This is a genomic window from Streptococcus hyovaginalis DSM 12219 (assembly GCF_000420785.1).
Classification (GTDB): domain Bacteria; phylum Bacillota; class Bacilli; order Lactobacillales; family Streptococcaceae; genus Streptococcus; species Streptococcus hyovaginalis.
On record NZ_ATVP01000004.1, the window covers coordinates 57,672 to 115,342 of the forward strand.

59 protein-coding genes and 1 pseudogene (2 of these 60 cut by a window edge) are annotated in these 57,671 nt (G+C 40.6%); 11 read left to right on the forward strand and 49 right to left on the reverse strand.

Features of this window, described 5'->3' with window-relative positions; all coding sequences use genetic code 11:
• Together obgE and G574_RS11265 are read right to left on the reverse strand one after the other, a co-directional pair.
• On the reverse strand, positions 1–454 hold the start of the coding sequence (gene obgE, locus G574_RS0103575) for a GTPase ObgE (RefSeq protein ID WP_029690990.1). It extends 860 nt beyond the left edge of the window; only the first 454 of its 1,314 coding nucleotides appear in the window; its start codon is at positions 452–454; the stop codon falls past the left edge of the window.
• A gap of 156 nt (positions 455–610) precedes the next feature.
• Entirely contained in the window at positions 611–742 is a 132-nt protein-coding gene (locus tag G574_RS11265; RefSeq protein ID WP_079268446.1) for a DUF4044 domain-containing protein, read from the reverse strand.
• 154 nt (positions 743–896) lie between these two features.
• Here G574_RS11265 and G574_RS0103585 point away from each other — a divergent pair, with 154 nt between their 5' ends.
• Complete coding sequence (locus G574_RS0103585; RefSeq protein WP_029690991.1) at positions 897–2,138, forward strand: aminopeptidase; 1,242 nt, start codon at positions 897–899, stop codon at positions 2,136–2,138.
• A 76-nt stretch (positions 2,139–2,214) separates the two neighbouring features.
• Here G574_RS0103585 and G574_RS0103590 read toward each other — a convergent pair whose 3' ends face one another.
• The 5 genes from G574_RS0103590 to cdaA all read right to left on the reverse strand — a co-directional run bounded on the left by G574_RS0103590 (position 2,215) and on the right by cdaA (position 6,387).
• Complete coding sequence (locus G574_RS0103590) at positions 2,215–2,943, reverse strand: pseudouridine synthase (protein ID WP_029690992.1); 729 nt, start codon at positions 2,941–2,943, stop codon at positions 2,215–2,217.
• A complete protein-coding gene (locus tag G574_RS11495) occupies positions 2,940–3,113 on the reverse strand; it encodes a hypothetical protein (protein ID WP_211209674.1) in 174 nt (57 codons plus the stop codon). Before G574_RS11495 ends, G574_RS0103590 begins: the two co-directional genes overlap by 4 nt.
• A 73-nt stretch (positions 3,114–3,186) precedes the next feature.
• Complete coding sequence (glmM, locus tag G574_RS0103600) at positions 3,187–4,536, reverse strand: phosphoglucosamine mutase (protein ID WP_029690993.1); 1,350 nt, start codon at positions 4,534–4,536, stop codon at positions 3,187–3,189.
• 41 nt (positions 4,537–4,577) lie between these two features.
• The gene (locus G574_RS0103605) at positions 4,578–5,537 is read right to left on the reverse strand and encodes a CdaR family protein (protein ID WP_029690994.1); all 960 of its coding nucleotides are present in this window, start codon (positions 5,535–5,537) and stop codon (positions 4,578–4,580) included.
• Positions 5,530–6,387 carry a diadenylate cyclase CdaA gene (cdaA, locus tag G574_RS0103610; protein WP_029690995.1) on the reverse strand — a complete coding sequence of 286 codons (858 nt, stop codon included), beginning with the start codon at positions 6,385–6,387 and terminating at the stop codon, positions 5,530–5,532. Before cdaA ends, G574_RS0103605 begins: the two co-directional genes overlap by 8 nt.
• 99 nt (positions 6,388–6,486) lie before the next feature.
• Between cdaA and murT the strand changes: the two genes are divergently transcribed.
• The gene (gene murT, locus G574_RS0103615; RefSeq protein ID WP_029690996.1) at positions 6,487–7,830 is read left to right on the forward strand and encodes a lipid II isoglutaminyl synthase subunit MurT; all 1,344 of its coding nucleotides are present in this window, start codon (positions 6,487–6,489) and stop codon (positions 7,828–7,830) included.
• Complete coding sequence (gatD, locus tag G574_RS0103620; RefSeq protein WP_029690997.1) at positions 7,830–8,618, forward strand: lipid II isoglutaminyl synthase subunit GatD; 789 nt, start codon at positions 7,830–7,832, stop codon at positions 8,616–8,618. The genes murT and gatD overlap by 1 nt, the downstream gene beginning before the upstream one ends.
• Positions 8,619–9,075: 457 nt before the next feature.
• On the opposite strand, the gene G574_RS0103625 is transcribed toward gatD, so the two are convergent.
• The 11 genes from G574_RS0103625 to trpX all read right to left on the reverse strand — a co-directional run bounded on the left by G574_RS0103625 (position 9,076) and on the right by trpX (position 20,313).
• Positions 9,076–10,458 carry an MATE family efflux transporter gene (locus G574_RS0103625; RefSeq protein ID WP_029690998.1) on the reverse strand — a complete coding sequence of 461 codons (1,383 nt, stop codon included), beginning with the start codon at positions 10,456–10,458 and terminating at the stop codon, positions 9,076–9,078.
• Entirely contained in the window at positions 10,455–10,877 is a 423-nt protein-coding gene (locus G574_RS0103630; protein WP_029690999.1) for a MarR family winged helix-turn-helix transcriptional regulator, read from the reverse strand. The genes G574_RS0103625 and G574_RS0103630 overlap by 4 nt, the downstream gene beginning before the upstream one ends.
• Positions 10,878–11,078: 201 nt before the next feature.
• Positions 11,079–13,007: an ABC-F family ATP-binding cassette domain-containing protein gene (locus G574_RS0103640; RefSeq protein WP_029691000.1), complete on the reverse strand. Its 1,929-nt coding sequence runs from the start codon at positions 13,005–13,007 to the stop codon at positions 11,079–11,081.
• Positions 13,008–13,061: 54 nt separating this feature from the next.
• A complete protein-coding gene (locus tag G574_RS0103645) occupies positions 13,062–13,433 on the reverse strand; it encodes a hypothetical protein (protein WP_029691001.1) in 372 nt (123 codons plus the stop codon).
• Positions 13,434–13,440: 7 nt separating this feature from the next.
• The gene (locus G574_RS0103650; protein ID WP_029691002.1) at positions 13,441–14,169 is read right to left on the reverse strand and encodes a matrixin family metalloprotease; all 729 of its coding nucleotides are present in this window, start codon (positions 14,167–14,169) and stop codon (positions 13,441–13,443) included.
• A gap of 122 nt (positions 14,170–14,291) precedes the next feature.
• Positions 14,292–15,074 (reverse strand): alpha/beta hydrolase, encoded by a 783-nt coding sequence (locus tag G574_RS0103655; protein ID WP_029691003.1) that lies wholly within the window; start codon positions 15,072–15,074, stop codon positions 14,292–14,294.
• A 117-nt stretch (positions 15,075–15,191) separates the two neighbouring features.
• Positions 15,192–16,853, reverse strand: coding sequence for a ribonuclease J (locus G574_RS0103660; RefSeq protein ID WP_029691004.1), 1,662 nt, complete (start codon positions 16,851–16,853; stop codon positions 15,192–15,194).
• 392 nt (positions 16,854–17,245) lie between these two features.
• The gene (locus tag G574_RS12000; RefSeq protein WP_029691005.1) at positions 17,246–17,530 is read right to left on the reverse strand and encodes a hypothetical protein; all 285 of its coding nucleotides are present in this window, start codon (positions 17,528–17,530) and stop codon (positions 17,246–17,248) included.
• A 129-nt stretch (positions 17,531–17,659) separates the two neighbouring features.
• Positions 17,660–18,418: an ABC transporter ATP-binding protein gene (locus tag G574_RS0103670; protein ID WP_029691006.1), complete on the reverse strand. Its 759-nt coding sequence runs from the start codon at positions 18,416–18,418 to the stop codon at positions 17,660–17,662.
• A complete protein-coding gene (locus G574_RS0103675) occupies positions 18,415–19,284 on the reverse strand; it encodes an ABC transporter permease (RefSeq protein ID WP_029691007.1) in 870 nt (289 codons plus the stop codon). Before G574_RS0103675 ends, G574_RS0103670 begins: the two co-directional genes overlap by 4 nt.
• Positions 19,285–19,311: 27 nt before the next feature.
• The gene (gene trpX, locus G574_RS0103680; protein ID WP_029691008.1) at positions 19,312–20,313 is read right to left on the reverse strand and encodes a tryptophan ABC transporter substrate-binding protein; all 1,002 of its coding nucleotides are present in this window, start codon (positions 20,311–20,313) and stop codon (positions 19,312–19,314) included.
• A gap of 384 nt (positions 20,314–20,697) precedes the next feature.
• On the opposite strand from trpX, the gene G574_RS0103685 reads away from it, so the two are divergent.
• Entirely contained in the window at positions 20,698–22,359 is a 1,662-nt protein-coding gene (locus G574_RS0103685) for an Rqc2 family fibronectin-binding protein (protein ID WP_029691009.1), read from the forward strand.
• 176 nt (positions 22,360–22,535) lie between these two features.
• On the opposite strand, the gene budA is transcribed toward G574_RS0103685, so the two are convergent.
• From budA to G574_RS11085, 4 genes are all read right to left on the reverse strand, one after another.
• Positions 22,536–23,255 (reverse strand): acetolactate decarboxylase, encoded by a 720-nt coding sequence (gene budA / locus G574_RS0103690; protein WP_029691010.1) that lies wholly within the window; start codon positions 23,253–23,255, stop codon positions 22,536–22,538.
• 10 nt (positions 23,256–23,265) lie between these two features.
• Positions 23,266–24,945: an acetolactate synthase AlsS gene (alsS, locus tag G574_RS0103695; RefSeq protein ID WP_029691011.1), complete on the reverse strand. Its 1,680-nt coding sequence runs from the start codon at positions 24,943–24,945 to the stop codon at positions 23,266–23,268.
• Positions 24,946–25,225: 280 nt separating this feature from the next.
• Positions 25,226–25,660 (reverse strand): CPBP family intramembrane glutamic endopeptidase, encoded by a 435-nt coding sequence (locus G574_RS11080; protein ID WP_051130524.1) that lies wholly within the window; start codon positions 25,658–25,660, stop codon positions 25,226–25,228.
• 77 nt (positions 25,661–25,737) lie between these two features.
• The gene (locus G574_RS11085) at positions 25,738–26,421 is read right to left on the reverse strand and encodes a CPBP family intramembrane glutamic endopeptidase (protein ID WP_029691013.1); all 684 of its coding nucleotides are present in this window, start codon (positions 26,419–26,421) and stop codon (positions 25,738–25,740) included.
• Between the two features lie 472 nt (positions 26,422–26,893).
• On the opposite strand from G574_RS11085, the gene G574_RS11885 reads away from it, so the two are divergent.
• Both G574_RS11885 and G574_RS0103715 read left to right on the forward strand, forming a co-directional pair.
• Positions 26,894–27,019, forward strand: coding sequence for a hypothetical protein (locus tag G574_RS11885; RefSeq protein WP_281167076.1), 126 nt, complete (start codon positions 26,894–26,896; stop codon positions 27,017–27,019).
• 156 nt (positions 27,020–27,175) lie between these two features.
• Positions 27,176–27,706, forward strand: coding sequence for a CPBP family intramembrane glutamic endopeptidase (locus tag G574_RS0103715; RefSeq protein WP_169343457.1), 531 nt, complete (start codon positions 27,176–27,178; stop codon positions 27,704–27,706).
• A 566-nt stretch (positions 27,707–28,272) separates the two neighbouring features.
• Here G574_RS0103715 and G574_RS0103720 read toward each other — a convergent pair.
• The 3 genes from G574_RS0103720 to G574_RS0103730 are packed head-to-tail and all read right to left on the reverse strand — an operon-like array spanning position 28,273 to position 31,172.
• Positions 28,273–29,508, reverse strand: coding sequence for a tetratricopeptide repeat protein (locus tag G574_RS0103720; protein WP_029691015.1), 1,236 nt, complete (start codon positions 29,506–29,508; stop codon positions 28,273–28,275).
• Positions 29,498–30,676: an AI-2E family transporter gene (locus G574_RS0103725; protein WP_029691016.1), complete on the reverse strand. Its 1,179-nt coding sequence runs from the start codon at positions 30,674–30,676 to the stop codon at positions 29,498–29,500. The genes G574_RS0103720 and G574_RS0103725 overlap by 11 nt, the downstream gene beginning before the upstream one ends.
• 13 nt (positions 30,677–30,689) lie before the next feature.
• Entirely contained in the window at positions 30,690–31,172 is a 483-nt protein-coding gene (locus G574_RS0103730) for an NUDIX hydrolase (RefSeq protein WP_029691017.1), read from the reverse strand.
• A gap of 137 nt (positions 31,173–31,309) precedes the next feature.
• Here G574_RS0103730 and G574_RS0103735 point away from each other — a divergent pair, with 137 nt between their 5' ends.
• Complete coding sequence (locus G574_RS0103735) at positions 31,310–31,501, forward strand: hypothetical protein (RefSeq protein ID WP_029691018.1); 192 nt, start codon at positions 31,310–31,312, stop codon at positions 31,499–31,501.
• 159 nt (positions 31,502–31,660) lie between these two features.
• Here G574_RS0103735 and rfbB read toward each other — a convergent pair whose 3' ends face one another.
• From rfbB to miaA, 19 genes are all read right to left on the reverse strand, one after another.
• Positions 31,661–32,701 (reverse strand): dTDP-glucose 4,6-dehydratase, encoded by a 1,041-nt coding sequence (gene rfbB / locus G574_RS0103740; RefSeq protein WP_029691019.1) that lies wholly within the window; start codon positions 32,699–32,701, stop codon positions 31,661–31,663.
• A 174-nt stretch (positions 32,702–32,875) separates the two neighbouring features.
• Entirely contained in the window at positions 32,876–33,469 is a 594-nt protein-coding gene (locus tag G574_RS0103745; protein ID WP_029691020.1) for a dTDP-4-dehydrorhamnose 3,5-epimerase family protein, read from the reverse strand.
• A complete protein-coding gene (gene rfbA, locus G574_RS0103750; RefSeq protein WP_029691021.1) occupies positions 33,469–34,338 on the reverse strand; it encodes a glucose-1-phosphate thymidylyltransferase RfbA in 870 nt (289 codons plus the stop codon). Before rfbA ends, G574_RS0103745 begins: the two co-directional genes overlap by 1 nt.
• Before the next feature lie 62 nt (positions 34,339–34,400).
• A complete protein-coding gene (locus G574_RS0103755) occupies positions 34,401–35,510 on the reverse strand; it encodes an NAD(P)/FAD-dependent oxidoreductase (RefSeq protein WP_029691022.1) in 1,110 nt (369 codons plus the stop codon).
• A gap of 12 nt (positions 35,511–35,522) precedes the next feature.
• A complete protein-coding gene (locus G574_RS0103760) occupies positions 35,523–36,347 on the reverse strand; it encodes a ZIP family metal transporter (protein ID WP_029691023.1) in 825 nt (274 codons plus the stop codon).
• A gap of 9 nt (positions 36,348–36,356) precedes the next feature.
• The gene (locus tag G574_RS0103765; protein WP_029691024.1) at positions 36,357–37,145 is read right to left on the reverse strand and encodes a Nif3-like dinuclear metal center hexameric protein; all 789 of its coding nucleotides are present in this window, start codon (positions 37,143–37,145) and stop codon (positions 36,357–36,359) included.
• A complete protein-coding gene (locus G574_RS0103770; RefSeq protein ID WP_029691025.1) occupies positions 37,135–37,821 on the reverse strand; it encodes a tRNA (adenine(22)-N(1))-methyltransferase in 687 nt (228 codons plus the stop codon). Before G574_RS0103770 ends, G574_RS0103765 begins: the two co-directional genes overlap by 11 nt.
• Before the next feature lie 792 nt (positions 37,822–38,613).
• Entirely contained in the window at positions 38,614–38,901 is a 288-nt protein-coding gene (locus G574_RS0103775; protein ID WP_029691026.1) for a GNAT family N-acetyltransferase, read from the reverse strand.
• A 472-nt stretch (positions 38,902–39,373) separates the two neighbouring features.
• Positions 39,374–40,051: a DnaD domain-containing protein gene (locus G574_RS0103780; RefSeq protein WP_029691027.1), complete on the reverse strand. Its 678-nt coding sequence runs from the start codon at positions 40,049–40,051 to the stop codon at positions 39,374–39,376.
• Positions 40,038–40,991 carry a homoserine O-acetyltransferase MetA gene (gene metA, locus G574_RS0103785; RefSeq protein WP_029691028.1) on the reverse strand — a complete coding sequence of 318 codons (954 nt, stop codon included), beginning with the start codon at positions 40,989–40,991 and terminating at the stop codon, positions 40,038–40,040. Before metA ends, G574_RS0103780 begins: the two co-directional genes overlap by 14 nt.
• Before the next feature lie 105 nt (positions 40,992–41,096).
• Complete coding sequence (locus G574_RS0103790) at positions 41,097–41,615, reverse strand: adenine phosphoribosyltransferase (RefSeq protein WP_029691029.1); 519 nt, start codon at positions 41,613–41,615, stop codon at positions 41,097–41,099.
• Between the two features lie 161 nt (positions 41,616–41,776).
• Positions 41,777–42,139 carry a TIGR02328 family protein gene (locus G574_RS0103795; protein WP_017769228.1) on the reverse strand — a complete coding sequence of 121 codons (363 nt, stop codon included), beginning with the start codon at positions 42,137–42,139 and terminating at the stop codon, positions 41,777–41,779.
• On the reverse strand, positions 42,136–42,480 hold the full coding sequence (locus tag G574_RS0103800) for a hypothetical protein (RefSeq protein ID WP_029691030.1): 345 nt from the start codon (positions 42,478–42,480) through the stop codon (positions 42,136–42,138). Before G574_RS0103800 ends, G574_RS0103795 begins: the two co-directional genes overlap by 4 nt.
• Positions 42,481–42,483: 3 nt before the next feature.
• Positions 42,484–44,685, reverse strand: a complete 2,202-nt coding sequence (recJ, locus tag G574_RS0103805; protein ID WP_029691031.1) for a single-stranded-DNA-specific exonuclease RecJ — start codon at positions 44,683–44,685, stop codon at positions 42,484–42,486.
• A 144-nt stretch (positions 44,686–44,829) separates the two neighbouring features.
• On the reverse strand, positions 44,830–45,594 hold the full coding sequence (locus G574_RS0103810; RefSeq protein WP_029691032.1) for an SDR family NAD(P)-dependent oxidoreductase: 765 nt from the start codon (positions 45,592–45,594) through the stop codon (positions 44,830–44,832).
• On the reverse strand, positions 45,594–46,523 hold the full coding sequence (gene rnz, locus G574_RS0103815) for a ribonuclease Z (RefSeq protein ID WP_029691033.1): 930 nt from the start codon (positions 46,521–46,523) through the stop codon (positions 45,594–45,596). Before rnz ends, G574_RS0103810 begins: the two co-directional genes overlap by 1 nt.
• 10 nt (positions 46,524–46,533) lie before the next feature.
• Positions 46,534–47,175 carry a cystathionine beta-lyase gene (locus G574_RS0103820; RefSeq protein ID WP_029691034.1) on the reverse strand — a complete coding sequence of 214 codons (642 nt, stop codon included), beginning with the start codon at positions 47,173–47,175 and terminating at the stop codon, positions 46,534–46,536.
• The gene (hflX, locus tag G574_RS0103825) at positions 47,168–48,406 is read right to left on the reverse strand and encodes a GTPase HflX (RefSeq protein WP_029691035.1); all 1,239 of its coding nucleotides are present in this window, start codon (positions 48,404–48,406) and stop codon (positions 47,168–47,170) included. The genes G574_RS0103820 and hflX overlap by 8 nt, the downstream gene beginning before the upstream one ends.
• Before the next feature lie 116 nt (positions 48,407–48,522).
• Entirely contained in the window at positions 48,523–49,407 is an 885-nt protein-coding gene (gene miaA, locus G574_RS0103830) for a tRNA (adenosine(37)-N6)-dimethylallyltransferase MiaA (RefSeq protein WP_029691036.1), read from the reverse strand.
• A 96-nt stretch (positions 49,408–49,503) separates the two neighbouring features.
• Here miaA and G574_RS11270 point away from each other — a divergent pair, with 96 nt between their 5' ends.
• The gene (locus tag G574_RS11270; RefSeq protein ID WP_017769236.1) at positions 49,504–49,680 is read left to right on the forward strand and encodes a DUF3042 family protein; all 177 of its coding nucleotides are present in this window, start codon (positions 49,504–49,506) and stop codon (positions 49,678–49,680) included.
• A gap of 52 nt (positions 49,681–49,732) precedes the next feature.
• Here G574_RS11270 and G574_RS0103840 read toward each other — a convergent pair whose 3' ends face one another.
• Together G574_RS0103840 and trhO are read right to left on the reverse strand one after the other, a co-directional pair.
• The gene (locus G574_RS0103840; RefSeq protein WP_029691037.1) at positions 49,733–50,341 is read right to left on the reverse strand and encodes a glutathione S-transferase family protein; all 609 of its coding nucleotides are present in this window, start codon (positions 50,339–50,341) and stop codon (positions 49,733–49,735) included.
• A 252-nt stretch (positions 50,342–50,593) separates the two neighbouring features.
• Positions 50,594–51,580, reverse strand: coding sequence for an oxygen-dependent tRNA uridine(34) hydroxylase TrhO (gene trhO / locus G574_RS0103845; RefSeq protein ID WP_029691038.1), 987 nt, complete (start codon positions 51,578–51,580; stop codon positions 50,594–50,596).
• A 152-nt stretch (positions 51,581–51,732) separates the two neighbouring features.
• On the opposite strand from trhO, the gene G574_RS0103850 reads away from it, so the two are divergent.
• Positions 51,733–52,038 (forward strand): hypothetical protein, encoded by a 306-nt coding sequence (locus tag G574_RS0103850; protein WP_029691039.1) that lies wholly within the window; start codon positions 51,733–51,735, stop codon positions 52,036–52,038.
• A 453-nt stretch (positions 52,039–52,491) separates the two neighbouring features.
• On the opposite strand, the pseudogene G574_RS10755 reads toward G574_RS0103850, so the two are convergent.
• A pseudogene (locus tag G574_RS10755) lies at positions 52,492–53,498 on the reverse strand (glycosyltransferase).
• Positions 53,499–53,540: 42 nt separating this feature from the next.
• Positions 53,541–54,809 carry a carbohydrate-binding domain-containing protein gene (locus tag G574_RS0103860; RefSeq protein ID WP_051130525.1) on the reverse strand — a complete coding sequence of 423 codons (1,269 nt, stop codon included), beginning with the start codon at positions 54,807–54,809 and terminating at the stop codon, positions 53,541–53,543.
• A gap of 170 nt (positions 54,810–54,979) precedes the next feature.
• On the opposite strand from G574_RS0103860, the gene G574_RS0103865 reads away from it, so the two are divergent.
• Positions 54,980–55,720 (forward strand): polyphosphate polymerase domain-containing protein, encoded by a 741-nt coding sequence (locus tag G574_RS0103865; RefSeq protein WP_029691041.1) that lies wholly within the window; start codon positions 54,980–54,982, stop codon positions 55,718–55,720.
• A 1-nt stretch (position 55,721) separates the two neighbouring features.
• On the forward strand, positions 55,722–56,408 hold the full coding sequence (locus G574_RS0103870; RefSeq protein WP_029691042.1) for a DUF4956 domain-containing protein: 687 nt from the start codon (positions 55,722–55,724) through the stop codon (positions 56,406–56,408).
• A gap of 810 nt (positions 56,409–57,218) precedes the next feature.
• Here G574_RS0103870 and G574_RS0103880 read toward each other — a convergent pair.
• Positions 57,219–57,671, reverse strand: the 3' end of a protein-coding gene (locus G574_RS0103880; RefSeq protein ID WP_029691044.1) for a phosphodiester glycosidase family protein. The gene runs 474 nt beyond the window's last position; 453 of the gene's 927 nt are visible here — the last part of the coding sequence; its start codon lies off the right edge, out of view — the gene reads right to left on this strand; the stop codon is at positions 57,219–57,221.

Here is a 57,671-nt window from a genome sequence, read left to right on the forward strand (position 1 = left end):
GACGTTCTTCACCAGGTTCACCATTTTCAGCAATTTCTGGTGCAGGATTTCTTGGTGTCGCAAAGCGAATATTACCACGACCACCTCGACCGCCTCGGGCAACGACGAATTCCTGACCATTCTCAATCAAGTCAGTTAGCACTTTTCCAGTCTCTGCATCACGAACTGTTGTCCCTTGGGGAACCTTTACATAAAAGTCTTGTGCACCTTTACCGTGCATCCCTTTAGTCATTCCTTTTTCGCCATCTTTAGCCTTGAACTTACGGTTGTAACGAAAATCCATCAAGGTACGAAGTCCTTCATCTACAACAAAAATAACGTTACCACCACGGCCGCCATCACCGCCCCATGGACCACCGTCTGGGACATACTTCTCGCGGCGGAAAGCAACCATCCCATCACCACCACGACCGGCCTTGACTGAAATCTTGGCCGTATCTAAAAACATACTCATAATCCTTCTTTTTAGGGGAAGGTCAAGGTAATCGTCAATTCTAATCCCCTTTAACCTTATCATTAGACTTAAGCGTCACTTTTCTTAAAGACTAATGCCCCCTCCTTTCTTTAATGTCATTCTTACTAAACGCAAAAAACGCCTAGATGGCGCTTTCTACCAGCCTAAAGATCCTAAAGCCGATACAAGAATACCTGCGACTGTTATAACGAGCATCAATACAACAATCAAAATCGTTAATTTCTGAAAGGCTGTTTTTTTACGTGGACCATTATCTCCAAATGCCAAAAGAAATACCTCTTCCATTGATTTTACTCCATCAATCATAACACGAATCTAGAGATATAGCAACTTTTACACAAATTGGATTATCTTAGGAAAGCCACTTCGCTATCACTGCCTTTTATGATAAAATAGAAACATCAATGAAAAGGAGATGACTATGGTTTTACCTAATTTTCAAGCTAATCTAGCAAAATACGCTGAGTTACTGATCGCTAAAGGTGTCAATGTCCAAAAAGGGCACACTCTCAATATTTCAATTGGTGTTGATCAAGTTGACTTTGCTCGACTCTTGACAAAATACGCTTATCAATATGGCGCCGTTGAAGTTGTCGTTGATTATGTTGACGATCAAATCACACGCGAACGTCTTTTACATGCCGATGAAGAGCGTGCGACTTCTGTAGCTGACTACATTGTCGCTAAATCTAACTACTTCCTTGAGAAAAAGGCTAGCCGTTTGGTTGTCCGTTCCTCTGATCCTAATGTTTTTGCCTCTGTTGACCAAGAACGCCTATCAAAGGCAAATCAAGCACAAGCCCTTGCTTTAGCCGCTCAACGTTTGGCAACGCAATCCAACAAAGTCAGTTGGAATTTGGCCGCTGCTGCTGGTAAAGAATGGGCTGCTGTGGTTTTTCCTGATTTAGAAACTGAAGAAGAACAAGTTGATGCGCTTTGGGATAGTATCTTCAAACTCAATCGTGTCTACCAAGAAGACCCTATTAAAGCTTGGGATGACCATCAAGCAAACTTGGTTGCTAAAGCGGAGATCTTAAACAAATACCAATTTGATGCTTTGCACTACACAGCTCCTGGTACTGACTTGACACTGGGAATGCCAAAAAATCATCTTTGGGAAGCAGCTGGTAGTGTCAATGCCCAAGGTGAAGAATTTATCGCCAACATGCCGACTGAAGAAGTTTTCACAGCACCTGATTATCGTCGTGCAGATGGGTATGTCTCATCAACTAAACCTCTAAGTTACGCTGGTGTTATCATCGAAGATATGACCTTTACATTTGAAAATGGGCGTATCGTCGATGTTACTGCTAAAAAAGGAGAAGACACCATCAAACGTTTGGTTGAGGAAAGCGATGGGGCCCGCTCACTTGGTGAAGTTGCACTTGTTCCTCATAAGACTCCAATTTCCTTGTCTGGTTTAACGTTCTTCAATACGCTCTTTGATGAAAATGCATCGAACCACTTGGCTATTGGCCAAGCTTATGCCTTTAGTATCGAAGGAGGTACCGAAATGTCTAACGAGGAGCTCGATGCGGCTGGTTTGAATCGCTCAACAGCTCATGTTGACTTTATGATAGGATCAGATCAAATGGACATTGACGGTATTACTGCTGATGGAGAAGTTGTTCCGATCTTCCGCGGTGGCGAATGGTCCATCTAGCACCCACAATCTAACATCGAAAAGAGTTACTAGTTTTATAAACGCTAGTAACTCTTTTTTGGTCTGTTGAAGATGCTTAAACAGTCACTCCAACATCTGCCAAAAGAGCTTGTTCCTTGTCCGTCAATAATCGCCAGTGTCCTACCGGCAATTCAGGATCTAGGTCAAGTGGTCCCATGCTAAGTCTTTTGAGATAAGTCACTTCTTTCCCACAAGCTTTCACCATTCTTTTGATCTGATGAAATTTCCCCTCTTTAATTTTTATCGTCACAAGACTTGTCTGCTTCTCTTGGTCAACGGCTTTAATCTCCAATTGAGCAGGCAGACAGTGATGATCTGATAAGACGATACCTTGTTCAAAAGCAAGTTGATCGTCAACTGTCATCACCCCTAATACATGCGCCTCGTAACACTTAACAACATGTCTTTTGGGAGATAGTAAGGCGTGAGCTAGCTTGCCATTATTGGTCAACAGAAGTAATCCTTCGGTATCTTTATCCAGTCGACCAACTGGAAAAACAGCCTTTTGTTTTGCTTTATCATCTAAGAGATCCAAGACCGTACGGTGCTCAGGATCCTCTGTCGCTGATATCACTCCTGCTGGCTTGTGTAACATATAATAAAGGAAGGTTTCATGCTGAAGGGTTTCCCCCTGATAAGTGACTACATCCTGATCTGGATTGATCTGCGATTTGGCTAATGTTTGAACACTGCCATTCACAGAAATCTTTTTTTGTTTGAGGAACTTTTTGACATCTGTTCGAGAGCCCAGACCACAATCAACTAAAAATTTATCAAGCCTCATTTGTTTCTCCATACCTTTTGAGAGCCCATTGCCCAAGCTAATCCTTCAAAAGCCTCGGGTAGAACCTCTTTAATAAGCGTACGTAAAGCATTTAAATAATCACGTTTTTGTTGACTCTCTTCTTTGGCAATGTAGGCAACTACTGCACTAGGATTATGACGTTCAACCATAATGATGACTCCTTATCACTATACTATTAAAAAAGCCGCCCATTGACGACTTTTATGCATTTTGCAAGAATCACTAGATTCCAATTTCAGAGCGCACAACATCAGCAATCGTATCGACATAATAATCAACTTCTGCGTCCGTTGGTGCTTCAGCCATAACTCGTAAGAGAGGTTCTGTACCACTTGGACGAACAAGAATACGACCATTTCCTGCCATTTCTGCTTCCATTTTTTCAATAATAGCTGCAATAGCTGAAACTTCCATACTCTTATCTTTCATACTGTTGTCAACTCTAATATTTACCAATTTCTGAGGGAAAATGGTCACCTCTGACGCTAGTTCAGATAGGGATTTACCAGTTACTTGCATGACCTTCGTTAGCTGGATAGCTGTCAATTGACCATCTCCAGTAGTATTATAATCCATAATAATCACATGCCCAGACTGTTCACCGCCAAGGTTGTAGCCTGATTGACGCATCTCTTCGACAACGTAGCGATCTCCTACAGCCGTAACAGCCTTGTCGATACCTTCTCGATCCAAAGCTTTATGAAAACCAAGGTTTGACATGACCGTCGTCACAATGGTATTTTGCGCTAACTGTTTATTTTTAGACATATGTTTTCCGATGATATACATGATTTTATCGCCATCTACGATCTCACCATTTTCATCAACGGCAATCAAACGGTCGCTATCACCATCAAATGCCAAACCGATAGCTGAGCCGGTTTCTTTAACCAATTCTTGCAAAGCTTCTGGATGTGTTGATCCCACACCTTCGTTGATGTTTAAGCCATCTGGTTTGTCACCAATAACAGAAATATCAGCTTCAAGATCTAGGAACACATGTCTGGCTGAGCGATATGCTGCACCATTAGCACCATCAATGGCAACCTTCATGCCATCAAGTTTAACGCCTGTCGATACCAAAAAGGCTTCGTATTTGCGCAATCCTTCAGGATAATCTACGACCGTTCCCAAACCTTGAGCAGATGGTCGTGGTAAAGTGTCTTCTTCAGCATCAAGCAAGGCTTCAATCTCAGCTTCTAGGTCATCACTTAATTTGAACCCATCATTTGCAAAAAATTTGATGCCGTTATCTTGAGCTGGGTTATGACTCGCTGAAATCATGACACCAGCGCTAGCATTTTCAGTACGAACCAAATAAGAAACCCCTGGAGTCGCTAGAACGCCTAATTGATAGACTTCGATCCCTACGGATAGCAAACCTGCTACCAAGGCTGCTTCCAACATTTCACCTGAAATACGGGTATCGCGAGCTACGAATACTTTTGGTTGCCCCTCTTCATGTTGGCTAAGAACGTAGCCTCCGAATCTTCCTAATTTAAATGCAAGTTCTGGTGTTAATTCAAGATTGGCTTCGCCACGTACACCGTCTGTTCCAAAATATTTTCCCATAATTGTTAGCGCTGTGCGCTCCTCCATTAGATTTTAATTTTTTATTTCTTAGTTGTTGTTAGCTTAACTGTGACTGTTTGAGGCATGATTGTCACATTAGAAGCTGATAGGCTAACTGTCTTAGACATATTCTTCGAGACACCTGTAATATCTACCGTACCTCTAACACTGTCCGTTTTAGCTAACTCTTCTTTAGTTCCTGTAATGGTCACAGTATTACGACTGAGCTCATAGTCGATATTAGAAAGCTCATCTGACAGGATGCCGGTTATAGATAGGTTGATCGGTACTTCTTTTGTGAGTCGTTTAAGCGTGACATTGACTCGTGTTTTGGCAGGATCTACGACTGATGCTAAAATCGTACCATCAGATGAGACCGCCTGCAAGGTTACTGCCCCACTAAAATCTTCACCCAAGACCTGATCTTGTGGCAGAACGGCTTCAACGTGATCGATTTGTCCAATAGTCGATTCGTTAGTTGTCACGGATACCTGGTTATTGGCAATCTCGATCTGATCAACTTCGTAGCCATCCGCAATCTGATTTTCTGGAATCGTCATTTTAACATCAAACGATTTGGTCATTTTCTTACCAATGGTGACCGAGACAGTTTTAGGTGTAACTGTCGCATTCATCTCACTAGGTAGTCCCACAACCTTTAACTCCGCCTCTGTTGTTCCTTCTTTGACATTTGTCAAATCAGCTACAACCTTAAACCGCCTTGTGTTCTCGTTGATTTCAGAATCTAGCTTAATACGATTGGTTGAGGTTAAATAAACTTCAGCTTCGTAAGAGTAACCACTAATAAAGTACTTGTCCGTATCATACTGAATATCAATCGGAACATTTTCAATAGTGTGACTGTAGGTTTCTGTCACCGTTCTCAATTGGGTTCCTGAAGCATTGTAGGTCGTTGACTTTGACACAAAGAATAAAATCAGAGCAAAAAAGATGGAAATGATGACATAAAAGATTGGTCGGTTAAACAATTTTTTAAGCATTTTTCTCCTTTCCAAAAAAGCGCTCTTTCCAGGTCAAAGATTTCTCTTGTTCTTGCAATAAAATATCATTCAATAGACGCTCAAACTCCTCATTACTGAGGTCATGTTGGAAACGCCCGTTATGCGTTATGGAAATTCCTCCGGTCTCCTCTGAGACGATAATGGTCAAAGCGTCCGAATTCTCAGATAAGCCAATGGCAGCCCGGTGCCTAGTACCAAACTCTTTAGATATGGCTGTAGACTCTGAAAGTGGCAGGTAGCAGCAGGCTGCTGCTAATTTTTTCCCCTTAATAATTACAGCACCATCATGTAGTGGGGTGTTGGGGATGAAAGTATTAATCAAGAGCTCCCCTGATACATCCGCGTCTAAAGGAATTCCTGTGCTGATGTACTCTTGTAAAGTCTGAGTCCCTTGAATCGAGATCAAGGCACCAATCTTACGAGGGCTCATGTAGGCAACCGACTTGACCAGAGCATTGATCAATTTTTTCTCGTCTGTTTCTGTATTTCCTTGTGCTGCTAGCAACTGTGTTGTTCGTCCAAATTTTTCCAAAGCGAGACGAATCTCTGGTGCAAAAATAACAACAGCTGCAATGACACCATAGGTAATCACCTGATTCATCAAATACGTAATGGTTGATAAGCCAATCAGCTCTGCCAAAAGCTTCAAAACGATAAATAAAATAATCCCTTGAACCAAGGACATAATCTTTGTTCCAGCCAAAGCCTTGATGAAGCGATAAATTAAATAAGCGACTAGACTGATATCAAGAATATTGACAAAAATAGTCCAGGGGCTATCAAAAAGCGACTGCCAAAATCTGGCATCAAACTGTGAAAAAAAACTCATACTGATCACTCTCCTTATCAAACTATGCCTTATAAAGACACTTATTTCATTATAGCATTTTCTCTAGCTAGTTTGTAGTATTTTTGGTAAAATATGTCCATGACTATGAAAACACAACTGGGACTTTTAGCCGGTAAATCAACCCATTTCATTTTGTCCAAATTAGGGCGTGGATCGACCTTACCTGGCAAAGTTGCCCTTAAATTTGATCAAAATATTTTAGATGATTTGGCTAAGGATTACGAGATTGTTGTCATCACAGGTACAAATGGCAAAACGCTCACTACTGCTCTAACTGTAGGTATCTTAAAGGAAGCGTTTGGGGACATTGTGACTAATCCTAGCGGTGCTAATATGATTACGGGGATCACATCAACCTTCTTAACCGCTAAACGTGGAAAATCAGGGAAAAAAATTGCTGTTTTAGAGATTGATGAAGCCAGTCTCCCTAAAATTACCGAGTACATCACGCCAAGCCTTTTTGTCTTTACCAATATTTTCCGAGATCAGATGGATCGTTATGGGGAAATTTACACCACTTATGACATGATTTTAACAGGGGCAGCTAAGGCTCCTCAAGCCACAATTTTAGCCAACGGAGATAGTCCTCTATTTCACTCACGTCAGGTGGTCAATCCAATGCAATTCTATGGGTTTGATCTCGACAAGCATGAACCACAATTAGCCCATTATAATACTGAAGGAATTATTTGTCCTAAGTGTGAACATATTCTTTATTATAAGTATAATACGTATGCCAATCTTGGCGATTATGTCTGCCTTAACTGCGATTTCAAGCGTCCTCAACTTGACTACCAGCTGACTGAATTATCGGCTATCACTAACACTAGCTCTGAGTTTGTTATTGATGGTCAAACCTATAAAATCAATGTCGGTGGTCTCTACAATATTTATAATGCTTTGGCTGCCGTCGCTGTTGCAAGTTACTTTGATGTTGCTCCTGAGCAAATTAAGGCCGGCTTCGATAAGAGTCGCGCTGTCTTTGGTCGTCAGGAAACCTTCAAAATTGGCAATAAGACCTGCACACTAGTCTTAATTAAAAATCCAGTCGGTGCCAGTCAAGCGCTTGATATGATCAAGCTGGCTGACTATCCTTTTTCGTTATCTGTCCTTCTTAATGCTAACTACGCTGATGGTATTGATACTTCCTGGATTTGGGATGCCAATTTTGAAGCCATTAACGAAATGGCCATTACGGAGATCAATGCGGGAGGCGTTCGCCATTCTGAAATTGCGCGGCGCTTAAGGGTGACTGGCTATCCTGAAGAAAATATTCATCAGGCCAAAAAACTTGAAGATATTATGCAAATGATTGAGAAGCAAGATACCGATCACGCATACATATTAGCAACTTATACTGCTATGCTGGAATTCCGAGAGCTATTAGCTAATCGTAAGGTGGTTGGAAAGGAGCTTCACTAATGGTCTATACTTCTCTACAATCTCCCCTCACTAAAGACTATCTTTATGAGCTGAACATCGCCCATCTATATGGCAACTTGCTCAACACCTATGGCGACAACGGTAATATCCTAATGTTAAAGTATGTTGGTGAAAAACTAGGAGCCAAGGTGACAGTTGATATCGTCTCATTGGGCGATCCTTTTGATAACGATTACTATGACATGGTCTTCTTTGGTGGCGGTCAAGATTACGAACAATCTATCGTAGCCAAAGACTTGCAAGGAAAACGTCAAGCAATTGGTAACTTTATTCAGGATGATAAAGTGGTCCTAGCTATCTGCGGCGGCTTCCAATTGTTGGGGCAATATTACGTGCAAAGCAATGGTGTCAAAATTGACGGTATCGGTGTCATGGGACACTACACCCTCAATCAAGAAAACAACCGTTTTATCGGTGATATTAAGATTCATAATTCAGAATTTAATGAAACCTATTATGGTTTTGAAAATCATCAAGGACGCACTTTCTTGTCAGATGACGAAAAACCTTTAGGACAAGTCGTTTATGGTAATGGTAATAATAAAGAAGATGGTACTGAAGGTGTTCATTATAAAAACGTCTACGGTTCTTACTTCCATGGCCCTATCCTCTCGCGGAATGCCAACTTGGCCTATCGTTTAGTAACAACTGCTCTAACCAATAAATACGGTAAGGATATTATCCTACCAAGTTATGAGGACATCCTAAGTCAAGAAACACCTGAAGAGTATGGTGATGTGAAATCTAAGGCCGAATTTGATTCCTAACAAAACAGCGGAACCTCACCGAGAGGCTCCGCTGTTTTGTATTTCAATACTTTTTGTTCTTATCATTTCGTCAAGTATGTATAAATCTATCCACCTGTAAGATGGGAATTGTGATTTTGCGCCATAGCTTTTTACGGTGATACTTAGGCAAAAACGAGACAGGCATTGCCATCATCTGACTCTTTCCGTCAAATAATGTCTACTATCTATTGTTCCTCACTGTCTAAAAATGACACTGCGAAAATACAGCTATATAAAAAACCAGGAAGAATACAGTAAGTTAGGATCTGTTTCCTGATTTTTATTGTCATTTTTTATAAAGTATCTTAATACTAATACCTCTTGAAAGTACTATTTGAGGCATCCATCCTCTTACCACTTGTTTTCTCTTGACGCTCTATGTAGGGACAAAGATCTAATAAGAGTTGTATCTTCCAATGATAACAATGGGGCTGACCTAAACACTTAAATTTTCTTTAGGGGTTTGTTTCAGTTCATTAACTAAAAAGAGCATTGCCACCACAAAGGTAACAATATCCGAAACGGGTCCACCTAACATCACCCCTTTGACACCAAAGAGATGGGCAAAGAGAATCATCAAAGGAATTAACAATATCAGCTGGCGTAACATAGACAAGAGGGTTCCTTTCCAAGCTTTACCAATAGAGGTAAAGTAAGTTGAAACGGATATCATCATGCCATTTGTTAGGGAGAAGAAGAGAAAAGTCCGCATGTAATATTTCCCAAATTGCAAATAAAGATCACTTTCACCTGATCCAAATAAAAAAATCAACTGACCTGGGAAAAGCTCAAAGATGAGCCAAGCCACAAGGGAAATGATACTAACACTCTTAAAAAGAACGCGCAAGGTTTCACGAACTCTAGGAAAGTTCTTAGCACCGTAATTAAAGCCGAATATAGGTTGACTTCCCTGTACCAAACCAAGAACAAAGGACATGTAAATAGTATTGGTTTTGATCACAATTCCAGCAATGGCAATAGGAATATCGGGACCATAAATAGACTGACCACCGTAATATTTTAAGAGATTATTTGCCAGGATTTGGATGATAATATTAGACACTTGTGTGACAAAAGGCGTCAAGCCTAAAATTACGATAGATTGAATGGTTTTGACATCTAATCTAAAATCTTCTTTATGTAACTGAACACTTTTGAATCTTGGAAAATAAGCTAGCAGTATCATGGCAGAAATGACTTGACTGATGACCGTTGCCCAAGCGGCTCCTGCAATCCCCCAGTTAAAGACAAACATAAAAATGGGATCGAGGATCGTATTGATAGCAGCTCCTGCAATAATAGCAATCATCGAATACCTAGGACTGGCATCAGCTCTAACAATAGGATTGAAACCTACCGAAAACATGAGAAAAGGAATCCCTAATGCGGTAATACCGGCAAAGGTCTTGGCCAAAGGGAGAACTCTATCGGTTGCCCCAAATAGTAACATAAGAGGCTCCAAAAAGAGGCTTACCACGAGAAAAATAAAAATCCCAACACCAAACAACAAGACCATCGCATTACCAATGGTCAATGTGGCCTTGCCTATTTCTTTTCGGCCGACTTCCAAATTAAAACGCGACGACGCTCCTAAGCCTATCATCAAACCTAAAGCCAAACAGATCGTTGTTAGAGGAAAGGCAATATTGGTTGCTGCATTGCCCAAGAAACCAATCGCCTGACCAATAAAAATCTGGTCAATCACATTATATAAAGCACTAATGACATTGGCTACAATAGCTGGTATAGCCAGTTGCCTCATGAGTTTACCAACCGGCTGATACTCCAAAGGATTTTTATAATCAGAGTCTGTTGTCATAAGCTGACCTCCTCTTGCAATAATTTTTCTAAAAGATGAGACAAAGTTTTCTCTTCTTCACTTGTCAAGACTGTTCGCCCATGGTTAAAGAAGGACTCCCAATTGCCATCGACGACAGCTTGTCCCTTATCCGTCACAAACAGTTGATAGGATCTGCGATCGGTCTGACACTTAGAACGCCTAATTAGGGATTTTTGCTCTAGTTTATCCACCAAATGCCCAATGACATTCTTGTCTTTCAGGTTTTTAAGCGAAAGTTCTGACTGTGTGATCCCCGGATACTGTGCAATAATCGCCAAGGTCACAAAGTTTCCCCTTGTTAACCCCATAACAGCAAATTCCAACTGTGACCGCTTATCAATCAAAGCATGTTTTGCCAAGAGTAATTTAAAGGCTAACGTTTCTTCGATTCTGTGCATTTTCTACTCCTTTAAAGACACTTTATGTAATATACATAATATATTATATACTTTATATACTATTTTTCAATGATAACCACTTCAAGGAAATTGCTATTATCAAAATTATCTGTTGAAGTGACTGAGCAAGATCAAGAAGGAAAATCAACAGACAAAAAAGACTGGAGAAGAACACCTTTGGCATCCTTACTCCAATCTTTTCTAATTACTTTCAAAGTGGGCAAGTGTTTCTGATAAGCTCTCCCATTCTTCCATAAGGTCTTCTTGAGTTTTGAGAAGTCTATCGAGGTCTGATTGTAACCTTGTCAACTCAGTCACATCATTGGTTGCTGACATCTGAGAGGTAACAGTTGATTCTTGCTGCTCAATCTCTTCCAAAGCATTCTCAATAACTTCTATCCGACGTGCTAACTTACGGTACTCTTTCTGGTTCTCTTTTTGCGCCTGATAATCCATCGCACCCTTAGAGATCGTTTCTTCAGAAAAGACTTCCGGAGTGGCATTAGCTTCTTGAGCCAGCCATTCTAACTCGGCCTTTTTCTCCAGATAATAATCATAATCTCCCAAATAAAGCGTCGATCCATTTTCTGAAATTTCCAAGACTTTTGTTGCAATCCGATTAATGAAATAGCGATCATGGCTGACAAATAGCAAACTACCATCAAAATTAATCAAGGCATCTTCTAAGACTTCCTTGCTGTCAATATCCAGGTGGTTGGTTGGTTCATCTAAAACCAAAAAATTATTATTTTGCATAGAAAGCTTAGCCAGTAACAGACGCGCCCGTTCACCACCTGAAAGCATTCCGACGGACTTTTTCACATCATCACCTGAAAAGAGAAAGGCTCCTAACCGATTGCGAATCTCTAATTCAGGAGTTGTCGCAAAATCATTCCAAAGTTCATCTAAGACGGTATTCGAATTGGTCAAATGTGACTGTGTCTGGTCATAATAACCTGTTTCAACATTAGCCCCATATTTTGATTGCCCTTTTAGGAAAGGAATCTGTCCCACAATGGACTTGATAAGGGTCGTTTTTCCAATCCCATTTGGCCCTACTATGGCAATGGCATCGAGTTTATTCAATTCGAGATTGATGGGTTCAGACAGGACATGACCATCGTAACCGATAGCTGCATCTTCAACCGTTAAAACCACATTGCCAGACACCTTCTCTGAGTGAAAGGTCATGTGGGCTGATTTTTGACTAGCTGAGGGTTTCTCCAACCGTTCCATTTTTTCCAGTTGCTTCCACCTCGCTTGCGCTCTCTTAGTTGTCGATGCACGGACAATATTGCGCTGGACAAAATCCTCTAACTTAGCAATCTCTTTTTGCTGTTTCTCAAAATTCTTGGCTTCTGTCGCCAACTTTTCTGCCTTCAAATCCATGAAAGCCGAATAGTTACCCACATAACGATCTAAGGAATGAGGATTCAAATCTAGCGTAACGGTCGCCACCTTATCTAAAAAATAACGGTCGTGGCTAACAATGATTAGGGCACCTTGATAATTAACCAAATAATTTTCAAGCCAGGCAATGGTATCGATATCCAAGTGGTTGGTCGGTTCGTCCAAAACCAGTAACTCTGGCTTCTGTAATAGCATGCGTGCTAGAGCTAGACGAGTGTTTTGACCTCCTGAGAGCTCCGAGATCTTCATATCCCACATGCTACTATCAAATTTAAAGCCATTTAAGATGGCTTTGATATCACTCTCGTATTGAAAACCACCTGCTAATCGAAATCGTTCCGAAAGCCTGTCATAGTCCGTCATTAGTTTCTCAAGAGCTGGACCATCCAAGTGGCCCATCTGCTCCTCCATCTGATGCAATTGAACTTCATCTTTTCTGAGGTCATCAAAGACTGCTAACATTTCGTCGTATATGGTGGCTTCAGATTCAAAACGGCTATCTTGAGCCAGATAAGATAGCTGAAGATCGCGTTTCATATTAATCTCACCTGAAGTTGGTGCCTCTTCGCCAACTAAAATTTTCAATAGAGTCGATTTACCAGCACCATTTCGCCCAACCAAAGCAATCCGGTCTCTCTCATCAACTTGTAAACTAATATTATCAAATAAAACATCCCCAGAAAAGGAACGCTCAATTTTGTTTGCTTGTAAAATAATCATGGCTCTATTATAACAAAAAGAACTTTGATACTCAAAGGTACCAAAGTCATTCACTTATGACAAAAGCCACTGTAATAGTTCCCAATGTTTAAACAGTAAATAAAGGCCTAGGGCTAAAATAATCATACCTAAAATCCGACGTACCACCCCTTTTAAAAAGGTGACAAGCAAGGTCAACATAAAGGAAATGGCAAGCCAAAGCCAAGGCAATTGCCCTACCAAGCCTCTGATAGGGGCTAGAGAATGATTTCCCATGGAGAGAATCCAGCTGGGTAATTGCTCTAGAACAGGCAGACTATGCAAGCCCAGGCGCGACAAAATCAATCTTGTGGTGACCATTAGCCAAGCAAAAATGCCAGTATTAAAGAGATATAAAAAAGCTTCAAAGGGGTGTCGCTTCATCCATCGTTTCAAATAACGAGACATAACTTACCTATCTTTCTTGATAAAGCTCATGGACAGCTGCAATGTCAATGGCTTGGATACCATAGTGAGAGCCCGCTGACTGCATGACCGAATCGTGTTCATCATCGTGTCCCAAGCCAATAGCATGCCCCAATTCATGAATGGCAGTATTGACAATACGCTCTTGATCATAACCATAGCTCGGATTCAAAAGATAATAAGCATTCAAATAAACATCTACAGACACTAAATGATTAGTCAAGGCATTGACTTGTGTATTGGTCAGCCCCGCAGCCTGCGTTTCAGAATCGGAGTAATCTTTCGCGACAATGTTTGCCTGATCCGGATCCTCCACTAGACGAAACTGAAAAGCGCCTGTCTGATTCCAAGCATCAATCGCTTGCAAGTAAGCAGATCGAAAGGTCTCATTCTGAGTTTCAATATAAATCGTCGCTTTATTGGTAGACCACTTTGCCCCCTTTAAGTGCTCATGAAAATCCGTTTCTAATTGGGTTAAATTGTCCCCAATGGCTTGCGGATTTTGCAAAATATTTGGATCAAAATACGATGATACATTATCAAAGACATTTGATAACTGATTGGCTAGGGGTGAACTGCTATGATTGGCATAATAAACCAAACCAAAGAGTATGACAGCTAAGAATATAACCGTTTTGAGCAAACTAAACAGAATATTCCAGATAAGTGATAACACAAAGCGAGGGATCGCTAACAGTAATTTGAAAAGATGCTTCATTGATGGTTGCTTTCTGTGGTGTATTTCCTAAAACATATGACCTAGTATAGCAAGCAGTCTTTAGCTTTTCAATCAAAAAATGTTCTGTTACCTTTTCTTAATCTTGTTACCAAATAGACCTATTAAGAAAGTCTTTCCTCCTTGACATAATCAATTGGTAACATCTCTAAAAAAACTTCAACTTGCTTTTCCCAATAATACCACTCATGCTTGCCGTGGTCATTTCGGTAAATAATGTCTAATCCAGCCTTTTTAAAGTCTGCGACTGCTTCTTCATTGGCTTGGAACAAAAAGTCCTCATAACCACACCATGCATAATAGGTCGTTTTACCGTCATCATTTTGAGCAGCAACTTGGAGATTGTTTTCACTTGCTTCAAAAGCAGTTAAATCGCCAAACAAACCAGCCCAGTAGGCATCACTTGCGGCCACATCTTCTTTGTTGGCAAAATCAAAGGCCAATGCGCCAGAAAAAGAGCCGGCATAGGCATATTGATTGGTCAACATAGCCAGTTTAAAGGCCCCATAACCACCCATTGATAGGCCTGCGATAAAGGTTTTTTCACGTTTTTGGGTCATATTTGGGAAAAAGCGACGCATCACTTGAGGCAGCTCTTTAGCAATGGCATCAAAATAGCGACTATCATAGGTCGTATTGGTATAAAAACCATTATCGCCATTAGGCATAATAATGATTAGGTTGGTCTTTCGAACCAAGCGTTGGAGGTTTGTTCTAGATGTCCAAGAATTATGGTTTCCCCCCATACCATGTAAAAGATAAAGAACTGGAATATCCGTATCATCACGGTGTTTTTCTGCTACTTGATCTGCATCAGGATATAAAACATCTACTTGACGATATAGCCCTAAAACCTCTGAACTATATTCAATTTGAAAAAAAGCCATCTGTATTCCTCCTATAGAAAGAAGTTGAGATGGTCTCAACTTCGTGGGATTATGCAATCTTAAATATGGTATACCAGCCTTCTAGCTTATACAACCAGACCTTGGTATCCCTATCGTTTAGCGTACTTCCATAATGACTGGCAAGATCGCTGGGCGGCGTTTGGTTTGGTCAAATAAGAACTTACCAATCTCATCACGCACTTGTCCTTTCAGTTCATTCCAATCAAAACCATCTTCTGCTAAATAGTTCTCGACAGTCGTGTTAACCAAATCAGCTGATTCTCTCAAAATATCACGACTCTTCTTGACATAAACAAAACCGCGAGTGTTGATTTTAGCCCGTGATACAATCTTACGTTCCTTTTTATTAACCGTCATGGCAACGATAAAGACACCATCTTCTGAGAGAACTTTGCGGTCACGAAGGACGATATTGCCCACTTCACCAATGGCATTCCCATCAATCATGACATCGCCAGCAGAAACAGCCCCCTCATGCAGGAAGCCTTGTTCCGACAGGTGCATGATATCCCCACGTTTCATGATGTAAATATTTTCCGGCAACATGCCTGTTTCGAGCGCCATGTCCGCATGCGCTGCAAGGTTACGGTACTCACCTTGAATTGGGAAAAGGTATTTGGGCTTCATGAGATTCAAAAGCAATTGAAGATCACGACCATTAGCATGACCTGAAACGCGAAGATTCTGCGTAATCAATTTGACCGATCCGCCAGCCTTGTAAATCATATTTTCAACACGCGCAACCACAGCTTCCTTGGCAATACTTGGTGTAGTGACGATGTAAACCAGGTCACCGTCTTTGATTTGCACATAACGGTGACGCCCGACTGCCATTTTCTGCAAACTATTAATTGGCTCACCCATGCGACCAGTCTCTAAAATCACTAATTCATGATCGTCAAACTTAGCCATTTCTTTAGGCTTAACCATGATGCTCTCGTCGCTAATACTCAATTTTTTAAGGCGAATAGCCGTACGCACAATATTTTCAACATCAAAACCTGTTAAAACAACACGGCGTCCATGATTAGCTGCAGCATCAAAGACCTGCTGAATACGAGCTAAGTTACTAGAAACAGCCGCTACGATAACACGTCCTTCCGCATCACCGATCACTTGATCAACCTCAATGCCAACCTCAGATTCACTGGCTACCTGATCTGTGCTAGTGGCATTGGCCGAATCAGCTAGTAAGGCTAGCACACCTTCGCGACCAATCTCTGTCAGGCGGGCAAAATCGGTGTGGTACTCATCACGCGCCGCTTGGTCAAACTTAAAGTCTCCTGTGTAGACAATATTACCTTCTTTAGTTCCCACCACAATTCCCAAACTTTCTGGAATGGAATGGGTCGTTTTGAAAAAGGAAACAACCGCATTTTCAAACTCAATTTCTGTCTCACTGTCAACCACATGGAAATTAGAAAACTTCTTAACTGACGAATTGTTTTTAACCATTAATTTAGCCAATTCGATGGTTAACTCTGAACCAAACACAGGCGCCTTAACCGAGGATAACAGATAAGGTAGGGCACCGATAGCATCAGCATGACCATGAGTCAAGAAGATACCTTGTAGGCGGTCTTTATTATCAATCAAGTAGTCAAGATTAGGGATAACCACATCTACCCCTAATTGTTCATTTTCAGGGTATTTTAAGCCCGCATCTAAGACAAAAATAGCATCATCCACTTCAGCAATGTAGAGGTTTTTCCCGTTCTCACGGACACCACCCAAAGCCATAATTTTAATATCGCTCATGTTTTCTCCTTAACGATTTTTTCTTTATTACTCTTTGGAAGACTGACTTCCTTAATAGATCAGGTGAGCGCACCAAAAAACTATCAGAGCATCTTAATCTAACGGTCCTTGGACAAACCAAGTCGAATTACAGACAGCAACAAAAAAGTTGCATACTCGTTATTAGTATAACATAGCAAACGATAAAAATAAATGAAAAGGAAAATAGCTGTAAAATAGGTTTTTATTGATATATTTTTACGTCATTTTCCATCATTTTCTAAACTTTTGGGACAAAATTTGGGGCGAGATTAAACACTTCCCTCAACACACTTTCCAAGTCTAACTGTCATCGAAATAAAGGATAGTAAAATTCGCGATAAAAAAACAAGCTATAAAGTGATATAGCTTGTTTACTTTTTACTACCCATATTGCTAATATAGTCAGTTGTTTCTTTAGTACTACTAAACACATATTTAAAAACTACAGTCGCTAATCCTATAATATTTGCCACAAAACTAACAGACAAACCTATTAGAACTGAAGCGCTGGGAGTATAGTCTTTTTTTACAATTAAATACCAAAACACGAACGAAATAAAACATATCGAATATATTACAAATCCAAAAGCTCCATATGTAGCTATTTTCCTGAATTTTTTCTTTTGTTCATATTCGCTTTCTATAATTTCTCGCATATGAGAAATATGACCATTAAAGGACTTAGAATCATCGAAAGTATTATCAAAACCTTCATATTCCCTTATTTGTTGTTTTACGTCACAATGATTGATTTTTCAATTTTCACAATGTTTTTCTGGTCGTTTTCACTCAAAGACTTGATAGTAATCTGCAATGGTCAAACCAGCTTTTTCACTGGATGATCGATCTTGAATGATTTTCCCGTCCTTCATAACGATGAGACGATTCCCATATTTCAAGGCATCTTCCATGCGATGGGTGATCATGAGCGCTGTCAACTTGTCCTTTTGAACAAAGTCTTCAGTTAGGTTCATTAAGGACACGCTTGTTTTGGGATCCAAAGCTGCTGTATGTTCGTCTAGCAACAACAAATCCGGTCGTTTAATGGTCGCCATCAAGAGACTGAGCGCCTGACGTTGCCCACCAGATAGAAAACCCGTTGGGGTCTCCAAATGCTTTTCAATACCGTTCCCAACTTTCTCAATGAGGACTTGAAATTCTTCATTAAAGTGATGAATACGTCTAGGAACAAGGCCACGCTTTTCACCACGGTACTTGGCCACTAAGAGATTTTCAGCGACCGTCATGCGTGGTGCTGTTCCCATCTTAGGATCTTGGAAAACACGCGCTAAATACTTGGCCCGTTTCTCTGCGGTCAGATGGGTAACATCCTCACCTAAAATGAAAATCTTACCACTTGTCAGCATCAAGGTACCCGCAATAACATTGAATAGAGTTGATTTCCCTGCACCATTTCCTCCCAAAATAGTGATGAAATCATGCTCGTAAATCACTAAGTTAACAGCATCTAAAATCGTCTTGTAATCATTTGAGCCATTGTGCACGCGAACCGTCGCATCTTGTAATTCCACTATTTTTTTCATCTTGTCACCTTAGCCCCTTTAAAAATCTTATTTTTGAGAACAGGAACCATCAAACAAATCGATAACACAAGAGCACTGAAAAGTTTGAGGTAATTGGTATTAAAGCCAAGCGCAATAACTGCTGTAATCAGGAATTGATAGAAAATTGCCCCTATCACAATGGCCACTAGACGCTCTAAAAAAGACAAGTTATCGCCATAGACCACTTCGCCAATGATGATACTAGCAAGCCCAATAACGATGATACCAATCCCTTTAGAGACATCAGCATAGCCATCTTGTTGACTGATCAAAGCGCCAGATAAAGCTATGATGCCATTAGAAATAACCAAGCCCATGACTTCCATCCTATCTGTATTGATACCAAAACTCTTAGCCATATCTCTATTATCGCCTGTCGCAATATAGGCTTGCCCCAAACGTGTGTTTAAAGAGACAATGAGAAAAGCAATCACTAAAACAATGGCTATCAAGCCCAAGAGCAAGAGATTATAGCTAGTTGCAAACGGAAAGAGATCCTGGATACTTTTAATTTCTAGTAGACCCAAGTTAGCACGTCCCATGATCATGAGCATGATAGAATTAATAGATGTCATGACCAAAATTCCTGCCAGAATGGTTGGAATTTTGCCTTTTGTGTAAAGCAAGCCCGTCACCAATCCCGCCAAGCAGCCTGCCAAAATGGCACAAAACGTTGCTAAAAGTGGATGCCAGCCCATATTAAGCAAAGTTACTGCAACAGCTCCTCCCAAGGGAAAAGAACCTTCTGTCGTCAAATCAGGGAAATCTAAAATACGAAAGGTTAAATAAATCCCTAATCCCAAAATACCGTATAATAAGCCTTGTGACATTGAAGAAATAATCATTGTTTTGTCCTTTTTCTATCCGCCTGATTAATCTGCCTTAACAGATACCTCGGCTTTATCCATCACTTCCTCAGGAATCGTGATGCCAAGTTCCTTAGCGACTTTCATATTCAAGGTTGGCGTTCCTGTATCAACAACCGTTACTGGAAGATCTTTAACCGCTTTTCCATCAAGAACCTGAGCCACCATTTTCCCTGTTTCAACTCCTAAATCAAATTGATTTTGGCCGATGGCTGCAAAACCACCGTTTTTAACCATGGAGTCATCGACAACGTAAACAGGCAATTTAGCTTTTTGAGCGGCTGCCGCCACAGTTTGCATCGCACTTGCAATGGTATTATCCTGTGGGATAAAGATGGCATCGACTTTACCAGTCATTACTGCCATGGTTGATGTGATTTCATTGGTAGATGGAACTGCAAAGCGCTCGATAGATAGACCTTTTTCTTTGGCTAAGCTTTCAAATTTATCCGCTTGACTCTGTGAATTGTCCTCACTGCTTGCATACAAGATTCCGATTTTCTTAGCATCCGGTGTTAGTTGTGTGATGAGCTCTACTTCTTGAGCAACAGGAACTTGGTTAGATACCCCAGTGACATTGCCAGATGGTTTTTTCAAGTCTGACACCAATTTAGCACCAACAGGATCTGAGATACCTCCCATGATAACCGGAATATCACTTGTTGCATTAGCCAAGCCTTGAGCTGCTGGAGTCGCAATTCCAACCAAAACATCATTACCATTGGCAACGAGTTGCTTACTCATCGTTTGGATTTTGGATTGATCAGCTTCTGCATTGACGTAATCAATCGTCACATCATCACGGCTGTATCCTGACTCCTCTAGACCTTTAGAAATACCATCATTGATCGCATCTAGGGCATCGTGAGTCACAAACTGTAAGACACCGACTTTAACCTTTTCCTTTTTAGCAGGTGCTGCACTCTGTTGTCCCAGTTGATAGACAATGGCTCCGAAAACGACCAATACCAAGGCTGCCAGTGTTCCTATAATAGCTTTATTTTTCATCTTATATCCTCTCTTTGTATCTGTTTCTCTGCTGCTATTTTTCCAAAAAGAAAAGCACCTAGTTTAAAAACTACGCGCTCTTTACTATCTTAACCGATACACTGCGCATAGATACTGTTCTTTTTGAAGTACATCAAAAGTCGTATCTATGCTAACACACAAACACAACTTTTATCTACGCCAGCTTTGCCAAAGTGTGATGTGTTTTGTCATATCAGTTCTTCCTTCCGTTTTTGTTTTTTTCATTATACTATATTTTCTGACAATTACAAGCGATTTTGCGACATTTTTAAAAAATGGTTGCTAAATGTGACTTATGTTATAATGAACTGATGTCGACTTCTTTCAAGAATAATCAATTATCTAGTAAATCAGGAGATCCTTATGTCTTTCGACGGCTTTTTTTTACATCATCTAACCAAAGAATTACACAGCACTATTTTATACGGACGTATTCAAAAGGTTAATCAACCGTTTGAACGCGAGCTAGTCTTAACCATTCGCAACAATCGTCAAAATTACAAACTGTTATTGTCTGCACATCCTGTTTTTGGACGTGTTCAGACGACTAAGGCAGATTTCCAGAATCCTCAAAATCCCAATACCTATACCATGATTATGCGAAAGTATTTACAGGGAGCTGTCATTGAATCGATTAGTCAAATTGAAAACGACCGCATTTTAGAAATCACGGTTTCCAACAAAAACGAAATTGGTGACCACATCAAAGTGACCCTCATCATTGAAATTATGGGTAAACACAGTAATATTATCCTCATTGATAAAAATGAAGAAAAGATTATCGAGTCTATCAAGCATGTAGGTTTTTCGCAAAATTCTTATCGCACTATTTTGCCAGGTTCGACCTATGTTACCCCTCCGAAAACAAGCGCATTGAATCCCTTCACCATTTCAGATGGTCCCTTATTTGAAATCTTGCAAACAAGTGATTTAAGTGTCAAAACCCTGCAACAAACCTTTCAAGGATTGGGACGTGATACGGCTAAGGAACTGTCAGAACAGCTAATGAGTTCTGATCAAAAGCTCAAGACCTTTCGTCATTTTTTCTCCCAAGAAATGCAGCCTTGTCTAACTGAAAAATCTTTTTCTGCAGTGGCCTTTTCAGATGCTGAGCAATCTTTCGATACGCTATCTGATCTTATGGATCACTTTTATCAGGATAAGGCGGAACGTGACCGTATCAGCCAACAAGCTAGCGATTTGATTCATAGGGTTCAAAATGAATTAGAGAAAAATCGCAAGAAATTGGTCAAACAAGAAGCTGAATTAGCTGCAACAGAATCTGCTGAAGACTTTCGACAAAAAGGCGAACTCCTAACCACTTACTTGGCTATGGTCCCTAACGACAAAGACGCTGTTACCTTAGATAACTACTATACCGGAAAGCCTATAACCATTGCACTTGATCTGGCCTTAACACCTAGCCAGAATGCCCAACGTTATTTCAAAAAATACCAGAAATTAAAAGAAGCCTTTAAACACCTCAAGGGCTTGATTGAAGACACGAAACAAAGCATCGCTTACTTTGAAAGTGTGGATGTCAACCTATCTCAAGCCACCTTGGAGGATATCACAGAGATTCGTGAAGAATTGATTGAAGCCGGCTTTATGAAACGCCGCTCAACAGATAAACGCCAAAGACGTAAAAAACCTGAACAATATCTGGCTTCAGATGGTGAGACCATTATCATGGTTGGGCGTAATAATCTTCAAAATGAAGAATTGACCTTTAAAATGGCTAAAAAAGGAGAACTTTGGTTCCACGCTAAAGATATTCCTGGCAGTCATGTACTGATTAAGGATAATCTTAATCCCAGCGATGAGGTTAAAACAGATGCGGCTGAGTTGGCAGCTTATTATTCTAAAGCGCGCCTGTCTAATTTAGTTCAAGTAGACATGATTGAAGCGAAAAAATTGCATAAACCCACCGCTGCTAAACCAGGATTTGTGACCTATACGGGACAAAAAACGCTTCGTGTTACCCCAACTGAAGAAAAGATTCAAAGCATGAAAATCACCAAATAGTACTGATAGAGAAGTTGGAAAATAGCCAACTTCTCTTTTTTGATAATAAGACAGTAATGCTAGCTCATCTGAAACACTGTATTTCGAAAATGAGCTTATCGGCATCTCCATTGTCTGATACGTCCATTGCCATACACCAAAAAGAGGCAGGACTGATAGCCCTGACCTCTTCGACATTATTCTGCTGCTGTAATATCTGATTTCATTTGGTCTAAATTAAAATCTGCTTTGAGATAGTTGGAATCTGTGGTTGGAAAACGTTGATCTAGTTGATCAATATTGCCTATTTCGACCTGACCATTTGCCATGACGTAATCCATCACATGCCCCCCAAAACGATGATCATCCGATAAGAAATGCAAGTGATAACCTGCAACACCTATGCCATGAAACAGTTCTGGGGTCCAAATACCAACAATAGTTCCAGTGACATTTTCAGCTGTATGTTCTGGCTGATTAGCGGCTACCTTGACAAACGATTCACCTGTTTGGCTTCTTGGAATCATCCGAACATGCATTTTTTTAAAGTTGCCATGCATTTTAATGGATTTAAACAGGTTTTTTCCCTCAAAATAGGTCTCTATTTTGGCCTGTAAATCACCATCTGAAATCACTTTATCTTGCTCAAAACGGTGAGCAGGCTTATAAAGAACAACGGCTGCGTAAGGAACCGTCATATCGTTGGAAACGTCTAAGACTTCAAGTTGACCATCTACAGATCTCGCTTGATAGGCTTTCCCATCAATGACAATCAACTCACCATCAATCTGATCAAGTGTTCCAATGCCGATATCCCCATGCTCTAGAAGCTCGCCAATTGTCAAGGTCCCATCATAGAGGCCTGTCATTAAGGCTCCTAAAGTGCCGTATTGAAAAAGTTTGGTTACTTGTGTCATAGCTCTCTCCTTAATAAAATTCATCAGGAAGAATCGTTTCGCCAAGTTTGATATTATCTTTGTAATCAACAGGAACATCAATTAATACAGGTCCTTGGTCAGCTTCTTTTAAAGCCTTAGCGAGCGTTTCAGAAAACTCTTCTTTACTGGAGACGCGATAACCTTTGGCACCAAAGCTTTCTGCATACTTGACATAATCAACAGCACCAAAGTCTACACCTGATGAACGACCGTATTTCATTTCTTCCTGGAATTCAACCATGTTATATTTACCATCATTCCATATCAGGTGAACAATCGGTAATTTTAGGCGAACTGCTGTCTCCAATTCTTGGCCTGAAAATAGGAAGCCACCATCACCTGACATTGAAATCACTTTGGTATTTGGGCGCAAAAGCGCTGCTGAAATAGCCCATGGCAAAGCAACTCCAAGAGTTTGCATCCCATTTGAAAAGAGAAGGTGACGAGCTTCGTAAGACTTGAAATAACGCGCCATCCAGATGTAATGACTACCAACGTCAACCGTAACGGTCATGTCATCAGTCACTTGTTCTTGAAGACGGTCAATCAAATCAAGGGGATGAATACGTCCTTCTGCTGTTTTACTACGGTCAAACTTAATGTCTTTGTCAGTGTTGTTGCGAAGTGAGACGAGGTAATCACGTGACCCTTCAGGAAGTTGGTAACCTTTTATAGCAGGTAGCAACAAGTCCAAAGTACCAGCTATATCACCTATTAATTCGCGCTCTGGTTGGAAATAAGTATCAATCTCAGCTTGGGCCACATCAATAACAATAACACGCGCCGAAATTTCAGCATTCCAGTTACGAGCTTCGTATTCAATAGGATCGTAACCAATCGCAATGACAAGATCCGATTTTTTAAGGAGCATGTCTCCTGGTTGATTACGGAAAAGGCCGACGCGCCCAAAGAAGGTGTCATCTTCCAGTTCACGTGAGACAATCCCCGCTCCCTGAAAGGTTTCAACAACAGGTAAATTTGTTGATTCCAAGAGACGACGAATGCTTGCTGTCACTTTTTCAGAAGAAGCACCATTTCCTAATAAAAGCACTGGTAAAACGGCATTTTTGATAGCTTGTGCCAAATAGTTAATATCTTCAACAGAGGCCGAACCCAATTTTGGTTCCGTCAAAGGCTTAATAGCTGTCACAGAAACCTTGCTATCAGTAACATCCTGCGGAATTGAGATAAAGCTTGCCCCTGGTTTACCTTCTTTGGCTAAACGGTAAGCATTTGCGATCGTTTCTGACAATGTATCTGGATCATGAACTTCAGCTGAATATTTGGTAATCGGCTCAAGCATTGCCACATTATTCATAGATTGGTGGGCACGTTTTAAAAGGTCAGCTCGTTTAACCTGACCACCAATCGCTAAAACAGCATCACCTTCATCAGTTGCTGTCACAAGTCCCGTTGCTAGGTTTGAAACCCCTGGTCCACTTGTCACTAACACAACACCTGGTTCACCGGTAATACGACCCACAGCTTGCGCCATAAAGGTGGCGTTCTGCTCATGACGCGCAACGATTAATTCGGGACCTTTGTCCTCTAAAGTATCAAAAACGCGGTCAATTTTGGCACCTGGAATACCAAAAACGTAATCTACCTTATGATTCATTAAACTATCTACAACTAAATCTGCACCGAAAGTTTGCGTGTTTTCAACCATGCTTTTTCTCCATTCATTTTTTATGATTCCATTATAGCACTTTCCGAAAAAGTTTGTGAAAATTTCATTTGTGAAATCATTCCTTATGCACACTTGGAAAAGCTGAGAAACAGGTATACTTGATTTTCTCTCATAGCAATCATTCATCCGTTTTAACTACAGGTTGAGCAAAGATCGATTAAAGACCACGAACGGGGATTGCCTTTTGATGTCGCGAGTCATATGGGGATACTTACTCAGCATTTTTTAGCATAAATCACATCTATTTTTACACTTAATATCATATAAAGGCCTCTATTAAATCCCAATTAGCAAGCGCATTGTTTGTCATGTGTAACAAAATGACCCAAATAATACTTTTGGTCCATTTGAAAACCAGTCCAAAACTAATTCCAGTGATGAAAAAGGTCAGAGCGAAAGGTGTCCCAAAATCCGACCAACTGTGCATATGCACAGCCATAAAGCAAAAAGATGAAAATAGGACATCTATATAAAATAGAGATTGTTTAAAATAGCTGGTCATTAAGATAAGTCGAAAAAATAATTCCTCAAATATTGGGGCCATTAAAACCACCCATATCAAGTAACCATAGATGGCAAAAGGGCCTTGTCCATAAGAAATAATGGCACTTAAAGCCTGTTCGTTATTACTACCACTTGTAGGAAAGATTTGTAATGGCCAAAAATTTCCTTTTAGCATGATTGTAAAGGTCACTATTACTACTACAGGGTGCCACCATTTGAAACGACCTTCCTGTTATACTTATGGTTGTCTAAATACTTTATCACCAGCTAGACCTCCAATAGATATAAAATATAGGGCATAGATAATAGGGTATTAACACTGACGTGGGCAAGAATGGCTAGCCTCATATTTTTTGAAAAGCGATAGATACCTGCAAAACCTAAACCATAAACAAAGTAAATGACAAAAGCATTTGCCGACCAAGGATACTGATAAAGATGAATCAGTGAAAAAAGGCTTGCTGATGCGATCATATCAAGGCCATAAGTTTGACGATTTAAAAATGGGGTCATAAGCAAGCCGCGATAAAGCAGTTCTTCTAAAGTCGGTCCCAAAAGGCAGGACAATAGTAAAAACAGGTAAGGGTAATAGACCCCGCTACTTTGATAGAGAAAATCATTGACAGCTTGACTGTTGCCAGTATCCCTGCCCCAAAATTGAAAAATAAGAATCATGAAAAAAGCTATCCCGGATAAAATGGCCATAAAAATGCCCCAATCTTTTAAACCAAAAGGGACTCGCCAAATACTCACAGCGTCCTGATGAATCCTTAAAAGACTAGAAGCCAAAAGAATAGCGACACCAAACAAAAAACAATAAAGGAGATAATAGCTATCGGAATAATACCCCGGAAATTCTAAAAATTCGTCTAATATAATAGGAATCAATAAATGGAAAAGCATGATAGATACAGTGGCTATCATGCTGAAATAATATCTTGATCTTGACATCTTACTTTCTCCACGGAGTGGGCGAAATATCTTTAGAAAACATCATATAATCATGCCAAGTGACCTGAATCCCTCCAACCACTTGATCCAATTCTGCAATAGTTAGATCTTTCACTTCAACTTTTTCATTCCTATTTTTCTCTTTATTATATCCTATGATTTTGATCACAGATTAAAGTTAATAAAAATAATGATTTGATATAACTATCTTAGGCGGTAGCTTTAATATTCATTGATATTATATCATAACGGACAACTTGAAATAGCCTCATAATAAAAGCATTATCGATCTTTAAATAGTCCAATATATTGAAGATAAGCATTGTTTGATGTTTAATTTTTGATATGCTTATGTTATATTGTCCATGACAGAGTCTCGTGAGGCACGCTCAGTATTATAAAGCTGTTACTTGTACAGTGTCATTATCGATACGTCTCACCCCTACGTTGCCCCCTGGAGGAGGAAATGAAGATGAGAAATCAGGATGAAATTTCAACAGAAGAATTGCTTAAGATCACTGGTGGTGCTATGGTACCGTGGCATGATAATGGCATAAAACTATCCTCTGAAAGCTCTATTGATGCCGTTTTAAAATAAGTCAACGTTTCTATGCTAAAAAAATTATCCATTTACCTGTTTCCCTTTCTTACCTATTGTGTCTTTCATATACTTTTGTCTCAGTTACAGCTGGCTTGGTGGGATAGGAAACAATTCGATGACAGTTTTTATCTCATGATAAATGCTGTTCTATTAATGAACATTCTAATTATTTACCTATGGCAAAAGAATCTCTTGGGCACTAATCCTTTTGATTTCTCAGGTACTAAATGGTGGCATTTTCTGATAACACTTGGTTTAGGTGGCATTGTCTTTATCTTTGGTTTCAATAGTTCTAGATGGTTTTCACTGCCAGTGACGACGAATACTAATAGTCTCAATACCCTTTTAGCCTACAGCAATGGTAAGCTTTATTTAAAAGTTTTTTTACTTTCGAATGTCCTATTAGGTCCCATTCGAGAGGAATTCTTTCATCGCATGCTGCTGATGGAGACTTATTTTAAAGCATCACCCTATTACCTTGATGTGTTAATTTCTGCTAGCATGTTTGCTGCCAGTCACATTCTACCAGGTGGGAATTTTCAAGCTTTTGGGATATATGCTATACCTGGAGCTCTATATGCCCTAACTTATCGACTGACTCGAAACATTTATTGGCCAATCGTAATTCATGTGATATGGAATGGCTATGTTTATGTTGATTTAATCGGTCTAGTCATTGTCTAACATTGAAAGAAATGAGATAAAAGGAAATTGATAAATTTGCATTGCCAGTTACTAATCCTTTTGACCCAATCAATCATTACGATCAGGTCTTTTCAACGATCTAATCACCAGAGTCGGATTTATATCTAGACTCTTTTTCATTTAAATAAAAATATCATTTCTTGTATTAATGAATACCATTATCAAGGTAGTAAACTAATATTGAATATTCTACAAGAACTGATAGTTTTTAACGTCTAATATGTCAAATATTGAACAATAAAAAACTCATAGAAGTTCGTCATGTAAACTGTCAATTACATCATCAACAGAACATCAGGAAATCTATGAGTTACCTTCACCTTAATATAACTGGTCACAATTAAGACAAAGCTTTTGAAAGTTATTGACTAAATGACTTTAAAATCAGCAAGCTCTCTACCTTCAGAGTAGACGAGCTCATCAAGAACAGTCTTGGTCTATAAGATTAGCAAAGAAATGTTAAAACCATAAACCTAAGCAAATAACCGAGTTGATGAACAATTTCTCTATTTCAGCTCAGCTATGCTTTGTACGTTCAGACAAACTTACTCTTCTAGTTCTTCTATTAATGACTGCATGTTCATGTCATCAGGCACCAAGGTTAGGTAGGCTTTAGCCGTCTCTCTTGCTTCTTTCTTGTAGCCAAATTCTCTTAAAAGATAGGTGTATTCTTGGAGAAATTCTGGATTTTGACCCAATCCTGATGCCAATGCCCTGTAGCGTTTTAGCGCTTCTTCGCCCTTATCCATCTCTTGATAAGCTTTGGCAATATTCCATTTGGTCAATAAGGTATCAAAATCATGGCTAGATAGAGTCATAATATCTTCGTAGCGCTCTTCTTCTAAATACAGTGTCGTCAAGCGCAGGCCAACTTCTTCCAAGTCTTCCGCAAGATCTTTCGCAGAAAGGAGATAAGATTCTGCCAGCTGTGAGTCATGATTCTCGTAAGCCATCTGAGAAGCTAGTAAGAGCAACTGGCTATCATAGGCATTTTTTGACAAGCCTTGTTGAGCCAATTTTAGCGCTTCTTCTAGCTTATGCTCCTCGTGTAAAGATTGGGCATAGTAATACTCATATCCTGAAAAATCAGGATTCATGGTATCGAGTTGTTTGAAATAGAGGTTGGCACGCTGGTATTCTTCCTGTTCATACAACAAGGTAGCCAATTCAAAAACTGTGTGATCGTCGTATTCAATAGCCACTGCCTTTTCTAAAAATTCAATAGCGACCTCAAATTTCCCCATCTCCGCGTAAGCACGACCAATGCGTTCATAGGTTGAAACACCTGTCATCTGTAATAGATCACGATTATCAAGAGCTGCATAATTCTGAATTGCTTCTTTAAAATCACCAATCTCCATCTGCATTTCGGCTAAGCCAAAGCGAATCAAGGAATCATCGGATAGCTGGAGTGCTTGGGATAACTTATCTCCGGCTACATCTGCTAAACCTTCCATTTGATACAAGTCCGCCATGATCACTAAGGCATTGACATAGTCCGGTGAGTCTGGAGATATGGCATCTAAGTAAAGAAAAGCAGCTTCCATATCACCGTCCTCAGCTGCAATTTCAGCAAGATTCAAATGAACCTCTGGATAAATGGGACGTAGCTGCTCGTAAAGTCGCTTAGCTTGTGGCAAAAAGCCAATACTCTCAAGATATGCCCCTAAGGATAACAGAACGGAGTGATCATCCTCTTTCAAAGCACGTTCAAAATAACGATTAGCATGTTGCAGATCCTGATTCTGAATCGAAGCAATCATTTTTTCACTATTCCACATTTTCAGACTTTTCCTCCATAAAATCGTCTTTGTAAAGACCACTAACGACTTTGTACCAATCAAAAATTTCAATTAGAATAACCTTGATGGAGGCATAAACTGGAATGGCTAAAAAGACACCCCATACACCAAACAAGGTACCTGCAGTCAATAGGACAAACAAAATAGTAATCGGGTGAATGTTCAACTTGGTTCCGATGACTAAAGGGGTCACAAAACGGCCCTCGATAGTTTGCTCAATAATAAAGACGATAATACACTTGACCACCATTGCCGGACCAGCTACAAATGCCAAGATAAAGACGGGTATCATTGCCACAAAGCTACCTAGATATGGGATCAGATTCAAAAATCCAGCCACGATGCCTAAGGTTACCGCATACCGTAAGTCAATGATGCTGAACATAACGGAAAACAAGAAGGCTACAACGATAGCCACCGTCACCTGTCCCTGCACATAACTCGCCAACTGATGGTTAATCTTAGACATGACACGGCGCGTGGGAACACGCAACTTAGGAGGTAAGAACTGCGGAATGTAGTCTTTTAATTGCTCGCCGTCTCTTAATAAATAGAATAAAATGAAGGGGGCAATCATTATAGCTACCGCGACACGAGCCACGGTAGAAGCCACATCACCTGCCCAGGTCACTGCTGATCTGGAAAGCAATTGAGCATAGTTGATGACATTGGTTGAAAAGTCATTGATTAGATTTTGCAATTCAATATTGTAAGTATATAGCTGGCGACTCTTCAGAAGATTGGTCATTTGTAATTCGATATCATGCAGATAGCTCGGCAAGTTCTCAGCAAAATTGCTCAACTGACTTTCGATCGAAGGAACGAGTACAGCAACACCCCAAATCAAGAGCGCAATAACAATTACAAAGACCAAGGAAATAGCCGCTGTTCGCTGCATATGTAATTTCTTTTCAAGAATAGACACAAATGGTTTCAGTAGGTAATAGAGTAAAGCAGAAATAATGATCGGTAGCATGATGATGGTTATAAATACCAATGCCGGCTCAAACAAATGCGCAATCTTTGTAAAGACAAAAACATTGGTAAAAAACAGCAAGCTAATAACTAAAACCATCACTGCCTGGTTATTTAAAAACCATTTATAAAACCAACTAATGGTAAACTTCTTATCATCTGAGTGATTCATGATTCCTCCTACTCTAGCGATTACCGTAGAACATCACATCTTTTGACACCAAGACGTTCTTTTTATAGACAAATTTGGCGGAGAAAAAAGGCACATCATCAAGGATCCATTTAAATAACTCGTAATCCCCTTCCCAAGTTGGTTTTTTTAAGACATCAGCATAAGGTACCCATGCCAACGTCCCCTCTCGCGATTCCTCATCCGAAATTAATTGGCCCTCAAATGCGGTCACCTTAAAAACATAAGTATACCAGTCATGCCCTGGGGTAAATTCGGGGAAGGTGATGATGCCGCGAAGATCCATTTCTTTGACCTGAAGATGTGTTTCCTCTAAAATTTCACGAATGGCGCACTCCTCAGGTGATTCCCCAGATTCTAATTTTCCACCTACTGAAATCCATTTGCCTTCATGCACATCGTTTGCTTTCTTGTTCCGATGCATGAGTAACAATTCTTTACCATTATCTATGTAACAAATGGTTGCTAATTTGGTCATTTTGTCACCTCTTTCACTTATCCTACTATTATAGCAATATCTCCCTTAAAATACCTCAAAATGCTTCAATTCCTTTCGATATCAATTGCTAAATCGGAGCGAAAATGCTTTAATAATGATAGAGAGGAGGTCTCATCGTGAAACCACAAGAACTATTTGATCAGGTCAAAGAAATGATTGCTAAAAAAGACTTTTCAGAGGCTAAAACATTTATTGAAAACCATAAAGATGATTTAGGACAATATTTCGACAAAGCCAAGGCTTTAGTGGAAAATTCTGATGCCGTCAGCGGTGTTGTTGACAAAGTCAAATCACTTTTTAATAAATAAGTTTAGAAAAAGCTGTTACTATCAGCTCTTTTTCTTTACCTAGAAACCCGTGTCGATGAAAAGCCAAGCTTATAATCATTTAGTCCAATCAAAATTCCAAAAACAAAACCTTGTCCCAATAAACGTTTCAAACGTTGATAGGACAAGGTTTTTAATGATTTATTTAATGACTTCCTGTGTCTTGGCATACTTGGCTTCAACAGCCTCTTTCTCAGCCTTCCACCAATCTTGATGGGTAGTATACCAATCGATGGTATCCTGCAACCCTTGCTCAAAGTTGGTAAATTGTGGTTCCCAACCAAGTTCATCACGGAGTTTGCTTGCGTCAATAGCATAGCGCAAATCGTGTCCCGCACGGTCTGTCACATGGTCGTAGGCATCTTTTGGCTGCCCCATTTTCTCAAGAATGAGCTCCAAGACTTCCTTGTTGTTCTTCTCGCCATCGGCACCGATCAAGTAAGTCTCGCCCATCCGACCCTTGGTCAAGATAGCCCAAACCCCTGTTGAATGGTCATTGGTATGAATCCAGTCACGAACATTCTTACCTTCACCATAGAGTTTTGGCTTGATACCTGCCAAGATATTAGTAATCTGGCGCGGAATGAATTTCTCGATATGTTGGTAAGGACCGTAGTTGTTTGAACAGTTGGAAATGGTCGCCTTAACACCAAAAGAACGCACCCAAGCCTTAACAATCAAGTCTGAGGCAGCCTTGGTTGACGAATAAGGTGATGATGGGTTGTAATTGGTTTCCGCAGTGAATTTCTCTCCCGGTCCTTCACCATGACCCGGTAAATCTTCACGAAGTGGTAAATCACCATAAACTTCATCAGTTGACACATGGTGGAAGCGAATGTCGTACTTACGAGCAGCTTCAAGCAAAGTGTAAGTTCCAATAAAGTTTGTATGGATGAAAGGGGTTGGGTCGTTAAGCGAATTGTCGTTGTGGCTTTCCGCTGCGTAGTGAACAATCGCATCCGCTTTAGCTGCCAACCTATCCACCAATTCTGCGTCTGCGATGTCGCCGACAACCAACTCCACACGGTCACCCAGAATTTCTTCCAAGTTAGCCTTGTTGCCAGCATAAGTCAATTTGTCCAAGACGGTCACATGCACGTCTGGATGGTTATTGTAAACGTAGTGCACAAAGTTTGAGCCGATGAAACCAGCTCCACCTGTGACGATGATGTTTTTGAACATTTCTTCTCCTTTTCTGATGTTCGACTGATATGGTGCGGACGGCAGCGACTTCCTTCGGAATTCCATGCCTAAATTTTGAACCCAAGGTTTTAAAATTTCCGAGAAGACTAGCTAATTGCTAGTCTTCTTTCCACCACTACGTCGAACATCGTTTTTAGCTCGCTATCGCTCGCCTTACAAATCTTCCGCTTTCAAGGGCTCTACGTCTTTGAGCATTGGGTGGTTTTTATCTGCTTCTGAGACTTCTGCTTCTGCCAGATTTTCCCACTCTATGCCAAGACTTGGGTCTGCATAGTTAACAAAGGCATATTTTGGTTTGAGCTCCAATGCCCAGTAATCATTCACTAAATAGCTGTAAGATACAAAGTCAGACAGGACTTGGAAACCATTGGCTACACCACGTGGAACAAAAATCCCTTTTGAAGCATCGATAACGGTCTGGTAGGTATTGCCAAAAGTCTCACCTTCACGCAGATCCACCCAAGTACCCAGAACCTTACCGTTATCTGCTACGGAGATATACTTATCCCAGGGTTCGGCATGCAATCCACGAAGAACATGTTTACGCGAAAAACTAACGTTGTTCTGCAATTTCCCTTGAGCGAAGAAGCTTTCTGGGAAACCAAGTGGCAGCATTTTTTCCTTCTGGAAATTTTCCTTGAACCAACCACGATTATCACCGTGAACAGGAATGTCGAACTCCAGCATGCCAGGAATTCCTTCTACTGGGCGAGCCGCTAATGTCTTACCGAAAAAGTTATCTGTCATTAAGCCTCTCCAATCAAACGGAGCAAGTATTGTCCGTATTCATTTTTCTTAAGCGGTTGTGCCAATTCTAGCACTTGTTCTTTGGTGATATAACCCATGCGATAGGCAATTTCTTCCAAGTTGGCCACTTGAACATTCTGAAGACGTTGGACAGTTTCAATGTACTGGCTGGCCTCAAGCAAACTTTCGTGTGTCCCAGTGTCTAGCCAAGCAAAACCACGCCCCATAAGCTCAACTGACAAATCACCACGTTCCAAGTAGGCCTTGTTGACATCGGTAATTTCTAACTCTCCACGAGGTGAAGGCTTGATGTTTTTGGCAATCTCGATCACATCATTATCATAAAAATAAAGACCAGTGACAGCGAAGTTTGATTTTGGAATTTCTGGTTTTTCCTCGATGGAGATAGCGTTCATGTCTTCATCAAACTCGACCACGCCAAAGCGTTCTGGGTCCTTAACTTGATAGCCAAAGACCGTTGCACCCTTTTCTTTACTTGCAGCGCGTTGGAGCATTTTTGTAAGGCCATTTCCATGGTAGATGTTGTCGCCGAGAATCAAGGCAACATTATCATCGCCAATAAACTCTTCACCGATGATGAAGGCTTGAGCAAGCCCGTCCGGGCTTGGTTGCTCAGCATATTCCAAAGAAATACCGAACTCAGAACCGTCGCCCAACATATCTTTAAAACGAGGAAGATCCTGTGGTGTGGAAATGATTAAAATTTCCTTAATCCCAGCCAACATCAGGGTTGACAGAGGGTAGTAGATCATGGGTTTGTCGTAAATAGGCATGAGCTGTTTAGAAGCTGCACGCGTTAGTGGATAGAGGCGAGTGCCTGAACCACCAGCTAAAATAATACCTTTCATAGTAAATCTCCTTTTAGATAAAACTATCTTCTTAATAAGTAATCGCTTTATTTTACCATGATTTACTGAGAATTGTCATCCTCAACGGTTAAATAACGGTTAATATCATAATCAGACGCGTTCAACCAAAATGTCTGATCGGTCACCATGGCCACTAACTCTCTTGCAATCAGAGGACCTGTTGTTAAACCTGATGATCCCAAACCACTAGCGGCATATAATCCCGGCAAACCAGGGACTTCTCCATAAAAAGGCGAAAAATCGCTGGTGTAGGCTCTTATCCCAAGGCGATCGCTCTTACGCCAAGCTTCTGATAATTTGGGAAAGAAGACTCTGGCTTCTTCCTCTAAACGCTCTAAAACACTCTGGTCAACCGTCAGGTCAAAGCCCTTATCATTTTCATGACTTGCCCCGATAGAAACCTTACCTTGGTCAAATGGAATCAGATCAATTTCTCCCTCGGGCATGAAAACGGGTAGGTCATCTGTCTTTAAACCATCAAAATAATAATCTAATAGCTGCCCCTTTTGCGGGCGGACATCCACCTGATAACCCAAAGGTCTCAGAATATCACCAAGCCAAGCTCCTGTTGCAAGGATGACACGGTCATAAAAGGCACCATCGATCCTATAACCAGATGCCTGTGGTTCTAGACTGACCTTTTTAGAGATGACAGCGCAATTAGCTGCTTTGAGAAGAGTCTTTGTCAAGCCAGCACCATCAAGTCGCGCAGCTCCAGAAGCATACAGCACATCTCCTTTTAGCTGCAGGTCTGGAAAACGCTCCGCAACATCTTTTTCCGACAAAATTGCTAAATCACCAATTAACGGTGATTCCTCTAGCCGACTATGAGCCAATTGGTAGAGATCTTCAAAATGATCTGGTGTTTTTTTGTGTAGATAGATACCGACTTGTTTATAAAAGCTTGTATCAAAACCATCAGACGTCAAATCAGCAATCATCTCAGGATAAAAATCGGCTCCTAACCTAGCCATTTTATACCAAGCCTTATTTCGTCTTCTAGAGAACCAAGGGCTAATAATACCAGCTGCTGCTTTAGTCGCTTGACCAAGACCGTCATCAAAAACGGTTAATTCAACAGAACTCTCTTTGGATAAATAATAAGCTGCTGTAGAACCAACAATCCCAGCACCAATAATCGCAACTTTCATCGCATTTCCCTTCTAACCCAGTGCAACATCCATGACCATCATAATAACAAATCCCATCATCAACCCCAGTGTTGCAATATCAGTATTACCATTTGTTTGAGACTCTGGAATCAGTTCTTCCACAACGACAAATATCATGGCACCAGCTGCAAAAGAAAGAGCATAAGGTAAAATCGGCATCATCGCTAGCACCAAGGCTGCACCAATAACTGCACCAATAGGCTCTACTATAGCTGAAATTGCTCCCCAAAAGAAGGCCTTTTTTCGCGATTTACCATCAGCACGAATCGGTATTGCTAAGGCAGCTCCCTCCGGAATATTTTGCAAACCGATCCCAATCGCCAAACTGGTGGCACCAACTAGAGCTGCTGTTGTAAAATTCCCCTGAGCTAGGGCACCAAAAGTCACCCCAACTGCCAATCCTTCAGGAATGTTGTGGATGGTTATTGCTAAAAATAAAAGCGTTGTTTTTGATAATTTTTTTTCTGGTTGAAGCCCTTCAGCCTCCTCGATAGACTTATCCAAATGGAGGTGAGGAACTAAGGCATCAATCAAACGAATAAAATAGCCACCTAATAAGAAACCAACAGCAGCTGGGATAAAGGCCCATTTGCCATAGGTAGGCTCTGCGTAAGCCAAGGATGGAGATAACAAGGACCAGAAAGAGGCAGCAATCATGACACCAGCTGCAAATCCCATCATAACATCTAACAATTTTCGGCTGACATGTTTAAAGAAAAAAACAATGGCTGACCCTACAATTGTACAACCCCAAGTAAATAAACCAGCCATAAAGGCCAATAATACGACATTTTGGCTAGTTAGCCACTCTAACATAAGATCCTCCTATACATGTGAAAAGGGATTAGTAGACGACTGACTTTCCAGGATATCGACTTTCCAACCTTCTTCACCTTTCCATTGATTTAAGCGTTTAGTAATTTCTGAAATAAAGAGTACCTCAATATGATGCCCTGGATCCAAGGCGTAAAGCCCTTCTGTCAGCATTTCTTGAGCTGTATGATAGTAAATATCACCTGTAACATAGACGTCTGCTCCCTTAGCCAAAGCCTCTGGATAAAATGATTGCCCAGAACCGCCACAAATAGCCACTTTTGAAATGGTAGGATTAGCCCCATCATAACGAACCAACCGAACGCTGTCTAAGTCGAAACTCTCTTTGACTTTGGCTGCAAAATCCTTCAAACTCTGTTCAGGAATAACACCAATTCTGCCAATACCAAGCTGATCATCCGTTAAGGATAATGGCTCTGTATCGGTAATACCTAGAGTCGCACAAAACCAATCATTTAAACCATCTGGGATGATGTCAATATTAGTGTGACTGACATAGACTGCGACATCATGCTTAACCAGATTTAAGAGAATATCGCGCTGAGGTGACGAGACTAAATCTTTAATTCCCTTGAAAATCGGAGCATGCTTAGTGATGATCAAATCAACCTGCTTGTCAATAGCTTCAGCAACAGTCGTCTCTCTAACATCTAACGCCACCATCACCTTCTGAATGGGTTTATCTAGTGTTCCAATCTGTAATCCCACCACATCACCGTCCATTGACAGTTCCGGCGGACAATAGGCTTCATATCGCGCAATAAGATCCTTAGCTAACACGTGCCAGTACCTCCTTTATCTGATTAATCTTCGTGAGCAAAATGTTCCTCTCCTGCTGTTTATGTTCGGGGATAGAAGCAAGTGCATAACTCAGCTTGTCAAGCTCGCCTTCCCATTTTAATCTGAAACTAGTATTTGGATGCTTCAAAAGATCAGGTCCAAATCGCAATTCTTCATCTGATAACACCATTTCACCATGTTCAGCCACAATGATCTCATAGTATTTTTTATTCTCCTCAAGAATACTTTCTTGACGAATCCGAAAGCCATTTTCCTGTAACCATCTGCGGAGATCATCTTCACGATTATTAGGCTGTAAAATCAAACGGTCAACATCAGAAAGCTTTTCATAACCTGCTTCCAAAATCTCAGCAATCAGCCGACCACCCATTCCACAAATAGTGATAGCAGTCACACCGTCTTCTGGCGAAAAAGCTGCTAAACCATTGGCCAAACGCACCTGGATACGATCTGCTAAACCAGACTGCGCCACATTCGCCAAAGCAGACTGATAAGGACCATCCACCACTTCACCAGCAATGGCGCGGGTAATTTTTCCCTGTTGAACAAGCACAATCGGCAAATAGGCATGATCGCTACCCACATCCAAGAGCACTGCTTGGTCAGGAATAAAAGCAGCGACTCGCGAAAGGCGTTTTGATAAGTATGTTTCCATTTTTTCCTTACTCTTTCTTAATGACAATACGTTTATTATAGCAAAAATCCCCCTGTTAAGGAGCATTTTCCATAAGACAATCAAAAGTCGTTGGTAGAAATCAAGAGTCAGACAGTATGTTAAGACCCTAGCTGATAAAATGAAATATCTTAGCTTTTGAAAAGTTTCAGATTTAATAGTTGTCACTACTTTACTCTAGATAGAAAATAAGCAGGGCCCGCATGCATAGATGGCAATGTGTTAGCAAGTGTAAAGGACAACTGAGATTACTAGAGCTTCTTTTCGTTTTTTATTGCCAAAGGGCAAACTAAGGTTTCAGTGATTGAACTCATTACCTACTGCACCAACATCATAGTACAGGCTCCTTCAAGGCGCAGCATGACAATACCATTCTACAGGATAAGCAAGTAATACCCTCCTGGTCATTGTCACATCACAAAAAGGGCTCCATTTCAGACAGCCCTGCTACTGACAAACTAGAGCGAATCTGCATAGCCTATGTTTGACAACGAGAGGTCATAACTCATGCCAAAGTAAAAGGACTCGCTCCCGTATCCTACAGAACCAAGTCCTCCTAATGACAAATTCGTGCTATTGTTTAAGAGTAATACCTCTCAAAGCTAAGTTCTATCGATTCTTATCGCCGATTTGATGACCCAAAAGTATCGCTACAAACACATGACGTTTGGGGGAGCTTGTGTATTTGAAAGTGGGACCTATTCTCAAGTAACGGTTCTCTGATACCAATCGTTTGGCCAAACCAAATCAGTACATTGACCCCCTCAAGTAGGACTAACCTTCAGGCCAAACTACCACATCATCATAATCACGACTTCTTTTGAAAAGAGCGACAGCATATGGACAGGTTGCTAAAAGTTTTCCTTCTTCTTGGCGGACATGATCCACCAACTTTTCAACCAAACGCTTAGCAATTCCTTGTCCCTCATATTCAGGCAAGACAAAGGTGTGATTGATCACCCAAACACCATTGGCGTCACTGTAGGTGCATTCGCCAATAGCTTTGTTGCCATCGATAGCTAAAGAACGCTTCTCTGAAGCCTGATAAACTATTTCGATCATAATGGGTCTCCTTACTGTCTAAATTAGCCAGTCCACTGAGACTAGACCAAGTGAAGTGACTCTAGAAAAAGTATAACGCTTTCTCAAAATAAAGCAAGGTTTTACCATCGCTCCTTTAAAAAGTATTTGATATCGCATTTTAGCCATTTGATCACTTGTCAAAATGGCATTGAGTGATCACGGTATATTTTCAGATGCTTCCTTCAGTGATGACTAATGCTAATGACTTTAATCTGTTCAGTTTCTTGATTGAATTCGCAAATGAGCCTCATTTTAGTTCCTTTCAAAATACCCTATTTTAAGTATGGAACTTTTATCACTTTCTTGATGTCCTAGTCAAACAGAGTGGATCATTAAGGTTCAAGACTCTCTTCATTCTCTAAAAACGTATGTACTTTTTGAGAGAGTCTAGTAGTTTTTAGAGAAAGACTGGTTATTTTCCTTTAATCCCTTTTCTGACTTTGTCGCAGTATTAGTCAGTCTCCCAAATACTCATCGCATTCAGAAATTCATCAGAAACGGTCACCTTAGCTGGGTCTGCTTCTTCACGTTGAAGACGTCGTTCTTCAACCTGACGAACAGTGGTGATACCATCCCTCTTCCAATTTCGCAAAATACCGTTGATGTATTTTAGATTGATTTTGCCATTAAAGACTGCCTCACGCAAGGCTTGGCGGATCAGATCAGGATCCACTCCATCATCAGTAACTGTCTTTTCTAAATCTTGTAACTCAAACGGACTGAGATAGCGGCCAAATTCCTTCTCAAAATCCATCACAAGATCTTTGTAAGCATTACCTGATGAGGATTTCGCTGACTCTTTTTTTGGCTCAATAAGACTATCTAGTTTTTGAAAAGCGGGGCTCGTGTCAAAAATCATTTCGATTTCTCCACCCATTTCAATCGTTTTGACATCAAGCAACTCCTGATTTGTTAAACGCGCAATAATGCGATTAACATCACTGATAGTCTTACCAATGCTTTCTGCAATCTCACTTGAAGCCATCTCTTCTTTCTGGCTGGTATTTTGAAAGTAAAAGAATTGCCATACTAAAAAGTCATCAGCAGACTGAAAAATATCGCGATAGTGAAATAATATAGCCGCAGGAAGTACTAAGTTTCCCTGCTTCATAGCTTCAGTATAGGTCATTAAACTCCTCTAATTCTTTGTTTCGAATCAATTCTTCTAGAAGGTAAGGTGTCTCTTGATAAACAGCATAATTAATCCAATTGCTAAAAAAGGTAGATGCCGCTAAACTCCAACGCATCAGAATTCCCTCTTCTGGGTTATCAGACTTAAAATAACCAACCGGTAATTTGGGCGCTTTTCCAGCTGCTTGATCACGTTCAAACTCTTTGGCTAAGGTTTCGCGATCATACTCCAAATGACCAAAGCTGTACACTTCGCGCAAGTCAGAAGACGCCAGAATAGAGACGCCGACTTCCTTTCCTTTGGATAGGATTTGAAGAGACGTTTTCGTTAAAATATCGGTTTCTGAAATATCGGTGTGCCGAGAATGAGGCGCCTTAAACGTATCATCAAACCCTCTAAAAAGCTGACTACTATTATCCTCAACTGACTGTTCATACACACCTGACAACTTTTCAGGAAGACGAAATTTCTGGATACCATACTGATGATAAAGAGCTGCTTGGGCTCCCCAGCAAAGATGTAAGGTTGAGTAAACATGATCTTTTGACCACTCAAAGATAGCCGTCAGTTCTTGCCAATAATCAACCTCCTCAAAGGGAATCGTTTCAACTGGTGCTCCAGTGATGATCATGCCATCATAAAATTTTCCTTTGATATCATCGAATGTCTTGTAGAACGTTTCTAAGTATTCTGCTTCGGTATTTTTAGACCGGTGACTCTCCATGTAAAGGAAGTCAACGTTGATCTGTAAGGGAGTATTAGCTAATAAGCGTAGTAACTGAACTTCCGTAGCCTCTTTAGTTGGCATGAGATTGACAATCAGTATTTCGAGCGGCCGAATATTTTGGTGCTGCGCTCTCTCATTATCCATGATAAAAACATTCTCAGATCGCAGGATATCTAGAGCAGGCAGTTGCGTATCAAGTTTTATGGGCATAAAAACTCCCTCTTTTCAGTAGTTGCTACTACTATTATAGTAAAGGGAGTTATCAGTTTCAATTATGGAAAAATTAGGTTTAGCTATAGTTTTTAATTATAGGTATCAGCCTGGGAAATTCATCAAGACTTTAGTATCATAATTCCCAATCGTTTCGCGGCCATTTAGCCCATCAAGTTCGATCATGAAGGCACAACCAGCAACAACACCGCCCAATTTTTCGATTAGTTCAATCGTTGCTTTGACCGTACCACCGGTCGCTAACAGGTCGTCTACAATTAAGACACGTTGTCCCGGTTTGATAGCATCGGCATGCATTGTCAAGGTATCGACGCCGTATTCTTTTTCATAGTCAGCAGAGATTACGTCACGTGGTAATTTTCCAGGCTTACGCACTGGTGCAAAACCGATGCCGAGCTCCACAGCTACTGGGCAACCAATAATAAAACCACGCGCTTCAGGTCCGACAATCATGTCAATATCATGATCACAGGCATACTGTGCAATTTCACGAACAGCATAACTATAAGCTTTGCCATCTGCCATCAAAGGCGAAATATCACGAAAGGTAATGCCTTCTTGTGGGTAGTTTTCAATTGAAGCGATGTATTTTGTTAAATCCATAGTATTCTTGTTGCAGTTATCCGTTTTTCTAGGCTATTCTGGCAAACAGTCTAGCGCTAAGATAACTACCATCATCCTTTCCTTATTGAGCGTTCTCAAATAATCATACACGCTATTATAGCATGATTTTTTAAGAAGTTGCTATTTTCGGTTCAAACATATCAAAGAACAATGCCCTTACCTGCCAAATTAGTAAGACATTCCTTAAGGTAAGCATCATCGTGTTCCGGATAAATCGGAGTGGTTTTGGGTAATACTTCGACACTGTCATAAGCAGCTAGACGTTTCCCACGGTAAGCAGGATCTCGCCAAGACTTATCAGGGTGATAACCTCTCGCTAGCATCTCATCCATCACTAAAGTGTGGTATTGAAATAACTTATAGGGTGAATGGGCAAATACATAGTTGACTGTGGCATGCGGTTTTCCCCAACCGCCACCTCGTAATGCTGCACACTCACGATGTTGCCCCAAGAGTTGTTGGCGTGGTATTTGCGACAGCAGAGCTTCGTGCCAAAGTCTCATAGGGAGTCTCCCATCGTCATCACTAAGCTGCCATCAGCATTGATGTTAGCATGCTGCGTTTTCTTCCCCTTATTATAGGGAAAGTGATAATAGTGCAAATTCCCCTCTTGATCAAGCAAGGAAATGGCCTCGAACATGCCGTCATGAACCAGCTTTTCAAGCAAATAACCTTGGTCGGGAAATTGCTGCCTTTCAGACCACAGCTCTGGCTTAAAAGTCACTTGACAATAGGCCAAGAGCTCTTCCGATAAGCCCTTCATCACCAGTTGAGAGACGTAATGGCTATTTATCGTCAATACATCCTGAGGTAAATGAAGGTTTAGTCGCGCTAATTTTGCCATTGCCTATCCTTTCAACCAATTGTAAATTTCTTGCGGAGTCCCTAATGCCATCAATTCTTGGTATTTGACCGTCTTTTGGAGGTCTTTAAAAATGTGGCTAGAGTCGATCGCTTTTTTTTCAGCATCTTTGACGACTGTCATAACACCATCTGTAATAGTCACAAAGCCCAATTCCTCAAAGATTTGAATCATTTTGACCAGTAGGTAATCTTCGATATGGAGGTACTGACTGAGCTCATTGAGTTTGTAGCGAATATCAAACTCTGGAAATTGATAGATGGTTTTGTATAGTTTGGCAAACTGCTGTCGTGTGCCATAACCGGACAAATAGTAGGGTGTCTTTATGGTGTTTTTAAAGTAGATCACTTCCAAAGGATTGGCACGCGCCCATGATTTCAAGTCTTCTGGATCCTCAGGTAGATCAACAATAACAGCACAACTGCTTTCGGTTAGATCACCTGTCAATACAGGGACGTCAAAAGGCATTAGCGCTTTTTTCGAGCGAATATCAAACAGCTGCATCCCCTTAACGCGTGCATCAACCAACATCAACTGTAAGCTAGTTTGGCCATTCCACACATTAACAGATAGGGTGACTGCTAATTCTAAACCTTGCGCCTGTTGAAATTCTTGCACAAGAGCCCCCTGATTAAAGGCAACAAGATCAAAAGATGCCCCTTCTTGACTCACCTTCAATTTTAAATGGGCATTGTTCTGTCCCATGGTCCTAGCTTGAACGGTTTGAAAATCTTTCAACCAAAAAATCGGCTGCTTATGATCCATACCAAATGGCGCCAAACGTTCCAAGCTTTTGACAGTATCCAAGCTTAAGTCGGCCAAATGCAGCTCCTCATCAATGATCAGAGTATTTTTGACACTGGTATCAATCGCCTGATCCTCAATATACTGGCAAAGAATTTCAGATAAGGTATCAAGATTTTCTACTGGAAGGGTCATTCCAGCAGCACCAGCATGTCCCCCAAAAGCCGTAAAAATAGCTCGGTGCTCTTTTAAGGCGTCAAAAATATTAACCACTTCCAAACTACGGGCAGAACCTTTAGCTGAGCCATTCTCAATGTTCAAAACAATGACAGTCTGCGAAATGCTTTCTAGAATCCGTCCAGCCACAATCCCTAGAACACCAGGATGCCAGCCTTCTTTTGCCAAGACTTGCACCGGTTTGGTTAAATCCACCATGCTCATGGCTTCTTCATAAATGGTTTGCACCAGTTCTTTGCGCTCTTCGTTTTTGGCCTTTATCTCCAAGGCAATAGCTTGCGCCTCCTCGTCATCAAAGCCTGTCAAAAGTTCAATGGCAGGATTGGGGTCATCTAACCTTCCTAAGGCATTGAGCTGGGGGGCAATGGTAAAGCCGACAGTCTCTTCTGAGATAGTTTCGGGTTCAATATCAGAAAGCTGTAATAACTCCTGCAAACCCAGACGTTCCGTTTCTTTCAAAATCTCCAAGCCAACTTTGACCATGATACGGTTTTCATCAGTCAGGCTAACCATATCAGCAATAGTTCCGATAGCTACCAAATCCAGAAATTCAGTTGGTATCGTATCTAATAAGGCACAGGCCAATTTGAAAGCAACACCGCATCCTGCTAAATGTTTAAAAGGGTATTGCGCTTCAGCATGTTCTGGATGAACAATGGCGAAGGCATCAGGCAGCTCATCTGGCATGCTATGGTGATCGGTAACGATGACATCAACACCTTGCTCTTGCGCATAAGCAACAGCTTCATGTCCTGCAACCCCATTATCCACCGTCACAATCAAGGAGATATCCTGCTGTTCGATAAAGTACTTGTAGACGCTTAGGTTAGGCCCGTAGCCATCGGTAAAGCGATTAGGGAGATAGACCTGGACTTCTGCCCCTATCATTTCTAAGGCTTCTTTGACAATACTAGCGCTAGTCATACCATCTGCATCGTAATCACCATAAACCAAGATCTGTTCTCCTTGTTCAATGGCCTGACGAATACGCAAAACTGCCTTTTCCATATCGTGCAATAAAAAAGGATCGTGCAAGTTGGCTAAATCAGCAGTTAAAAACTGATCCAAAGCTGCTTCAGTGTCGATGCCACGTTCTGCTAATAGTTTTGCAGCGATAGCATCCAGACCTCGTTTTTTGACAAGCTTAAAAAAGCCATCATCTGGCTCTTGCGTGTTAATATTCCAGTCGTATTTCGGAGTTATCATGATATCTCTTTCTTCTTATAGATCTCCTTTAGTATACCAAAAAACAGTCCAAGATTCACTCCTAGACTGTTCCCATTTCTTAGTAAAAAGACAGTTATGTCCCGAGCTACCTATCACTATTTTCCCAATGATGTTAAAGCCAGTTTATTTATAGTTGAAAGCCTTTCTAGCCATATAGTCACTGATGCGGGGAAAAAGGGTGTAGAGTTTATGGGCTGCCGCCAGGGCAAAAGGCATATTAAGTTCACGCTTGTTTTTACCCATGATTTTGATAATCCGCTTAGCAACATATTCTGGTTTGAGGCTGAACTTTTCAACACTCTTAAGATAGTCACCCGAAGGGTCTGCCTTGTCAAAGAAATGGGTCTCAATTGGCCCAGGATTTACGGTCGTCACATAAACCTTATGGTCAGCCAACTCCAATCGTAGGGCATTAGAAAAACCAATCACCGCAAACTTAGTTGCTGAATAGATGCTTGATTTAGCTGAGGCGATCAAGCCCGCCATAGAAGCGATATTAATGATATGCCCATGTCCTTGCTCAGCCATCCGTTTACCAACCAAGCGGGAAAAGTGAATGGTCGCCAGGCTATTGACCGCAAACATCTCCTCTATATCCTCAAAAGCATAGTCATCATATGCTTTAAATTCCCCAAAACCGGCATTGTTAATCAAAATATCAATGCGGCCGTACTGCTGGTAAATCTGGTCAATGACAGATTGCAAGGCTTGGTTATTGGTGATATCGATTTCGATACAGGTTTTATTCTCTATATGACGATAGAGGTCTTCTAATTTAGCACGATCACGCCCTAGAAGAACGAGACCATCTTGACTAGGTAGGTGTTTGATGATTTCTTCAGCAATCCCACCCGACGCTCCTGTAATGACAATAATACGTTGACTCATTAAACCTCTACCTCATCTAAATCATAAACAACCTTGACATTTTCAAAAACTTTGGCTGCATCGCGTTCTAACTGACGGCAATCCCTAGCTAAAAACCTTGGGCTGATGTGATTTAACAAAAGACGCTTGGCCGATGCTTCCTTAGCCACTTGGGCCGCTTGCATATTGGTGGAATGTCCGTGCGATTTGGCGATCTTTTCATCGCCCTTGCCATAGGTAGATTCATGGACTAAAATATTGGCACCTAGGGCTAGGCGCACACTAGCATGCGTCTGACGCGTATCTCCCAAAATGGTCACAACCTTCCCTTTTTTGGGCTCAGAAATATAATCTTTGGCGACAATTAAAGTACCATCTTCGAGGGTGACATCTTGGCCATTTTTAACCTTACCAAAGAGAGGACCAAATGGTAATCCCGCAGCCTTCAAGGCTTCCGCATTCAAGGTACCCTCCAAATCCTTTTGTACCACGCGATAGCCCACACAAAAGATGCTATGATCCAACTCTTCGGCATAAACTTCAAATTTATCGGTTTCCATCAGTTTACCAAGACTCTGACGGTCAAACTCATGAAAATGAATTCGGTAAGGCAAACGTGACCCAGTTACCTTAAGGCTAGACAAAACAAAGGATCTTATCCCCTTGGGCCCATAAATGTCAATATCCGTCTGCTCCTCGCTTGATTGGAAAGCGCGACTAGATAAAAATCCTGGCAAACCTAAGACGTGGTCACCATGAAGATGGGTAATAAAAATCTTGCTTACCTTACGGGGTTTAATAGAGGTCTCCAAAATTTGACGTTGGGTGCCTTCGCCACAATCAAACATCCAAATCTCATTAATCTCGTCTAATAACTTCAAGACTAAACTGGAGACATTTCGCCCTTTGGCGGGCTGACCGGCCCCTGTTCCTAAAAATTGTAATTGCATGATTTCTCTTTCAATTCGTTTTTGTGATATAAGCTAAATATTGACGTTGCTCAAAGCCATAGTAAATCTGGCCTGTGTATTTTTGCAGCAAAGTTGCCAACTCTTCCTGGTTAAAGCTACTGATTTTTATCAAATCACCTTTTAGTTTAACAACCTGACTCAATAAAGCTGTCTCCGGTGTCACGTCCTCAAGGATCTCTTCCTCAAAAGATAGGGGACCCATCTTAATTTTCCCGTCCTTCTGGTAAATCTTATAGTCAGGAAAAATCTGCGTCAATTCAAAAATAAGAGCTGGAGTAATGGTTTCCGGCTTTTCCGCAAAAACTTGAGCTGTTTCAGAAGAATTTTCATAGGCAAAACCATAGGCTTTTCCAGATAAATTCAAGCGAATAAAAGGCTTTTCTTCTGCGAAACTGGGATCATTTTGAAACAAATCAAAAGCCCTTGATAGGTCTAAATAGTATTCTATCGCCGCTTTTGGACCTTGTTTTTGATACAACTCTGCAAAATAAGCATTGATCACACTAGGTGGCGGTGTCAGGTAGGCTAGTTTTTGGGCGTCTGTCATGTGCTCCAATTGTCTTGCTAGATAGACCTTATCAAGACTAGTAAAGCCACCATATTTGAGCGCTAAATCCATATAATCAGTCATAAAATTCTTCCAATTTCCATTTGTTGGCAGGTGAAATATAGCCTGTGATCTCTTCAACTTCTGCTGTGAAGGTGTAGCTATCAAGCAGCGCTAGTTTTTCCAATTGATAGAGCTTGTAGGCATCTTTTTGATGAACCTTTAACGAAAAGGGGGCAAACAGGTCACGAATCTCATCAACAATTAAGTTGCGGATTTGCTCCCGAGAAGCCTTGTCCCGAGCAGAGATACGGATATTGGGAAAAGCGGTTGCTGTAAAATTAGGTGCTTTGTCTATCTTATTGTATATGGCTAGACGCGGAATATCCTGCATCCCTAGATCTTTCAATAAGGTCAGGACAACACGCTCCTGCTCGCTGTGATTGGGGTCACTGGCATCGATGACATGAAGTAAAAGATCCACGTGACGACTTTCTTCCAAAGTCGACTTAAAAGCAGCGACTAGTTCGGTCGGTAAGTCCTGAATAAAACCTACCGTGTCTGTCAAAGTAGCTTGAAACTGCCCCTTTAGATAGAGTTGTTTAGTGGTAGCATCTAGGGTAGCAAAGAGTTCATCGGCTTCGTATTGACGATTGTCGGTTAAAGTATTCATGAGGGTAGATTTACCCGCATTTGTATAGCCGATTAAACCAACTTTAAAGGTCTCTGAATCCAAGCGCTTGTCACGAATAATTTGACGATTTTTCTCAACGGCCTTCAGTTGTCGCTCGATATCTGTAATCTGATGACGAATGGAACGACGATTGAGCTCCAGCTGACTTTCACCTGGTCCTCGACTGCCAATACCACCAGCCTGACGGCTCAACATGATCCCTTGCCCCACCAGGCGGGGTAGCATGTATTTTAACTGGGCCAGATGAACTTGTAACTTCCCTTCATGACTACGAGCCCGCATGGCAAAAATATCCAATATCAACTGCATGCGATCGATCACCTTGACCGCTAAGGCCGCTTCTAAATTGCTATTTTGCCTTGGGGTTAATCGATTATTGACAATGACAGTGTCAATCTCATTTGCCTCTACCATGTCACGAATTTCTGCTAGCTTTCCAGATCCGATAAAGGTCTTGCTATCATAGCGTTCTCGCTTTTGAGTGTAGCTATCAATGACCTCTGCTCCAGCTGTTCGGGCTAAACTAGCCAGCTCTGCCATTGTCATTGCAAAGTTTTGGGTGTCCTGCAGCTCAACACCTACAATAATGACGCGCTCTTGATTTTCTTGTGTCTCATACATCCTACCACCTCCTTTAAAGGGTCTTATTCTCACGAAAAAATAGCCCAAACGGACTATTCTAACTGTCTTAGTATACCATAAAGTTCTGATTTTTTCAGTGCTTGATCTGCTGTCTACTAGCACTTTAAAAATTCTTCAACGCGCTCTATAATTTGTGCTTTATAATCTGGTTTGGAAACATCATAAAAGGTCACGTCCATGCGATTTCGAAACCAGGTCAATTGCCGTTTAGCAAAACGTCTGGTATTTTGTTTCAGCTGTGCAGTGGCAGATGCCAGATCCACCTCGCCTTTAAAGTATGGAAATAACTCCTTATAGCCTATCGCCCGTGCAGCTTGAGCCCCTGGATAATGGTCAAATAACCACTTAGATTCTTCTAGCAAGCCATTGGCCAACATCACATCTACTCGGTCATTAATCCTCTCATAGAGGCGCTCTCGATCATCCGTTAAGCCAATAAGGAGTGCTTCATAAGCAGTGTCTTTGTTGCTCAGATCCTTGCCATATTTAGCTAGCTCTAAGGCTCTGATCATGCGTCTACGATTAGCCTCTGGTATCTTTATTGCTGAATCCGCTAGCATGGCTGTTAAGGCCTGATCACTCTTTTGCTCTAACTCTTGACGATAGGCCAAAACTGCCTCTTGATCCACTTGACCACCCAGGTGGTAACCTTCAATCAAGCTTTGTAGGTACAAGCCCGTACCACCGACGATAAAGGGCACTTTTCCTTGGTCAATGATATTTTCAATGGCAGCCTGTGCTTCTGTCACAAAATCAAAAGCAGAGTAGCTTTCACTGACATCACGCACATCAATGAGATGATGCTTGACGAGACTCTGTTCTTTCTTAGTAGCTTTAGCCGTGCCGACATCTAACTGTCGATAGACCTGTTGACTATCTCCTGAGATAATCTCACCATGAAATGCCTGTGCCAAGTCGATCCCTAGAGCTGTCTTTCCCACTGCTGTTGGTCCAGCAATGACGATAATTTTGGTTTTCATAACGTTTTCACTTGCTATTCTTCTGTATTTTTTAGATAATGGAACTATTATAACATATGGTAGCTGCTAACAGTTATCAGGAAAAGGAGAAAACTCATGGCAAAAAAATTTGCATACGCTAAAGGATTGGCTACTGGTATCCTTGGTACAGCTGCTGCTGTCGCTGGTGCTGTTTTCGCTGTTAAGAAAACCATCATCGAACCAGAGGAAAAGAAAGAAGCCTTCATTGAAGAAAATCGTAAAAAAGCGGCACGCCGTCGTGTATCACGCTAATCTTTTAGGTTAAAAACAAAGAAACTCGTCATTGGACGGGTTTCTTTGTTTGTTATTTCGACGTTTTCAAAACGGTTTGGACAACGGGGTCTTTTTCAAAGGCTGCGGCGAATCGAGCGATATTGGTATAATCTTTGTAAGGTTTTGGCGTTTTGACTGACCAGAGCATCATGATATAGGCATAGGCATCTGCGACTGTCTTTTTATCTTTGTAAACATGATCGCTCTCACCGATTTTGGCATCTAAATGCGACATAACCTTGTCAATACGCAGATAAGCTGCTTCTTGAACTGCTTGAAGAGCACTTGCTGTATGAGTGACGGTGTAACGAGCTGGCATGAAAACCGGCCAAAATGCTGGATGAAAATCACCACTCAAGAAAGCCATAATTTCATTGAAATCATAAGCCTCTAAAATTCCTTCATCAGCACCTAAGTCCTTATCTGGCACCAAGGCCAAGATGTAGTTCATAATAGCACCTACCTGGGTCAATATCTTACCATCATCTAACTGTAAGGCTGGTACCATTCCTAGAGGATTGATGCGGAGATATTCCTCCGAATGCTGATCCACTTTAACGACGTCATAATCTAATCCAGCCCACTCAAGTGCAATCCAACAGGCACGTGCGCAGGTCCCTGGAGCGTAGAATAATTTCATATCGATTTCCTCCTAAAGATTAGTATAGCATTTTGTAACCGATTTTTTAACCTTTTCCTTTCAATCATCAGACAGAATCATTCAAAATCCAAGGATGGTCATAAGAAGATAGACTAGGAACGTTTTCTTTAATGAAAAACCTCCCTAAACGGATAATATAACACGATGAAACATGATTTGGCACAAATATATCTCAAAAAGCTAGTAACTAGCAAAAAAGACCAGTTTCCTGATCTTTTTCATCTTTTTTATTTAAGCTTTGACAAATTCTGGTAAGCTCTCACCAATTGCTTCTAGACGCGCTTGCCATTCATCGCGTGTCAAGCCATTTTCTTTGACGTAACGGTTACGCTCATGCGCACGGCATTCTGCTGAACAACCGCGAACGTACTTGGCTTCATTTTCTTCAGAAGCAAGAATTTGCTTGTTACAGAATGGGTTGGCACAATTGACGTAACGCTCACATGGCGTTCCATCAAAGTAATCACGCCCAACTACTGTTGGTTCTACATGGTTGATCGGCACTGAGATACGTTCATCAAAGACATACATAGCACCGTCCCAAAGTTCTCCTTGAACCTCTGGATCTTTACCATAAGTAGCGATACCACCATGGAGTTGGCCAACATCTTTAAAGCCTTCACGGACCATCCAGCCAGAGAATTTTTCACAGCGCACGCCACCTGTACAATAAACCACGACACGTTTTTCCATGAATTTTTCTTTGTTGTCACGAACCCACTGTGGCAACTCACGGAAGTTACGGATGTCAGGGCGGATCGCACCACGGAAATGACCGAGATCGTACTCATAATCATTACGAGTATCTAAAACAACCGTATTTTCGTCTAAGAGCGCTTCTTTAAATTGTTTTGGATTGAGATACTCACCTGTCACCTCAAGAGGGTTAATATCGCTGTCAAAATCGTTGTCCTCTAAGCCAAGGTGTACGATTTCTTTTTTATAACGCACAAACATTTTTTTGAAAGCTTGTTGGTTTTCTTCATCAATCTTGAACCATAGGTCAGCAAAACGCTCATCGCTGTGAACCCAGTCCATGTATTTTTGAGTGGTTTCGTAGTCACCAGATACTGTTCCATTGATCCCTTCGTCAGCGATCAAGATACGGCCTTTAAGTCCGATGGATTTACAAAATTCCAAATGCTTTTTGGCGTATTCTTGCGCATCTTCAATGGGAACGTACTTGTAGTACAACAAAACTCTGATATTTTCTGACATGTGTGTCTCCTTTAATCGCCTTTGCAATAGGCGTTATTCCTTACTATTTTAGCGTTCTTTACAGAGATTTTCAAAAGATATGACTTCTAAAAAGACACCGACACGGACAAGGCAGCCCTATATTTGATAAACTAGTCAAAAGGAGGCAGACCATGACTTACGAATTTTGCTTAGAATATGGGACTTATCCCTTAAAGGATGTCCGTGCTGACTTTGGTGAGGAAAATCAAGCACCTGATTTTATCAAGGATAATCCCAAATTAGTGGCACAACTAGACCAACTCAACGACCACTTTCACCAACTCTTTCTGGTTATTGAGTGCCAATACTTCTTTATCGGACATGATAAACCAGACCTGCTAGCCCAGGTCAAACAAGAACACCAAGAAATTGCGACCATCTTGAAAAAAGACTATCCTGATGAGGACATCAAAATAGAGCGGTTTTATTGGGAGTAAAGAAAACAAAACAACTGTCATCGAAATGACAGTTGTTTTGTTTATTTTAGTTTGGTTCTGAAGGCTTCCAACCCTGCTTGCCTTATTGTGTGTTAAGATATGACAGTCTATTATTACCAAAATCCTGTTCAATGAGATTCGCTAGGTTAAATCTTCGCTCCCTATGCTAGTTTATATAACTGAGGGTATTTTCGAGGCGAGCATGTCGATACAGAAACTTAAAAACCAGGATTTCTCCTGGTTTTCATGTTTTTATCACATTATGTGATGTGGCGTGATTCGAGACCCTCTGCTTCCAAGAATTCGCGAAATGGAACCAATTCTTCTGCTTCGTATTTAGCTTTGAAGTCAGCGATTTCTTATTTTGAGAAGCGTTTTGGATCCAATGTCATCATTGGCGTTTCTACTGGGATTGGACGGTCAAGATTATCCGAAAAATAAAATGATTGATGGTTAAATAAACACCCGTTCTCTCTGTACGCGGTAACTCACGATAAATAAGAGACTCTCTGTCAATAATTTGGCTACTACTAGCCAAATTCCGATCGTAATCAAACTTTTCATCAAAACGTAATTACAAGCCAACATTGCCAATGCTAACATAAAATAGCGCATCGTGGATTTAAAGAGCTGGCTTGTTCTCTTAAAGACCAAATTAGCATTCAAGAGACACTGGACAGTAGCGCTAACAACCCTTGCTGTAATCACGGAAAATAGAAGATGATCAGTTAATGCCATCAGCATAAATAGAGCAAGGGCATCAATTAGGGCTGCTAAAATAGCCGTACTGGAAAATTTTAAAAATGGTGCATATATTCTAATTGAATCTTGAACTGGTCTAAAATGTGAACTTTTATTATCCTCCAAATAAACCGTTTCAATCGATACTTCTACTAATTCTAAATTGGCCTTGTTAGCTTCAAGTAACATATTAAACTCATATTCAAAGCGGTCACCATCCAATTGTAATAGCCAAGGGATTTGACGAGTTGAGAAGGCACGAAGGCCTGTCTGCGTATCTGACACTTTTTGTCCCGTAACTAAGTGAAATAAGGTAGCAGTCACTTTATTTCCAAAGCGGCTACGAAACGGCACTTTTCCTACGAAGGCCCTCGACCCTAAAACAATATGATCGTGACTGTTTTGAGCCTCTTGAGCTACTTTGATAATATCTGTGGGGAGGTGCTGTCCATCACTATCAACAGTTATTATAATATCATCTTCTTGTTTCTTTGAAATAAACGTAAAAGCAGTTTTTAATGCGGCTCCCTTCCCTTTGTTGGTCACATGTTCCAGGACAGTTACTCCAGATTTTCCGACTTCTTGAAAAAAGGGTAAGAACTGTCATCACTACCATCATTTACAACGATTAATTTAGCATGAGGTAGTTTTTCTTGTAATTCTGCCACAAGGGTGATTAAGCGGTGGTCTGGTTCGTATGAGGGAATAATAATATACATAAGCTGTCTCCTTTACGTTTTATTCAAGGGCAGGGAGTCTCTTTAACGTTTCGGCATTTCACCACCTGCTGGGGCTCCACCAAATCCTCCTCCACCACTTCCTGGTCCGGTAGCGACAATTTCTGTTAGTTTTTCGCCATTAACTAGGAGTGTCCCACCTGTATAAGTGACTTCTCCATCATAGTCAAAGGCAGATTGACCAGAAATATCAAAATTAGCACCAGCTACTGTAAGGTCACCATTAGAGTCTACGGCATCCGTATCGCCATCAGCCATGGTGATTTTAAAATCACCACCATTAAATATCGCTGAAATGTCAGATGCGGCAGCATTGGCATTTGCTGCATTAATACCATCATCAGATGCGGTAATATCAAACGTTCCATCATTCACCGTCACGGTTTTGCCTTCAAGTCCTTCAGCAGATTGGCTAATAGTGTAATCACCGCTATCAATCAATAAATTGCCAGAAGCATGAATGGCATCATCACCAGCTTGAATAGTCATGGTGTTATTAGCGAGATACATGTTGCCAACAGTCAAGTCTTCATCATTATCAACTTTAACAGCATCTTCACCTGATTCAATAGTCATCTGACTGTCAACAATATTGAGTTCATCATTAACATTGAAAGCATCACCTGCTGCTGTGATGTTGTAATTGCCACCGACAATATGCAAGCTGTCATTTGCCTTAATCGCATTATTAGCATTACCTTCAATACTCAATTGACCACTACCATTAATCGTTACATCGATAGCTGAGAAAATGGCTGCATCTGCATCTTCAGCCGTATTGTGAGACGAATCTGAAATGGTATTTTTGCTTCCTTCAGCTAAAGTGACGTAAACCTTGTTAGCATTTTGAGCATTAATAGCTGTTTGATCACCGGTCATAGTAACACCATCAAGAACAATACGAACTTCATCCGTATCAGCTGTATCTACTAGAATTTGGAGATTATCGGATTCCCCTGTGACGATATAAGTTCCCGCTTTTGAAATGGTGATAGTATTCTCATTTATTTCTGCCCCACTGCCACTTATTTCTGCTGACGATCCCTTTAATGTTATTTTGGAACTACTTGTCTCATCGTAAGCTGTTTGCTTGTCTTCATTGGAAATGTAGTCAGAAGAAACAGCACTCGATCCTTGACTGGATTTCGTTGCTGTCGATGATGAATAGGAAGACTGCTGATCAGCATTGCTTTTTGTTCCACAAGCTGCTAGGAGTAATAAGCTAGCCAATCCTATCGTTGCTACTTTTTTGTTTTCTGTATTTTTACTGTCATATGCAAACCTCGTTTTCATTCGATGAAACTAGTTTATTGTATAATTCTAAAATTTTTCTGAAAGATTATTTAAAGAACCCTTAAACCTATTTCTAAAAAACCTTTATTTAAGCTTTGTTTTGGATTTCATCAGTATAGTGATGATTGTATTTTTTATAATTATTAATTAAACATTTAAGGAGTATGCCTATGAAAACAATTGAAACACAGTTTAAGCGTATCGAAAGTAAATATTTGGTTTCAAAAGATAAGTTAGATTATCTTATGCATGATTTAAAGACCTTTCTGGTAGAAGATGACTACCCGACATCTACCATTACTAATGTTTATTTTGACACAGATGATTTTCAAATCATTCAAGATAGTATCGCTAAGAAACATTTGCGTGAAAAAATACGTATGAGGTCTTACCATTCTCAAACCTGCCTGACATCTCCTGCTTTTTTAGAAATTAAACGTAAGGATGCTAATGGTGTTGCACATAAGAGCCGACTTATGACTGATCCAACCTCTATTTTTAAACTGTTAGAAGATGGTATTGCTAATAAACATATCGCCGATGATATCCTCATTGAAGATATCAACGCGCTCCGTCAACGTTACTCCGAATTAAAACCACGGATTTTTATTTACTATGAGCGCCAGTCATTAAAGAATAAACAACGTATTATTGGGCATAAGGAACATAATGTTCGCGTTACTATCGATAGCCAACTTGTTTTTCGTTACCAAGATGTGGTCAATTTGGATGACAAATCAGGAATCCCTTTGTTAGATGATGACTTTGTTATTATGGAAATTAAAGCTTCTGCCCAAAAACCAAGCTGGTTAGAAGACATCCTCTTAAAACATGGTTTGGAGGAAGGTAAATTTTCAAAATATGCAACTGCCTATCACAAAACCATGACAATGGCTGGTCAGGAGGTGTAGGATGGTTGATTTGCTCTTCAATAATACTTTTTCCCAGACTTCAACGACTGTGAGTTCAGTCAGTTTTATAGGCATTATTCTCATCAGTTTTATACTTGGTTTAGCTCTAGCCAAATGTTACGCTCATCAAACCTTCTACACCAAAGAATTTCTTATCACCCTGTCACTCCTTCCTAGCTTGATTACTCTCCTGATCTTTTTGGTCAATGGCAATCTCGGAACAGGTATCGCTGTGGCTGGTACTTTCAGTCTTGTTCGCTTTCGTTCCGCTGCAGGAGGAGTACGGGAACTCCTAGCTATTTTTATGGCGATGGTTATGGGACTTGCTCTGGGAATGGGATATGCTGTTTTAACAATCGCTTTTACACTACTCTTCCTGCTAATGTGGTTTAGTTACGATCATTCTCATTATTTTTCAGCATCAAGCGCAAAACGCCATTTGACTGTTATCCTAGCGAATAAATCCGATCAGATAGAAGCATTGCAAAAATGGCTTAATGATCTCTGTCAAACCGTTGACATTATCAGCATTGATAATCAAAAAAATCCTGAAACAATACAAATAAACTATGAAATTACCCTTAATCAAGAAATATCTGATCTGAGATTAATACAATCACTAGCACATCAAATAGAAAATGCCAATTTTAAACTATCTAAAAAGATTAAAAAACGTAAAACCCTATAACTTAAAAAAATCCAACTTCTAAAGTGAAGTTGGATTTTTAGCGCTGTTCATCAAGAACTCAATTTCTTGAAAATAATCACCTAAACGCTCAGGAAGATAGAAAATGTGTGCCGTGAAAGTCAAACAATTCCCTTTAATGATGTCTATCATAATCAAAAAAATCGAAACCAAATCTCTAAACCATACGAAAATTAGCACGCAAAAACGGTTGAAAAACGGTATCATTGAACAAACAAGAAGAACTGACTGTCCTAGCACATAGTCACTCTCCCTGATCGGATATAAAATGAGGGAGATGGTTTCCTCAGATAGGGTATCATGTAAAAAGGTAAAACATGATATGCTGGAAAATTGCCCCATTATCTTTAACCTTTCAACAACTGCATCATGATTTTTACAATTCAAAAAAGCCAGGAGTTACCCCTTGGCTCTATTGACTACTACTCGATTGGTTTTCTTGAAAATAAACCACTTATAATGCTTAAGATGACAAAAAGGCTAGCAGCATACCAATAAGGTTGGTCTATGTTTGTGTGACGTCCTGATACCTCCACAATCCCTTTTATCAAACCGCCACTCACGAATATAGCGATACTTGAATTAAAGAAAGCTAAAGATAAATGGTTCTTAAGCCAACTCCCCTTCTGACTAGCTAATCGTAAAAGTAAGGCGGCAAGTATTGGTGAAACAAACATTGTCCTCATAAAGATCGAGGATTCACCATAGGAAAAATGTTCATAAACTATCGTAAATAGAATAAGGAAAGTTGCCAAACATAAATAGATGACACTTCCTTTCAAAAATGTTTTTTTAGTAACCGATGTAAACAATATCACTCACCGCCCTTTCCTGAATATTAGAACCATTCGTAGTCGGTTTATTCACGACCTTACCATTAAAATACATCGTAGAAGATCCTCCACCATCTAAATTATAAGCAGTTGTTACACCATATGATTGCATGAGTTCAGCCATTTCTAAAAGCGTTAAACCTTTAGACTCATCACTTCGTCCGTCAGAAACAATAACAATATAATGAAGACTACCGTCATCTTCTGCTACGATGCCAATTGCCGTTCTAGGATTATCAGACATTGCTCTACCAACTTCATCATCCTCAGATACTGAAACTTTTCCATCAGATACTAAAGTCGGTCCAAAAGTGAATGTGTTGACGACACCTGAATCAAGCAATTCTTGAGCTGTTGCATCATTTTCACTGACAGTATCAAAACTACCATCATCATAGATGACTAAATCCTC

Excerpts from the sequence above, each read along its gene's own strand:
- G574_RS0103585 (WP_029690991.1), top strand. The coding sequence starts at position 897 with ATGGTTTTACCTAATTTTCAAGCTAATCTAGCAAAATACGCTGAGTTA.
- G574_RS0103590 (WP_029690992.1), bottom strand. The coding sequence starts at position 2,943 with ATGAGGCTTGATAAATTTTTAGTTGATTGTGGTCTGGGCTCTCGAACA.
- G574_RS11495 (WP_211209674.1), bottom strand. The coding sequence starts at position 3,113 with ATGGTTGAACGTCATAATCCTAGTGCAGTAGTTGCCTACATTGCCAAA.
- glmM (WP_029690993.1), bottom strand. The coding sequence starts at position 4,536 with ATGGGAAAATATTTTGGAACAGACGGTGTACGTGGCGAAGCCAATCTT.
- G574_RS0103605 (WP_029690994.1), bottom strand. The coding sequence starts at position 5,537 with ATGCTTAAAAAATTGTTTAACCGACCAATCTTTTATGTCATCATTTCC.
- cdaA (WP_029690995.1), bottom strand. The coding sequence starts at position 6,387 with ATGAGTTTTTTTTCACAGTTTGATGCCAGATTTTGGCAGTCGCTTTTT.
- murT (WP_029690996.1), top strand. The coding sequence starts at position 6,487 with ATGACTATGAAAACACAACTGGGACTTTTAGCCGGTAAATCAACCCAT.
- gatD (WP_029690997.1), top strand. The coding sequence starts at position 7,830 with ATGGTCTATACTTCTCTACAATCTCCCCTCACTAAAGACTATCTTTAT.
- G574_RS0103625 (WP_029690998.1), bottom strand. The coding sequence starts at position 10,458 with ATGACAACAGACTCTGATTATAAAAATCCTTTGGAGTATCAGCCGGTT.
- G574_RS0103630 (WP_029690999.1), bottom strand. The coding sequence starts at position 10,877 with ATGCACAGAATCGAAGAAACGTTAGCCTTTAAATTACTCTTGGCAAAA.
- G574_RS0103640 (WP_029691000.1), bottom strand. The coding sequence starts at position 13,007 with ATGATTATTTTACAAGCAAACAAAATTGAGCGTTCCTTTTCTGGGGAT.
- G574_RS0103645 (WP_029691001.1), bottom strand. The coding sequence starts at position 13,433 with ATGTCTCGTTATTTGAAACGATGGATGAAGCGACACCCCTTTGAAGCT.
- G574_RS0103650 (WP_029691002.1), bottom strand. The coding sequence starts at position 14,169 with ATGAAGCATCTTTTCAAATTACTGTTAGCGATCCCTCGCTTTGTGTTA.
- G574_RS0103655 (WP_029691003.1), bottom strand. The coding sequence starts at position 15,074 with ATGGCTTTTTTTCAAATTGAATATAGTTCAGAGGTTTTAGGGCTATAT.
- G574_RS0103660 (WP_029691004.1), bottom strand. The coding sequence starts at position 16,853 with ATGAGCGATATTAAAATTATGGCTTTGGGTGGTGTCCGTGAGAACGGG.
- G574_RS12000 (WP_029691005.1), bottom strand. The coding sequence starts at position 17,530 with ATGCGAGAAATTATAGAAAGCGAATATGAACAAAAGAAAAAATTCAGG.
- G574_RS0103670 (WP_029691006.1), bottom strand. The coding sequence starts at position 18,418 with ATGAAAAAAATAGTGGAATTACAAGATGCGACGGTTCGCGTGCACAAT.
- G574_RS0103675 (WP_029691007.1), bottom strand. The coding sequence starts at position 19,284 with ATGATTATTTCTTCAATGTCACAAGGCTTATTATACGGTATTTTGGGA.
- trpX (WP_029691008.1), bottom strand. The coding sequence starts at position 20,313 with ATGAAAAATAAAGCTATTATAGGAACACTGGCAGCCTTGGTATTGGTC.
- G574_RS0103685 (WP_029691009.1), top strand. The coding sequence starts at position 20,698 with ATGTCTTTCGACGGCTTTTTTTTACATCATCTAACCAAAGAATTACAC.
- budA (WP_029691010.1), bottom strand. The coding sequence starts at position 23,255 with ATGACACAAGTAACCAAACTTTTTCAATACGGCACTTTAGGAGCCTTA.
- alsS (WP_029691011.1), bottom strand. The coding sequence starts at position 24,945 with ATGGTTGAAAACACGCAAACTTTCGGTGCAGATTTAGTTGTAGATAGT.
- G574_RS11085 (WP_029691013.1), bottom strand. The coding sequence starts at position 26,421 with ATGTCAAGATCAAGATATTATTTCAGCATGATAGCCACTGTATCTATC.
- G574_RS11885 (WP_281167076.1), top strand. The coding sequence starts at position 26,894 with ATGAGAAATCAGGATGAAATTTCAACAGAAGAATTGCTTAAGATCACT.
- G574_RS0103715 (WP_169343457.1), top strand. The coding sequence starts at position 27,176 with ATGAACATTCTAATTATTTACCTATGGCAAAAGAATCTCTTGGGCACT.
- G574_RS0103720 (WP_029691015.1), bottom strand. The coding sequence starts at position 29,508 with ATGTGGAATAGTGAAAAAATGATTGCTTCGATTCAGAATCAGGATCTG.
- G574_RS0103725 (WP_029691016.1), bottom strand. The coding sequence starts at position 30,676 with ATGAATCACTCAGATGATAAGAAGTTTACCATTAGTTGGTTTTATAAA.
- G574_RS0103730 (WP_029691017.1), bottom strand. The coding sequence starts at position 31,172 with ATGACCAAATTAGCAACCATTTGTTACATAGATAATGGTAAAGAATTG.
- rfbB (WP_029691019.1), bottom strand. The coding sequence starts at position 32,701 with ATGTTCAAAAACATCATCGTCACAGGTGGAGCTGGTTTCATCGGCTCA.
- G574_RS0103745 (WP_029691020.1), bottom strand. The coding sequence starts at position 33,469 with ATGACAGATAACTTTTTCGGTAAGACATTAGCGGCTCGCCCAGTAGAA.
- rfbA (WP_029691021.1), bottom strand. The coding sequence starts at position 34,338 with ATGAAAGGTATTATTTTAGCTGGTGGTTCAGGCACTCGCCTCTATCCA.
- G574_RS0103755 (WP_029691022.1), bottom strand. The coding sequence starts at position 35,510 with ATGAAAGTTGCGATTATTGGTGCTGGGATTGTTGGTTCTACAGCAGCT.
- G574_RS0103760 (WP_029691023.1), bottom strand. The coding sequence starts at position 36,347 with ATGTTAGAGTGGCTAACTAGCCAAAATGTCGTATTATTGGCCTTTATG.
- G574_RS0103770 (WP_029691025.1), bottom strand. The coding sequence starts at position 37,821 with ATGGAAACATACTTATCAAAACGCCTTTCGCGAGTCGCTGCTTTTATT.
- G574_RS0103775 (WP_029691026.1), bottom strand. The coding sequence starts at position 38,901 with ATGATCGAAATAGTTTATCAGGCTTCAGAGAAGCGTTCTTTAGCTATC.
- G574_RS0103780 (WP_029691027.1), bottom strand. The coding sequence starts at position 40,051 with ATGACCTATACTGAAGCTATGAAGCAGGGAAACTTAGTACTTCCTGCG.
- metA (WP_029691028.1), bottom strand. The coding sequence starts at position 40,991 with ATGCCCATAAAACTTGATACGCAACTGCCTGCTCTAGATATCCTGCGA.
- G574_RS0103790 (WP_029691029.1), bottom strand. The coding sequence starts at position 41,615 with ATGGATTTAACAAAATACATCGCTTCAATTGAAAACTACCCACAAGAA.
- G574_RS0103795 (WP_017769228.1), bottom strand. The coding sequence starts at position 42,139 with ATGAGACTTTGGCACGAAGCTCTGCTGTCGCAAATACCACGCCAACAA.
- G574_RS0103800 (WP_029691030.1), bottom strand. The coding sequence starts at position 42,480 with ATGGCAAAATTAGCGCGACTAAACCTTCATTTACCTCAGGATGTATTG.
- recJ (WP_029691031.1), bottom strand. The coding sequence starts at position 44,685 with ATGATAACTCCGAAATACGACTGGAATATTAACACGCAAGAGCCAGAT.
- G574_RS0103810 (WP_029691032.1), bottom strand. The coding sequence starts at position 45,594 with ATGAGTCAACGTATTATTGTCATTACAGGAGCGTCGGGTGGGATTGCT.
- rnz (WP_029691033.1), bottom strand. The coding sequence starts at position 46,523 with ATGCAATTACAATTTTTAGGAACAGGGGCCGGTCAGCCCGCCAAAGGG.
- G574_RS0103820 (WP_029691034.1), bottom strand. The coding sequence starts at position 47,175 with ATGACTGATTATATGGATTTAGCGCTCAAATATGGTGGCTTTACTAGT.
- hflX (WP_029691035.1), bottom strand. The coding sequence starts at position 48,406 with ATGTATGAGACACAAGAAAATCAAGAGCGCGTCATTATTGTAGGTGTT.
- miaA (WP_029691036.1), bottom strand. The coding sequence starts at position 49,407 with ATGAAAACCAAAATTATCGTCATTGCTGGACCAACAGCAGTGGGAAAG.
- G574_RS11270 (WP_017769236.1), top strand. The coding sequence starts at position 49,504 with ATGGCAAAAAAATTTGCATACGCTAAAGGATTGGCTACTGGTATCCTT.
- G574_RS0103840 (WP_029691037.1), bottom strand. The coding sequence starts at position 50,341 with ATGAAATTATTCTACGCTCCAGGGACCTGCGCACGTGCCTGTTGGATT.
- trhO (WP_029691038.1), bottom strand. The coding sequence starts at position 51,580 with ATGTCAGAAAATATCAGAGTTTTGTTGTACTACAAGTACGTTCCCATT.
- G574_RS0103850 (WP_029691039.1), top strand. The coding sequence starts at position 51,733 with ATGACTTACGAATTTTGCTTAGAATATGGGACTTATCCCTTAAAGGAT.
- G574_RS0103860 (WP_051130525.1), bottom strand. The coding sequence starts at position 54,809 with ATGAAAACGAGGTTTGCATATGACAGTAAAAATACAGAAAACAAAAAA.
- G574_RS0103865 (WP_029691041.1), top strand. The coding sequence starts at position 54,980 with ATGAAAACAATTGAAACACAGTTTAAGCGTATCGAAAGTAAATATTTG.
- G574_RS0103870 (WP_029691042.1), top strand. The coding sequence starts at position 55,722 with ATGGTTGATTTGCTCTTCAATAATACTTTTTCCCAGACTTCAACGACT.